This window comes from Pseudomonas sp. GL-R-26 (genome assembly GCF_019947365.1).
GTDB lineage: Bacteria > Pseudomonadota > Gammaproteobacteria > Pseudomonadales > Pseudomonadaceae > Aquipseudomonas.
This window is the reverse complement of record NZ_JAGYGI010000018.1, coordinates 1-54,144: the sequence shown is the minus strand read 5'-3', so window position 1 is coordinate 54,144 and position 54,144 is coordinate 1. Positions and strand designations below refer to the sequence as shown.

The following is a 54,144-nucleotide window of genomic DNA, read 5'->3' as shown; positions in this document are numbered from 1 at the left end:
GATATCGTCTGTGACCTCAAAAAAGCAAAGTCCGGTTTCATAAAAAATGACTTCAGCCACTTTTTATACCTTTCTCAAATCATCTCCACACCCCCACCATTGCGCATGCGTGACATCTTTAAAATGGTGACTGCGCTTTCATCAAGCGAGCCCATGACACAAGATAAAACCCTGAAAAAATTAAGTGCGTGGAGCCCTGCAATAATTGACCGATACCAAGACATATGGAACAAAAAATCATCGCTATGCAGCTACGGAGAGACACGCTGGTTCTTTACTCTCTCTCTTCTTTCAATTTCTGCAGACTTCGTGATTCTCGACGAACCTACTGCCGGTGTAGATCCAGAATTTCGTCGCTATATTTGGCAATGCCTTCGCGGCGCCGCCAGGGAGGGCACCGCTATTCTGGTCTCCTCGCATAATGTTGATGAAGTAATTAACCATTGTGATTATTTTTACATGATTAGCCAGCAACGCTTCAATCGCTTTGCCAATGGTAGTGAGTTCATGCATCGGTATGGCGTAAAGACTGTGGACGATGCGTTTATCCGAGCCGTTACTGAACCTGTATTCGCAACATAAGCAACTGGAAGCGCACACGGGGGGAGCTGCCGCAGACCGCGACAACTCCCGATGAGGAATGGAATTCGATTCAGTCGGTAAGCCCAGCAAGATAAGCCCACGGATAAATCCCCCGCTCATGCCCATCGCTGAAGACCAATTGCAGACCATACCCCTGCGAGTGCAATTCGATCACCTGAACCCGCGCATCCACCATTGGCGCCATCCCCCGCAACCGAAACGCCCGGCACTGCGAGCACGGGCACTGGCGGCGCAGTTCGGCGTGGCCCAGTCGCTGTTCGCGACCATCCGGCCAGTTCAGGCGCAACTGCTGTTTGCTGCGGGAATTGCCAATCGCCAGCGGGTTCATTGCAGTTGACTCAAGGCAATGCGCACGGCCTTGCGCACTTCAGGGTCGCCGTCGTCTTGTGCGCCCTGCAATGCCGCAATGGCTCGTGGGTCGTTCAATTCGCCGAGGGCCAACGCGGCTTCCTTGCGCAGGTTGCTGATGCGGTGGCCGAGGGTGTCGATCAGCGCTTCGAGCGCAGGTACAAAACGCAAGCGACCGAGGCTGCGGGTGGCGCGCAGACGCACTTGCCAGTAATCGTCGTCCAGGGCGTCGATCAGGGCCGGGCCGGCGTCGAGGTGGCCGACCTTGCCCAGGGTGGTGGCGGCTTCCTCGCGGACTTGCCAGGCAGCGTCGCGCAAGGCCTGGCGCAGGGCCGGCAGCACCTGTGCGTCAGACGCCAGGCCCAGTGCCCCGGTGGCGGCACGTCGCACGTCGGTGTCCGGATCAGCGCTGGCCAGCCGCGCCAGTACCGGCAAGGCATCGAGTTGCTTGAGCCAGCCGAGCACGCCCACCGCCTCGCGGCGCACGCTGGCGCTTTCATCGTCCAGTGCCCGGGCAGCCGCATCGGCGGCATCGGGGCAACGCAACTCGCGCAACGCCCTGAACGCGGCGATGCGTACGCCGCTGTCGGCGTGCCCGGTCCACGGCAGGATGACCCGGCCCGCCGCTTCACTTTTGAGCAGACTGAGGCTTTGCGCAGCGGCCACCTGCACCGCCGGGGATGGATCCGTCAGGGCCTGGCACAACGCTTCGACCACCGGTTCGTCCTCCCAGGCTTCCAGCAGGCGTGCGGCTTCGGCGCGAACGTCTGCAATCGGGTCTTCGGCCAGTCGATTGATCAACCACAGCAGGCCGTCCGGCTCCTCGAGATCGGCCAGTTCGATCAGTGCGATCCGGCGCACACCGGCATCCTCGTCAGTCAGGCGCGGTTGCAGGGCAAGAATGTCGTCGTTATCGGTTACATCGAATAGTGAGGTCATAGGGCAAATCGCGGCAGTTTGGTTTCAGGGGGAAGTCCGAGCGGGTTCAGGCGCGGCAGTTGCCGGCCGTCTTCGTGCCGCAGGAGTTCGAGGCAATGGCGCTTGAGGTGCGAGAATTCAGGGCGGGTCACCAGTTCCGTGCTGCGCGGCCGGGGGAAGTCCAGGCGCAGGTCTTCGATGATTCGTCCGGGGCGCGAGCTCATGACCAGCAGGCGATCGGCGAGGAACAGCGCTTCGTCGATGTCATGGGTGACAAACACCACGGTGGTGCGGATGCGCGTCCAGATGTCCAGCAGCAGTTCCTGCATGTTCAATCGGGTCAGGGCATCGAGGGCACCGAAGGGCTCGTCCATCAGCAACAGGCGCGGACGGTTGACCAGCACCCGGGCAATTTCCACCCGTTGCTGCATGCCGCCGGAGAGCTGGTCGGGCCAGCGCCCGGCAAAGCCTTCGAGGCCCACCAGGGCGAGGATTTCATCCGCCGCCTTGTGCCGTTCGGCCTTGCCGATGCCTTGCATTTTCAAGCCGAACGCCACGTTATCGCGCACCGTGCGCCACGGAAACAATGTGTGCTGCTGGAACACCATGCCGCGCTGGGGCGATGGGCCCGACACCGCTGCGCCATCGACATTCAGCGTGCCGGTACGCGGTTGCAGGTGGCCGGCCAGGGCGCCGAGCAAGGTCGATTTGCCGCAACCGGACGGCCCGAGAATGCACACGAACTGCCCCGGCTCGATCTGGCAATCGAGGCCCTGCACCGCTTCGAAAGCAGTGTCGCCCTCGCCCAGGCTGATCGACAGCCCGCGAATATCGATACGCCCTTCCAGATGTTGAAAAACGCTCATCAGGCTTTTCCTCGTGGTCGATGCCAAGGCGTGAACAGCCCGCCCAGACGCTTGATCAACAGACTGCTGCCCATCCCGAGCACGCCGATCAGCAACATGCCGACCACGATGTCGGCGTAGTTCTGGATGGTGTAGGACTCCCAGGTGTAATAGCCGATGCCGAATTGGCCGGAGATCATTTCCGCCGTCACCAGGCAGAACCACGAGGTGCCCATGCCGATGGCCAGGCCGGTGATGATGCTGGGCGCGGCACCCGGAAGAACGACCTCCAGCAGGATGGCCCGGCGCCCTGCCCCGAGGCTTTTCGCCGAGGCGATCAGCCGTGGGTCGACGCCTTCGACGCCGTGCACGGTGTTGAGCAGGATCGGGAACAGCGCGCCGGTGAAGGTGATGAACACCATCGACAGCTCCGACGAGGGAAACATCAGGATCGCCAGGGGAATCCACGCCACCGCCGGGATCGGGCGCAGCACTTCCAGGGGCGGCAACAACAGATCTTCGGCCCATTTCGAGCGGCCGATGGCCAAGCCCAGGGCCACGCCGACGATCAGTGCCGCGAGGTAACCGGCGAATACCCGACCGAGGCTGCTGCCCAGATGCTGCGCGAGTTTGCCCGAGTCGCCGAGGCCGAGGGCGGCTTCAACGACCGCCACGGGTGTCGGGACATTGGCGAAGGTCACCAGGCCGAGGTTCCAGTGGTGGCTGGCGGCGAGTTGCCAGAATACGAGGCAGAGCAGTAAGGATGCGGCTCTGGGAATCCAGCGTGAATATGATCGGTACACAAATCCTCCTCTCGACTCAAACCTTGTAGGAATGAGCCTGCTCGCGATAGCGGTTTCACGTTCAACATTGATGTCGACTGACCCACCGCCTTCGCGAGCAGGCTCGCTCCTACAGGGGGCTGTGGTGTTTCGGCTGTTAGCGAACAGCCACGGCCTGCGCAGTGGCATCAGTGAAGTCGAGGACCTTGCCACCCTGCGCCGTCGCGAACTGTTGGGCCTGGCCTTTGAGCAGGAACGCACTCAGCTGCCCTTTCCCATCGGTGGCAAACCACGCCTGATCCGCCAGCAACTTGATCCCGCTGTCGCTGGCCTGGGCGTACACCGCGCGGATGCTCTTGCCTTCCTGCTTGAGGCTGGCCAACGCGGCAAACGCCGCTTGCGCCGAGGCGTACTGGCGGACTTTCGGCTCGCCGCGCACCCAGATTTCCGCCACATGGCTGAAGTCGGTGATGGCTTTACCGCTGGTGGCATCGACGGCCTTGAGCGGCGTCTGCCCGTAACTGGCCAGTTGCGCGCTGTAGTCCAGGTTCGAAGCCTTGAAGGCGGCGCGGATGTATTGGTCGTCGATAAAGGTGTTGAGATCCAGACCGCGATCGGCCTTCTTCAACAACTTGAGGGTGTCGATGGCGGTGCCCACGGCCTGACGGTATTCCGGCTTCCAGCTCAGGTCGCGGGTCTGCACGCCGAGGGGGCCATGGAACAGGTAATTGACCTGGGCATCGACCCCGGTGACCTTGGCGATCAACTCGCTGTATTTCTCCGGTTCAGCCGCCAGCAACTGGTTGGCTTCAATACTCGCACGCAGGTAAGCGACGACGATTTCCGGGTACTTCTTCGCATAGACCTGATCGACCAGCGCACCGTGGAAGGTCGGCGCGTTGGCCTGGGCGCCGTCATAAATCTTGCGAGCGAAACCACGGCTCGGGAACAGTTCGGCGAAGGGTACGAAGTCAGCGTGGGCATCGATCTTGCCGGCCTGCAACGCGGAGCCGGCGACTTCCGGCGGCTGGGCGATGATGTTCACGTCCTTGAGCGGATCCCAGCCCTGGGCCGCGACGGCGCGCAGCAGCATGCCATGGGCGGTGGAAGCGAACGGCACGGAAATGGTCTTGCCCTTGAGTTCTGCCAGGGACTGCACGCCCGATGCGCTTGGCACCACGATGCCGTTGCCGCTGCCCTTGATGCTGCCCGACAGCACGCTGATGAACAGGCTGTGCTTGCCCGCCGTTTCGAACGCCACGCCGTTGAACGCGCCGGGGAAGTCGGCCATGGCGCCGAAGTCGAGCTTGCCGGCCACCATCTCGTTGGTCAGGGGGGCGCCGCTGGTGAAGTTTTTCCACTGCACCTCGTATTGGGCGTCTTTGTAGGGGCCATCGTGGGGCAGGTATTTGTCCAGCAGCCCGAGCTCGCGAATCAACAATCCGCCGGCGGCGCAGTTGATGGTGGTGTCCTGGGTGCCGATGGCAATGCGGATGGTTTCGGCCGAGGCCGACAGGGTGAATGAAGCCAGTACCAGACCGGCCAAAGCTGCACGCAACATCATGAGTGTTTCCCCTCGAATCATTTATTGGATGTTCGTCTCCGCCACGATCAGGGCGCGGTGGGAAACGAGGGGTGTCTTGAATCAGGCGTCCGGTGGTGCCGGATGGCGTTTTAGCGTTGTTTGGGCTGGCCTCTTCGCGAGCAGGCTCGCTCCTACATTGATTTGTGTTTCAGCGCAGCAGGTACGGGATCTCGACTTTCACAGCGCCCGTCGGGCAGTCCTTTTCACAGGGCATGCAGTACCAGCATTCGTCGAAGGCCATGTAGGCCTTTTGCGTGGCCGGGTTGATCGCCAGCAGGTCCATCGGGCAGACGTCGACGCACACGGTGCAGCCTTTGTGGGCGATGCATTTGTCCTCGTCGACGGTGACGGGGGCGTTGGAACGGAAGAAGATTTCCTGGGCTTGATAGGCCATTTCACGGTCTCTCTCTTGGGTGATGCTCAGGCGGCATCCGCGCCGACCCGCAGCCGGTCGTAGGCCTGCATCTCGTCGGCATCCAGCGGGATGATGTAAGGCTCGACGGCTTTCTTGAAACTGCTCATCAAACCGTTTTCGTCTTTCTTCAGGTGGCAATGGCAGAACCAGTCGCGGTCGTTGCGTTGCGGGTGATCGACGCGGTGGTGGTAAAGCCCCCAGCGACTTTCGGCGCGGAACAGTGAAGCGCGGGCGGCCATTTCGGCGCAGTCGCGGATCATGCTGACTTCCATGGCGCGCATCAGTTCGTGGGCGTTGTGGGCCTTGATCTGGTCGAGGTCGCGCTGGATGTCGCTGAAGCGTTGCAGGCCAATCTGCATCTTCTTCGTCACTTTCGGCGGTTGCAGGTAGTCGTTGACGAAGCGCCGCAGCTTGTATTCGACCTGGGCCGGTGGCAGGCCATGCTCACGATCCAGCGGTGCATAGACCCGTTTTTTTTCCGCTTCGATCTGCCGCGCATCCAGCGCTGAAAACTCGCGTCCGGCGACAAAGTCCGCTGCGTTGTTGCCAGCGAACCAGCCATAGGTGAACGCGCCGAGCATGTAGTTGTGCGGCACGGCAGCCATGTCCCCGGCTGAGTACAAGCCCTTGACCGAGGTCTCGGCTTTCTCGTTGACCCACACCCCCGACGCCGAATGCCCGCTGCAAAAGCCGATTTCCGAGATGTGCATCTCGACCATCTGCGTGCGGTAGTCGGTGCCGCGATTGGCGTGGAACTGGCCGCGACTCGGACGCTCGTTGCTGTGCAGGATCTCTTCGATGTTCTGGATGGTTTCCTCGGCCAGGTGATCGAGCTTGAGGAACACAGGGCCATTGCCGCTTTCCAGCTCCTGATGGAACTCCCACATCATCTGCCCGCTCCAGTAGTCGCACTCGATGAAGCGTTCGCCCTTGTTGTTGGCGGTGTAGCCGCCCAAGGGGCCGGTGACGTAGGCGCAGGCCGGGCCGTTGTAATCCTTGATCAGCGGGTTGATCTGGAAGCATTCCAGGTTCGCCAGCTCGGCCCCGGCGTGGTAGGCCATCGAGTAGCCGTCGCCGGCATTGGTCGGGTTTTCGTAGGTGCCCATCAGGTAGCCGGAGGACGGTAACCCCAGGCGTCCGGCGGCACCGCAGGCGAGGATCACCGCCTTGGCCTTGATCACATGGAAGTCCGCCGTGCGGCAGTCGAAGCCCATCACGCCGTTGACCGCGCCTTCCTCATCCGTCAGCAATCGGGTGCAGACCAGGCGATTGGTGATGCTCACCCGCGCCCGCTTGAGCTGGCGGTACAGAACCTTTTTGATGTCGTGCCCTTCCGGCATCGGCAACACATAAGCGCCCATGTGGTGGACCTTCTTCACCGCGTAGTCGCCGGTTTCGTCCTTCTCGAATTTCACACCCCAACGGTCCAGTTGCTCGATGGTTTCGAAGCTGTGGGTGGCATAGGCGTACACCGCGGCCTGATTGACGATACCGTCGTTGGCGATGGTGATTTCCTTGGTGTACTGCTCAGGCGTCGAGTGGCCGGGAATGATCGCGTTGTTCAGGCCGTCCATGCCCATGCTGATCGCGCCACTGCGCTTGACGTTGGCCTTGTCGATCAACAACACCCGCAGGTCGCGGTTGCGTTCCTTGGCCTTGATCGCCGCCATGGGGCCGGCGGTGCCGCCTCCGATCACGACGATGTCGTATTCCTGCTCCAACGTACTGCGCGTCATGCCTGCTCCCCTTTTTGCCGGTCGATCCGCAGGCGGTACTGGAAGGCATCGCCACGGTAGTAAAGGTGTTCGAAGTCCAGAGGCTGACCGTCGACATCGTGGGTCAAGCGTTCGATGCGCATGATCGGCGAGCCGGGTTCGACGTTCAGCGCCCGAGTCAGGTCGCTGTCGGCCAGTACCGCATCGATGGCCAGGTCGGCGTGCCCCAGGGCCAGGCCACAGTCGTTTTCCAGGATCTGGAAAATGTCGCGGGTGACCAGGTCGGCTTTTTCCAGGCGCTCACCAACGGCCTTGGGCAGGTAAGTGATTTCCAGGGAAATCGGCTCGCGGTTGATCAGGCGCACCCGTTTGATCTGCGTCACGACCTCGCCTTCGGCCACCTGCAAACGCTCGGCGACGAGCTTTTCGGCGGCAATGAACTTGAAGCTGCGCAGGCGGTTGATCACCTCATAGCCGCGACCGGCCATGGACTCGGCCAGGCCTTGCAGGGTGCTGACGTTCTGGAAGGTTTTCGGCTTGGCGACGAAGGTGCCCTTGCCGTGGATCTTGAAGATCAGCCCTTCCTTTTGCAGGTCGCCCAAGGCCTGGCGCACGGTGATGCGGCTGACCTTGAACAACGCGCCAAGCTCGCTTTCGGAAGGCATCTGGCTGTTTTGGGGGTATTCGCCGTCGAGGATGCGGGTGCGCAGCAAATCTCGCAGCTGGGTGTGCAACGGGACGCTGCTCAGGGATAGAACGTTATCGGTCATGGCAGATCACTTGTTATAACGAGTTATGACGTGATCTTAGAGAAGTTTTGACAGACTTGAGAAATACCGAATGCGCATAAGGTTAGATGCGCGATGCAACCCAAAACTGTAGGAGCGAGCCTGCTCGCGATGGCGGCGGGTCAGTCGATTTCAATGTTGAATGTGAAACCGCTATCGCGAGCAGGCTCGCTCCTACAGGGGATTGTGTGTGACCTGAGGGATCAGTGCCGCTTGAGAATCTGGTCCATCACCCAATCGGTCTTCAGCGCCTGTTCGGCCACGGCCGGGTGCTGCGCCTCGCCACGAATATGCGCATTCATGCCCAATACGTGGTGCCACTGAATGTGGGCGTGATGCTCGATGGTCAGGCTGAGGTGTTCATCGGCGTGCAGCTCGACCGGGTGTTCATCGAACACTGAAAAGGTGATCCGGCCGGTACTGCCAATCACTTCGACCCGGTCTTCGCGACGATCTGAAACGAAGTTCCAGCAGCCCATCCCCAGTGCCCCGCTGGCAAACCGCCAAGTGGCGCTGACGGCATCTTCGGCCGTGTACAAACCGGCCTGCCGCGCGGTGAGCCCGGCGACTTCGACGATATCGCCGAACAGGTACTGAAACAGGTCCAGGCCATGGCTGGCCAGATCCGCAAAGTAGCCACCACCGGCAATCGCCGGATCGGTGCGCCAGTTATCGGTGCCGTTTTGATCCGCTGCCGACGGGGCTTTGGTGAGGGTCCAGGTCAAGTGCCGGACCTCGCCGATCCGCCCCTCTTCCAGCCATTGCCGCACTTGCCGGAAGCGTGGCAGCGAACGTCGGTAATAAGACACGAACAGGTGCAGCCCGGCATCGGCAAACACCTGCTGCATTTCACGGCTTTGCCCGGCATTCAGCGCCATCGGTTTTTCCACGCAGCAATGCTTGCCGCCGGCGGCCACCTGTAAGGCATAGGCGTGATGGCTGTCGGGCGGTGTGGCGATGTACACCGCGTCGACCTCGGGATCGTTGATCAGCGCCTGCGCATCGGTGTAGACCCGCGCAATGCCGTGACGAGCGGCGTAGTCGGTGACCGCTTCCAGGCGCCGCCCCATCACCGCCACCAACGCCGACCCGGGCGCCTTGTAGAAGGCCGGACCGCTTTTGCGTTCAGCGACACTGCCACAGCCGATCATGCCCCAGCGCACCAGGTTCATAGGCACTCCTTGCGGCTCAGCCGACGCGCAATGCGCGCAGGTCCAGTCGACCGTCCTTGAGCGGTGGGCACCAGTAGTAGCCACCGGTGATCGGACGGCTGATGCGGTACAGACCGTCGGTGATGCCGTCTTCCAGGCCACTCATGCGGCGCAGTTGGGCTTCGAAGGCGTCGAGGGAAAAACCGAAGGCCAGGAACATCAGACCGGCGCGGTCACCTTCGATCCACGGCATCGAACGGCGCACCACGAAGGCCTCGGGCGCGAAGCTTTCCTGGGCGGTGCGTTTGACGTGGGCGGAAACCGGCGCGTCGTCGATCTCTTCGTTATCGCTCAAGCGGCGGCCCATGATGTTGTCTTTTTCATCCGCCGACAGCCCATGAAAACCTTTCAAGTCATGCTGCCACTGCTGGATCGCGGCAAAGCTGCCACCCACCGTACCGTCTGCGCCCTCACCCACCAGGGCGGCGGCCACGGCGGCTGCGTCGTGGGGGTTCTCGGTGCCGTCTTCGAAGCCGGTCAGGTCATGGCCGTTCATATGGCGGAAGGTTTCGTTCATCTGCACCAGACGCAACGCCGGGGCCAGTGCCGCTTCGATGGCGTTGCTGCGGTTGAGCAACTCACCACGGTCTTCACCGTGCAGCCAGCACCAGAGCGCGTGCTGGGTCGACGGATTGTCGACGCCGACCCCAGTCAGTGCCGGGAAAGTGCGCAGGCCTTCGATCTGCCCCTCCAGCGCCTTGACCAGGGATTCGCCGAAGCCGACGACAGCCGATTTCCCGTCCACCAGTTGCATCAAGTTATCGAGCGCGACCGGCAATGCATCGACGGATTCGAGGGCGAAGAACATATGGCGGGCTTGAGGCGGAACGGGGGTGGCGAGAATGCCCGGCTGGTAATGGCTCATATGAACTCCTTGAAAAAGAGCACAGAGTTTAACCGGAGTACGAGGGTTTGTGTGCCGTCAGAGGCCAGGAACCTGTGACAAGGGGGCTTGCCCCCTTCACCACAAAAAGATCAGACCGTGCTGGGGCTTTCGTTGCGGAACGCACTCGGGCTCATGCCAGTCCAGCGCTTGAACGCCCGGCGAAAGCTGCGCACGTCGCTGTAGCCGACTTCCTCGGTGATGCGTTCGATGGACATGTCCGGGTTGGCCAGCAGGCTCATGGTGCGGGCCTGGCGCACTTGCTCCAGCAGCGTTTCGAAGGTCAGCGCGTGTTCGGTGAGGCGGCGGCGCAAGGTGCGGCTGCTCATGTTCAGGTCGCCGGCGATTTTCTCGATGTGGCTGCCCTCGGTCAGGTCCCGGGCAATCGCCCGTTCCACCGCCTGGATCAGATCCATTTTCTGGTGCACCTGCGCGGCTTCCAGTTCGAGCAATTTCACCGCCTGACGCAGGGCCAGGGAATGGTGATTGGGCAACTGAACGCCCAGCCAATGCGCATCGATCACCATGCGATTTTGCAGGCAACCGAAACGCACGTCCGGCCCAAGCAGGCGCGAGTATTCGCCGAGATAGTCCGGCGCGGCATGCATGAACTCCACCGCCATCGGCTTGAAATCCACCCCGACCAGCGCCCGGCCGTACACCAGCAGGCTGGCGAAAAACTCTTCGACCGCGAACAACTGCACGTCGGCGAACGGCAAGCGGCATTCAACGTCGATAAACACCCGATCCCCCACCTCCTCGACACTCGACACGACAATGCCGCCAGAGGTGTGTTGATGGCGAATGCCCAGCTCAAAGGCATCGCGCAGGGTCTTGCACAGCGACAACACATGCCCCAACAACCCCAGCGTACCGAGCACATTCTGCGCGCCGACCCACAAGCCCAGCCCCTGATTGGGCAAGGCCTTGAGCGCGCGCTGAATCATGGCCACGGCCTGGCGATAGGAAATACGCTGCGCCGGGTCCTGCAGGTCTTCAAAGGTAAAACCCAGCCCTCGGCACAGGCTCTGTGGGTGGATGCCTTTTTGCTCGGCGACTTCGGCCAGGGTCTGCAGGAGAAACGGCGACACCAGCGCCAGTTCAAAGGTGGGATCGGTCACTTTCATTTGCATGGGGCTATACATTCCGGGTCGAGCTGCATTCTTATTTTTGTAACCGGTTATGTCGAAGGAAGTTAGCACAGGGTGCAAAGGCTGTCCGCAGAAGTCCCCCTAAATGGCCGCCAATACCCTGCCTTGCAGGGCGCAGACAGCTTATTTCTATGTTGCGGCCCTCGTATGGATGCCGGACAGCCCGCTAACAATAATAATGAGTACACCCATGATCCCGACCCGCACGACATTTCCCCTACTGGTCATTGGCCTGGCCGGCGTCTGCGCCCTGCAACCGGCGCTGGCCACCGAGGCTGGTGTAGACAACATCGGCCCCGGCACCGACGGTTTTTTCATGTTGCCGCTTTCGCCCGACAGCCTTCCGGACAACATGGTTGCCTTCAACGTCTACTACAACCACTACAAAGCCACGAAGCTGAACATCAGTTCGCTCGGCGGCAAGGTGCCGAACGTCGAGATCGAGTCCACGGCGGTCATTCCGCGCCTGGATTACATCAGCCCGGTGCGAGTGTTCGGCGGCCGGCTGGCCGGCTACATCGCGCAGCCCTGGCTCAAGCAGGAAGTCTCGGTATTCGGCTTGCAGGACACCCGCGAAGGCATGGGCGACACCACGGTCGCGCCGATCATTCTCTGGGACATGGGCCCAAACCTGACCCTCGGCGCCGCCATTGAAGTCACCGTGCCTACCGGCGAATACAGCGTTGATCGCCTGGCCAACACCAGCAACAACTTCTACACCTACAAACCCTTGTTCTCCTTCACCTGGCTGCCGACGGACAGAACCGAGGTGTCGATGAAGACCACCTACAGTTTCAACGGGAAAAACAAAGACACCGACTACAAGTCGGGGCAGATTTTCCACTTCGACTATTCGGCCAGTTTCAAGATCACCGACGACCTGATGCTCGGGTTGAACGGCTACTACCTCAAGCAAACCACCGACGACAAACAGTTCGGCCACACCGTGCAGTTCAATGGCCAGGACGTGAACGACGGGGTGCGCGGGCAAGTGTTTGCCATTGGCCCGGCGCTGCACTGGACCTTCCTCAAATACGCCAGCGCGGAGATTCGCTGGGCCAAGGAATTCGACGTGGAAAACCGGCCTGAAGGGGAAATGCTTTGGGCCAAAGTCAGCATTCCCTATGCGTTTTGACTGAGCTGACGCTATCGCGAGCAGGCTCACTCCTACATTGGAATGCATTCCAAATGTGGGAGTGAGCCTGCTCGCGATAGCGGTCTAACAGACTCAGAATCTTCCTCAGGAATACACCGGCCAGCTATCCACAATCTTCCCACCCCGAACCGCCAGCAAATCCCCGAACTGCAACAACACCGACTCGGTCTGGGTCGGGCGCAAGAACACCTGGTCCTCCACCGTCAACCCCACCGCCGCCGAACCATTGACCATTTCCTGATTCGAGCTGCGGCCATACACGCCATTGCTCTGCAACCCCGCTGGCGATTCGAACTCCGCCATCCAGTTACCGCCATAGATGAAATACGTCTCGCGCTGATTGGTGTCCCACCAGGAAAACAACCTGGACTTGTCATCCAGCGCCGGAATATTCACCGCCCCGGTGCTTTTCAACACCGGCGTGGCGATATAAGCGGCCGGCATATGCTCGGCCAGTGACGGCAAATCATAGTGAGTGGGCTTGAGCAGCCCCGTCCCCACCGATACTTCACTGCTGAGCTGTTCGTGCTCATGCATGCGATAGCTCGGGCTGCCGGCCGTATTGAGGGTCAGCCCTTCGCGCCACAAACCGGGGTATTGCTGACGGGTGAAATCGACGCAGCGGTTGTAAATCACCATCACCTTGGCGAACAGTTCCTCGGGCGAGCCCAGAATCCCCGGCACGCCCATGCCCACGAACGGGTCGTAGCCCATGAATCCGGCGAATTCCAGGTGCTGCGGGTGCTGGCTGATCAGCGCCAGCATCTGCCCGAGTACGCCAAGGTCGCTGACGCCACCGCGATGCAGCCCGACATCCAGTTCGATGTTCACCCGCATTCGCGTGCCCAGCCCTTGAGCCAGGGCCAGGTATTGCTGCAGGCGCTCCGGTGTATCAAGCAGCCATTGCAATTGCTTCGAAGGGTCGAAAGGCCCCTTGTGCGATTGATAGAACAACTCGGCCGAACGCACCGGCAGCGGCTTGCCCAACAGAATGTCGGCCTCGGCAAACTGCACCGCGTCATGGTTGAGAAACGGCTGGTGAAACGACATCAGGCGTTGGGTGCCGGCGCGCTGGGCGATGTAGGCCAGGAGCCCCGGTGCCGGCAGTGATTTTTCCACCAGGCGCAGGTGCTTGCCGCCGCGCTTGACCGATTGCATCACCACATCGATGTTGTGATCCAGCCGATCAAGGTCGATCAGCATCACCGGTCGCATCGGCCCGTGGTCCTTGAGTTCGCGGTTCAGCGTACGGAAGTAATCGCTGTAGGGCGCGCCTCGGTCACCCGGCCGCAGCCACGCCCCGACACCCAGCAACAAGGCGCCGACACCCGCGCTGCCAAGCAAGAAATTGCGGCGATTGACGGCCATCAGCTAACCCCCAGAATGGAAGACAGATGCGCATTGAGAAATTTGCCGCTGGGGTCGAGTGCCTGCCGCACCTGGATGAAATCCTGCCAGCGTGGGTACAGCGGCTGCAGGCTTTTCGCGTTCAGGGTATGCAACTTACCCCAGTGCGGCCGGCCGTTGTACTTCCAGAAAATCGGCTCGATGGCGGCGAAGAAGTTGTGATGATCCATCTGGTAATGCTGGTGGACCGAGATCGAACAGCTGTCGCGGCCTTCGAACATGCTCAGGGGAATGTCGTCGGCCTTGACGTAACGGTACTCGATCGGAAACCAGGTGCGCAGGTCCTTGTCCTGGATCAGTTTGAGGATCTCGCGCAAACAGGCCGGGCCGTATTCCGCCGGCACGGAATATTCCATTTCGTTGAAACGCACCGTGCGCACGTTGGCGTAGATGTCGAACGAGTCACCCACCCGGTCATCGAAACTGGCCAGGTGACGCAGGTTATTGAGCATGGTGCGGCGCAGGTCCGGGAAGTCGCTGGCGTATTTGTCGATCTTCTCGATCAGCGTGACGAACTCGTTGCCGCCCTCCTCATCCGCCGGGACCGGCGGTGTCGCCGGGTCGGTGGTTTCGTTCAGGGCGATCGACAAGGCGTAGTCGGAATGGGTCACCACGAGCATTTCCCAGTGCTGGTTTTCCCGGGTGTTCTTGTCCAGGTCTTCCAGCAACTCTTCGGTTTTAGCGATCCATTGGCGCTCCCGCAAGCGATACGCCGGGCGGTTTTGCAGGCGCACCCTGGTGGCCACGCCCAGCGCCCCCAGGGATACCCGAGCTGCGTTGAACACTTCGGGATGGCGGTCGGCGTCGCAGTCCAGCACCTCGCCGCTGGCGGTCACCAGCTGCATGCCGCAGACATGGGCAGAATAGGATTGAAAGTTCTTACCGGTACCGTGGGTCGAGGTCGAGATCGCGCCGGCCAAGGTCTGGTAATCGATGTCAGCCATGTTTTGCAGGGCCTGGCCTATGTCCTTGAGCGGCGTGCCCATGCGTGACATCGGCGTACCGGCGGCGAACTCGGCCTGCAGCGTTTGCGGATCGTGATCGAGCAACCCCGTGAAATAGCTCAGCGACAGCAAGGTGCCGTCGGTGGGCACCAGCGCGCTGAAGGAGTGCGCCGAGCCTACCGGACGGATCTTGCCGGGGGCCTGGCGCACCACGTGCGTCAACTCATCCAGGTTCTTGGGCGCCAGCCGCGCCGCCGGCAGGCAACTCTGGCCTCCCGACCAGTTGCGCCAGGGAATCAGGCGTGGCGCGCGCAGCAGCTCGGCCAGTGCCGGTGTTGAGCCAAGCGCGGTAAAGGCGCCAATGACGCTCGCCCGTTGCAACAACTGACGCCGTGTCAGGTCCATCGTCATGAATCGCACCCTGCCGTTCTTGTTATTGGATTTGCTGGCCGGACATAAAGGCAATCAGCGCCAGGAACTGTTCTTGCGAACACTGCATGCACATGCCCATCGGCGGCATGCCGTTGTAACCGTTGATCGCGTGGTCGAGCAGCGTGTCGGCACCCTGCAATACCCGTGGTTGCCAGGCCTTGATGTCGCCGGTCAGCGGCGCCCCGGCCGCCGGGTTGGCGTGGCACAGCTTGCAGCTGTTGTCGTAGACCTGCGCCAGCTCGACGTCGGCGGGCCTCGCTGCGCCTGCTTCGCTGCGGGTCGGCGGGTTGTTCGGCTTTTCGCCGCACCCGGCAAGCAACGCCGCAAAGACACACCCCACCAAGGCCAAACAAAGGCTAGGCTTTTCAGTTAATCGGCTTGCCCGCATGGCTGTCCTCTCAATGGCTGCCCGGCCAGCCGGGTGCAGCTCTTTTTGTTGTGATCAAGGAGAGTCAACATTAAGGCACCCCGCGCGGGCGGGTTGAGGGCATTGGGGGCCAACAAGGGGCGCTTCTGAGGCCATGACGGAAGGCACCGATAAGTCCCCGGACATCACGCTGTGCGGAAAAACGCTGAGATGAGTCATGACAAGCGTTGCTGAGGTCTGCTAAAACGATTCATCAGTGCATCAGCCAATCCAGAGGGGTAGCGACATGACCACAGCCAATATTCTTCAGAACCTGTTCCCAAGCCCCGCCGACATCCCGGAAAAGTACCGCCTCGACGGCCAGACCGAGCAGCGCGAGTACCTGGTCGATGGCGAACTGAGAACCTGGAACGGGCCACTGGCCCAGGTCCGCAGCCCGGTGTACCTGGCAGGCCCGAATGGCGACGAGCAAGTGATCCTCGGCAGCACCCCGCTGCTGGATGCCGACACCGCGTTGACCGCCCTCGACGCAGCAGTCCGTGCCTACGACCGCGGCCAGGGCCTGTGGCCGACCATGCGCGTGGCCGAACGCATCCAGCACGTCGAAACCTTCCTCGGGCGCATGCGCGAGCAGCGCGACGCCGTGGTCAAGTTGCTGATGTGGGAAATCGGCAAGAACCTCAAGGACTCGGAAAAAGAGTTCGACCGCACCTGCGACTACATCGTCGACACCATCAATGCGCTGAAAGAACTCGACCGTCGCTCCAGCCGTTTCGAACTGGAGCAGGACACCCTCGGCCAGATCCGTCGCGTGCCGATGGGCGTGGCCCTGTGCATGGGACCTTACAACTATCCGCTGAACGAAACCTTCACCACGCTGATCCCGGCGCTGATCATGGGCAACACCGTGGTGTTCAAGCCGGCCAAGCTCGGCGTGCTGCTGATTCGCCCGCTGCTGGAGGCCTTCCGCGACAGCTTTCCGACCGGGGTGATCAACGTCATCTACGGCAGCGGCCGCGAGACGGTCAGTGCGTTGATGGCCAGCGGCAAGATCGACATCTTTGCCTTCATTGGCACCAACAAGGCCGCCAGTAACCTGAAAAAACTCCACCCGAGACCCCACCGCCTGCGCGCGGCGCTGGGCCTGGATGCGAAAAACCCGGGCATCGTCCTGCCGGAAGTGGATCTGGACAATGCGGTCAGTGAAGCGGTGACCGGCTCGCTGTCGTTCAATGGCCAGCGCTGCACCGCGCTGAAGATCCTGTTTGTCCACGAAGACGTGGTCGAGTCCTTCATCGACAAATTCAATGCCAGGCTCGCCAACCTCAAACCCGGCATGCCCTGGGAAAGTGGCGTAGCCCTGACGCCGCTGCCGGAATCGGGCAAGGTCGACTATCTGCATGCACTGGTGGCGGACGCCGAGAGCAAAGGCGCCAAGGTGGTCAACCCCAACGGCGGCGAAGCTCGTGCGTCGTTCTTCTACCCGGCGGTGCTGTACCCGGTCACGCCGCAGATGCGCGTTTATCAGGAAGAACAGTTCGGCCCCGTCATCCCCATCGTGCCGTACCGGCATCTGGATACCGTGATCGACTACGTACTGGAGTCGGACTTCGGCCAGCAATTGAGCATCTTCGGCACCAACCCGGTGGCGGTCGGCCGGCTGGTGGACACCTTCGCCAATCAGGTCGGGCGCATCAACCTCAATGCCCAGTGCCAGCGCGGCCCGGACACCTATCCCTTCAATGGCCGCAAGAACTCGGCCGAAGGCACGTTGTCGGTACATGACGCGCTGCGGGTGTTTTCGATCCGTACCTTGGTAGCCACCAAGTTCCAGGAGACCAACAAGGACCTGATCAGCGAGATCATCAGCGGCCGCAGTTCGAGCTTCCTGACCACCGACTACATCTTCTGAGGAGAGCCAGCCTGAGTACATCCATAGCCCATCGACTGCCACCCTTGCTGCGCCGACTGCTGCGTCCGCTGCTGGACCCGTACCGGCGCTACCGCCATGCCCGAGTGATCCATGCGGTGCGGGTGTCGCTCGGGTTGCTGGCGACGATCCTGCTGACCACCGGGATCAATCTGCCCCACGGTGAGTGGGCGTCGGTAACGATGCTGGTGGTGATCGGCGGCTTGCAGCACCACGGCAACATCGGCAAGAAAGCCGCCGAGCGCGCCATCGGCACCTTGATCGGCGCCGGTGTCGGCCTGGTGCTGGTGGCACAACAGGCCTGGCTCGGGATGCCCTGGCTGACCTATTTCGCGATGTCGGTGGTCTGCGGGTTTTTCTCGTATCACGCCATCGGCAAGGGTGGTTACACGGCGCTGCTGTCGGCGATTACCGTGTTCATCGTTGCCGGGCACGGCGACAACCCGGTCACCGATGGCTTGTGGCGCGGGGTGGATATCCTGATCGGCATTGCCCTGGCCCTGGCGTTTTCCTTCGCCCTGCCGCTGTACGCGGTTTATTCCTGGCGCTACAACCTGGCCGATGCGCTGCGTGATTGCGCGAAAATCTACGGGCGCATCATTGACGGCCAAGCCATCACCGCCGACGAACACATCAAGCTCATGACCCGCCTGAACGCGGCGATGGTGCAACTTCGTTCACTGATGCCCTCGGTGTCCAAGGAAGTGAAGATTTCCATAACCGACCTCGATGCCCTCCAGCGCAACCTGCGCATGTGCGTCAGCACCCTGGAAATCCTCGGCAATACCCGACCGGATGCCAATGACCCCGAGGCGATGTCGCTGATGCAAACAGCATTGAAAGCCGAGCATCGGCAGATTCGCGTGCAATTGATCGGCATGGCCCGGGCGTTGAAATCAGGCGCCGCCCAGCGGCTCAATCGTCCCGTGGATGTGCCGCTTGTCAGCCTCGATGCGCCGGTCTACAACATGCTGGACGGCTATCGCTTGCTGACTCAACAACTGGCCGCCAACGTCGGCGAGATGTGCCAGCGCCTGGCCAAGAGCGCGCCGCGCTGGAATATCTGACGCCTGGGGCGCGGGTTACGGCGTCACCGTGCGCCGAAACTTCAGCGACCAGCCTTGTTGCATGCCGGCAGCGGCCAGCAGAATCGCCGCGACGCCGATCCATTGCAGCGGCTCCAGGCGATGGTCGAAAGCAAACCAGTCGACGAAAATCGCCGCGATCGGGTAGATGAAGGACAGCGCGCCCGTCAGCGCAGTCGGCAGTTTTTGAATCGCGCCGTACAACAACACGTACATCACGCCGGTGTGCACCATGCCCAGCGTCACCAGGCTGGCCCACGCACTCGGTGCCTGCGGCAGTACGGAAAGATTCGCGAATGGCGCGAGCAACAACACGCCGGTGCTGACCTGGATCAGTGCGATCAAATGCGGCGGGGTCCCAGTCAAACGCTTGATGATCAACGCGGCAATCGCGTAGAGAAACGCCGCGCCCAAGGCCAAGGCAATGCCCATCAGGTAATCGCCGCCGCTCTCGCCCTGGCTGCCATGGGCGCTGACAATCGCCAGCATCCCGAGAAACGAAACGCCCAGCCAGGTCAGTTTCTGCGCGGTGATCTTTTCGTTGAGGAACAACGCCGCCAGCCCGACCAGCATGAACGGCTGGACGTTATAGACGGCGGTGCCGATGGCAATTGACGCCCGGGAATAGGACGCGAACAACAGCACCCAGTTGCCGACAATCGCCACACCGCTGAGCACGGCGAGCAGGAACGTGGTGCGGGTCAGAATGCCGGGGCGCAGAAAGCCAAAGGCCGCGCAAATCAACAGCAAGGTGCCGGCACCGAACAGGCAGCGCCAGAACACCACGTCCAGCACCGGTTGCCCGGACACCAGCACGAACCAACCGATGGTGCCGGAGATCAGCATGGCGGCCGTCATTTCGAACGAACCGCGGCGTAGGGATTTGTCCATCATCAGACTCCTGTGTTTGTGGCCAAAGTATGCCAATGCACCCAGGGGCTACTCCAGAGCAAAAAGCAGGCTAAACTCGGAATCTGCCTTTTTTATAAAGGCCATTTGGAAAAAACGCCTAACGGAGGGTTTCGCCATGACCGATGACATCGACCAGCTGCTGATCACGGCGCTGATGGAAGACTCGCGGCGCTCGCTCAAGGCCCTGGCGCAAATCAGCGGACTGTCCTCCCCCAGCGTTGCCGAGCGTTTGCGCCGCCTGGAGGAACGAGGCGTGCTCAAGGGCTACACCGTTGAAATCGACCCGAAATGCTTTGGCTATCAACTCCAGGCCATCGTGCGTATTCGCCCGCTACCGGGGCAATTGCAGGAAGTGGAACGGCAAATCATGGCCATTCCCGAGTTCACCGAGTGCGACAAGGTGACCGGCGACGACTGTTTCATTGCGCGCCTGCATGTGCGCTCGATGGAACAACTGGACACCCTGCTCGACCGCCTCAACACCCACGCTGAAACCAATACGGCGATCGTCAAGAAAACCCCGGTCAAGCGCCGGTTGCCGCCCATGGCGTGAGTGATATTTATTTCAGCCTGCAGTAGATTGATGGTTTCCGGCGAAGGATTGACGGCATGAAAACTCTGGCAATGCTGCTCGTGGCAATGACGCTTGCGGGGTGCGGCACGATTCAGACGGTTGTACGCAGTGACGAAGCGGCCGCAAAAAGCCTCAAGGACCACAAGAGTTATTGCGGCGCGGTACCACGAATCTACAGCGGCGTGACCTACGACTTTTGCACGCTGAATGCGCCCCTGGAAAAAGGCCGCGATGAGCAGGTACATGATAGTGCCCCTGCCATTGTGCTGATTGACGTGGTCATCTCCGGCGCTCTCGATACCCTGCTCCTGCCCTACACCATCTACCGCCAGCAAGCCGATGGCAGCATCGTCATTACAGAGTAATCCTGGATTTGTGGTAATAAAAAACCCGCCTGGGCGGGTTTTTTACTCAATGCCAACGATCAGTCATCGCGGCCCATGATGCCGAACAGCTGCAACAGGCTGATAAACAGGTTGTAGATCGATACATACAGGCTGATGGTGGCCATGATGTAGTTACGCTCGCCGCCATGGATGATGGCGCTGGTCTGGAACAGAATGCAGACCGAGGAGAACAGCACGAAACCTGCGCTGATCGCCAGTTGCAGGCCGCTGATCTGGAAGAACATGCCCGCCAGCGTCGCACCCAGCAGCACGAAAAAGCCTGCCGTGATGAAACCGCCGAGGAAGCTCATGTCCTTGCGGGTAATCAGCACATACGCCGACAGACCACCGAACACCAGCGCCGTCATCGCGAACGCCGAGCTGACCACTTCAGCGCCGCCCTGCATGCCCAGGTAACGGTTAAGGATCGGGCCCAGCAGGAAACCCATGAAACCGGTCAGGGCAAATGCCGACACCAGGCCCCAGGCCGAATCACGGAGTTTGTTGGTGAGGAAGAAAAGACCGTAGAAGCCGATCAGCACCACGAAAACGTTCGGGTAGCCAACACGCATCTGCTGGGCAACGTAGGCCATTACACCGCTGAAAGCCAGGGTCAGGGCGAGCAAGCCGTATGTGTTGCGCAGGACGCGGCTAACCTCTAGCTGCTCAGCCTGCACGCTGTTATTAACTGCGTAATCCTGTTCGCGCATGGCGACACTCCTGTTGGTTTGAAACGTTCAGTCGCAAAGATCATAACAGACGCTCTGTAACAAGCTATGCAGAGAGTTTGACAGTGTGTTTCATTCAGGTATTATGGCGCCCGCAACGCAAACGGAGGTGTGGCCGAGTGGTTTAAGGCAACGGTCTTGAAAACCGTCGACTGTAACAGGTCCATGAGTTCGAATCCCATCGCCTCCGCCATCTTTATACGACAAAGCCCTGATTATTCAGGGCTTTGTCGTTTCTGGGGTTTGAGTTTTCGTTCTGGCTTCCACGGATCGTTTCCGCATCTTTTTGGCTATTTCCGCAACTCGCCCTCAGAAATGACTTGAAACAGCTGTCTTTCACTCCCTTTTCCGGCGTCCTGCCGACCTTACACTCCCCTGCTACGCTGACCTCAAAACCGAGGATTCGCGATGCCACATTCTGACCTGCTCCCTTCCCTGCTCCACAAGCTCAACGAAAACCAACTCGCCCTGGAGGCCGCCATCCTGGAACTGTCGAACTGGGTCGGGCAGCGCGGATCAGCCGATGTTGCCGATAACGTGCGGGGCGCTTTGGAAGCCATCGATAAGAATGAAGAATTCATCAAGACGACGCTCGCGGTGATGATGGCGCCGGAGTGACCACTATAGCCAAAAGCGGACCTTGGACACGATGCTAATGCGCCAGTATTGTATGCACGTCATGTCGCTTTTCCTCCTCGATTTATGTCGCATTTCCAGCGCGATACTCAAACCGAACAGGGAGTTACGCATGGGCATGGAGCGTTATCAGACACAATCGGCAGAAAACGTTACGCCAGATGTGTCATCCACTCGAGTTAGGCCATTCAATTTTTGAGGAAAAATATGCGAATCGTTATCTCTACAGTTGCTCTGCTCGCACTGTTCGGCTGCACAACGAACTCTGGCATCGTTGACCTTGGCGGAGGCAACTACGTTTATGAAAAGGAGGATGCGATGGCCTATAACGGTAGCTCGGTGAAGGTAGAGATACTGAAAGAGTCTGCTGCGTTTTGTAAAAAACAAGGCAAGCAGCTTTTTGTACAAAGCTCCTCTGCGAAACCGTATAACCCCTACTCTTCATATGCTGGTGCCGAAGTTCAATTCAGTTGTAAATAAACTGTTTGCCTTGCCTAACAAACGCTTCGAACGAGGTTGGACGGAAGCTGCTTGGCCACCTACCAGCTAGCCCCTCAATCACAGCATGAGTCAGCGTCCGCAATGGGTTGTGGCAGCCCTTCACGACTGGTAAAAAGACCTAACTCCGCCTGAGCAGAATTACACGGTGATTCTCAAGGGGTAAGGCAAAGTACGCAGAGCCAATGAAACCGGGCACTTCCTTACTTTGGAATACCCGGTTTTAACCTGCTTTACACGGTCAGTGGTACAAAAATTGGTACAAGCTTCATTCCTTCCTTAGGCGTCCTGCCTACCGTTCGTCACTTCCTAATTTGCTGCTACGCTGAAAACTTCACGGAGGAATCGCGATGCCGAACTCAGACTTGCTCCCTTCCCTGTTGTTCAAGATCAACGAAAACCAGCTCGCTCTCGAAGCCGCCATCATGGAACTCACGCTTTGGGCTGAGCAGCGTGGAGCGGCCGACGTCGCCGATAACATCCGTGGAGCCTTAGGCGCCATCGATAAAAATGAAGAGTTCATCAAAATGACGCTTGCGGTGATGATGACCCCGGAGTGATTTGCTTCGCATCACTCAGTTTGAAGGTTCAGCCATGTGCGGACGATGCCCTACGAAGGAGCACCACATGCAAGACGAAATGAGAGCAATCTCCGACAAGTGGTATGCCGCAAACAAACCGGCGGAAAACTTCATATACAATGCGGATGTAGAAGCCATGGAGTTTCACAGTAACGGTATTGAGCCACACCTACTCGACCAAGATGGGCTAATCTGCTTTGGGGTGGAGTCAACGAAAAAATTATTATTTGGAAATTTGGGATCCATACATACCAAAGACATCGATTTGTTCTGGTCATGGATGCTGGCACTGCTACTCGACTGTCAACCTACTCCGCCTCCGCATCCAATCAGAGACAACACGGAACTTTATCAGCTTTTGGAAACCTGCGCTGCGCTTGCTATAAGCAACGAAGAAACCAATATCATGAATCCCCGCAGCAATGATGGGGTTGCGCTATCATATTTGTGTTTTCCTCTTATGGAAGCCTTAAGTCGAACTATTCTTTCAGAATATTTACGCATCGACGGAACCGTAATAAAAGACTTTACAGTATTTGGATCAGAGTATGGGGAAAAGAAAAGATATAAATATTGCTCCAGCCTAAAGGATTCACTTCACTTCGCCATAGAGCAGATCAAAAATCCAACCCTACAAGAAGGTCTCTCTGACCTAATTACAAATCTAGAGAAATTTTCAGAAGCCGACGTTACGGGCTATAAATATCTCTATGGCCTTCGAAACTCAGCATTGCATGCTGGAAAAAGCCCTCCTACAATTGGTGGCTACTGTTTTTCAATATCTCTATTACTCGCACTGTACGTCATCGAAGAAAAATATGACGGATACTCAAAATGGGCAAAAACAAACATAAGTAATTTTAAAAAGTATCCCCGCCCATGTTTTTATTGGCAAGGCCACTACGCAAAGCTTTACCTAATTGAAGGCAAAGGAAACGAGTTCGTCTGAACTAGTGGATTGGCCTGCTTATTAATCGCGGCTATCGCAGTAACTCGCGCACGAAAGACTGGCACGCCGCCAGCGCGATCAATCCTTGGTCGCCTTCGTCGGTGATGGCGACAATTCGTTGAGCATGCGCTGGGTCAAGTCGGGCGCGCGCTCCTCCATGAACCACGCCGCCGGCGCCGGTACCGGCTGGCACTGAACAGCCACTGACTGAATCCGTGCCGTCGAGTAGGACTGACAGCCGCAGATCAGCAGTGGCAAGGCGATCGCGCAAGCGAGCCTGGTCTTTTTGTACATTGGTCAAAGTCTCGTGGTGGGATTGGTCACTGGCCGATAGGCGCTGTTCAAGCGCCAGACGCTTGTCCAGATCGGTGCGGGCTTGGGCGGCGGCCGCATCGCTGATGGTGCCCAGGTCGAACTGGTGCAGCAGCGCTTGATCGGCGAGCTGCTTGCCGTAGCGCCAATCCTGCACCTTCCACACGCCACCAGCAGTGAATAGCAGCAGCGCCAGCACTCCCGTCAGCGCCAACTTCAACGCGGCGGGACTCATGGCACATCCTTGAAAAACAGGTGGTGACCGAGCGCCAGCGTCTGTTTCGCACCCTTCACCCAGGCCGGTGGCTTGGGCATGGTGGTCGCGTAGTAGTGGGTGGCACCGCCGGTGGGATCCGGCACCTTGCCATTGATCACCTGGTCAGCGGCAATCCGCGCCTGCGCGAGCTCACGGAACGGGATCTGCTTGGCGCCACTCAGGTAGGCGAAGTTCGGGTCGTTCCTGTTCCAGCAGCTGAACTGGTAGGGCTTCAGGCACACACCGGCATAGCCCTCCCCCCACCACGACTTGTCCTTGCCATCGTTCACGCGGTTGCAAATGGTCCAGGCCACGGCGACTTGGCCGGCCAGGGATTCGCCGCGGGCCTCGCCCCACAACGTGCGGGCGAAGATGTCGCGGTCTTTCTCGGATACGGTCATCACTTTTCTCCAGGCGAAAAAAAACCGCTCAAGGCGGCCATCGATATGCAAGTCATGATCAGGCGTCAGCGACCACTTCCTCCGGCGTCGAAGGCGGCGTTTCCATAGCCGGCGCTTCCGGCACCAGGATGTGCAAGGTGATCATGTGCTTCAGGTCATACGGTTGACCGTCCTTCGTGACCGTCACTGTCAGCACGCCGTCAGCGAAGTCCGTTTCCACATCGGCGCGGCCGTCCATCTGGTTGATCGTGTAACCCCATCCATCGTCTTGCGGCGGGAATGGAACCATACCCAGGCATCCGGTAATGCGGTACACGCCAACAGATTCGCGCGACGACGCAACGAGGCCCGCTCCATTGGTTACGAAGTCGTAGGTCGCGCCCGTAGCGCCGAGGACATTGATTGCTGCTCTTGCCATGGTCAGATCGCCTTCAGGGTGCCGTCAGCGGCACGGGTGGTGTTGCCAGTGTGGTAAACCTCACGCACTAAAGCGGTCACGTACGTTCCAGATCGGAAATACATTCGCCCACTAAAAGACATAAGGATTTGCGAGCCGTAGTTAGTGCTGTCGTAGCCCGCATTGATCATAGTGCCTTGGGTGGAAGATTCAGGTGCTCCAACCGTCGACCCCGACCACGTCTTGAAAGAGTTCCCAAACACGTTGATGGTGCTCGCATTCGGAGACTTCACATCACCGGCAAGCATCACATTGCCGTCAGCAGATCCTGCGTTGAGCGTAGAAGAACTGCCCAGCCCCAGGCCGGTACGCGCAGCCCCTTGGTTCGTGCCGCCTGTCCCGCCCTTTGCCACCGGTACAATGTTCTCGGTCGAAACCGTACCAAGGCCGGCCAGCGTAGCGCCCCACTGCTGCACCATCTGGTTAACTGCATCGGCCAACGCCTTGGGATAACCGTTAACCGGCACGATGCCGTAAGCGGCACCCGCGGTGGTCGCGCCCCGGTAGGTCGGCGAAATCGACACGGTTGTGTCGCTCGGCGCGTTGATCACTTGGTAGATCCCGTTATCCGGCCCGACAAACATGTCCCCGGATCGGCAGTTCGAAAACTTTGTGCCGGCGCCAGCCACCACGGCACTGCCGTTTGTAACTGTCACCGTTCCTTCTGTGAACCAAGAAGCCATAGGTTTCTCCAGGCAAAAAAATACCCGTGCAATGACGGGGCTATTTCGAAATTTCGTTTATTGTTGAATCTTGGCGAACACAGCCGGAACAAAAAACGATGTTACGTTTGAAACCCCGACGGTATACATCACTATTCGATTATTTGAATAGTCCCATGTACAATAAAGCTTTGCTGTACGATTCGAGTTCGCACCTACATCCATCCCTATATTATTTAACATGAGATAATCGCCAGACGAAAGATCAGTCGAAGCAGTAAAGTTAATTTTCGTCATTCCTTGCGGATCTTGGCTATACCCTATGTATGTCCAAGCAGTAATGGTCTTAGTAAACTGAGCGCAAGGTGTACCAGAATCAAATAGCAGCTTTGAATTTCCATCGCGCAACCGAAGGCCGTAAGGTGCAACCTCCCTAGCTTTGAAGGCGGCACAAAAATACTGACCGGAACCGCCCCCTATGAAAGTGAACCCTGTGTAGTTACCCGTCGTCCCACTGACTGAGACGTACTGGAACGTTGTGTTTGCGTTAGGCCTTACAAAAACCAGCGGTGGCTCGTCCGTTGTAACGGGGCTAGGAAATACAGCCCCTCCTGGGCCGTAGCTTCCAGAGTGAACAACAACAAGCCTGGCGAACTCAGAATCCAGAACAACTACGTCGCTATTGTTTTTGAATCGCAGTCCGTATGACATTCAACGATACCTCATAACCAAGAGCCTTTGAGTTGCAAGCCCCACCGAGGGTTGGTTACCTGTTATATTCCTGTTTGTAAACCAAACTCTAACGACACCCATCAGAGTTTGAGGCTCGAATTGAACAGCGTATAAATTCTGAGCATTAGGGTTCTGTGGATAGGGACCCGCCGGAACAATTATTGATTGACAGGTTGCAGGGTCCGCCCCAGCCACTGGAATATCAACAAAGTACCCTGTCGATCTTGGAACTAACGCCGAGTAGATAACCCTGACCGTAAATGAGTTTTCATCAAGTTCAAGATTCCCGCTCGGCCCCTTTGTGCGCATCCCATAAGTCATTAGGAAAGTCTCCCGACGGTGACACGATCAATACCGTTACCATCGAACACGGTAAGCCCATCGTTGTTAAGCAGCGAAGAGCCACCAGTTCCGGCGCTGCGAAGCGTGAATGTGCCAGCCTTAACGTTGATCTCCAGCAGCGGTAGACCTTGAGAGTTCACAGCCTCAGACCGCAGTGTCATCCCCAGAATGATCTGCTGGATGAAAGCCGTGTTGATCACTGCCGAGTTGATGAACACTTGGCCGCCCTGCACCACGAATGGCAGTATCAAATTGCCGCTGGCCTCATCGACGATGGCGAAGCGCTGAGCAAACGCCAGAATCTCCGAAGTCTCGCCGTCGCTGCCCAGAGCCAGCCCCGCCATCACTTTCTTGCCGTTGACGATCGTCTGGGCTTTGATGGTGGTTTGTGCTGATACCTTGCCGTTCAGTTGAACTACCGTCTCGCTGACCTGTTGAACCGAGGCATTGGTCTGCCCGATGCTCGACTGCAGCGTTTCCGATGTCTTGGCCTGGGCCTCGATCTCGGTAGCCCGTACACGCTTCTCTGTGCTGATGGCGGCAGTGGATTCCCAGGCCTTGACCGCTGCCGCCAGACCGCCGGCACCGTCGTCTCCGCGCACAGATGCGCGCAGGGCTTCATTGCTGGAAGACTGAGCAGTGACCCTTCCATCAAGGTTTTCGACCTTGGTGTCGAGGCTGCTGAGCGTCTGAGCCTGGCCGGTGATGATGATCGCCTGGTTGGTAATTTCTTCGTCCTGTGCGTCTACCCTGCCGCCGACTGTCGTCAACTCGCTCTTCAACTGATTGACCTGTATTGCAGAGGCCTCCCTGTTGGTCGCTACAACCTGTTCGAGCACGCTCAAGGTCGACTTGTTGTCACCGACCTGGGCATTCATCGTGACCAGCTGTTGGGCCATGGCCTCGCTCTCGGTGGCCCGCGTTTTGCGCTCAACAGCCAGATCTGCCGTAGAGGTCCAAGCCTTAATCGCTCCAGCCAGTTCGCCAGCGCCGTCATCACCACGAGCCGCCGAGCGCAGCGCCTCGACCGACGAAGCGGTGGCTACCACCTTGCCGTCGATCTCTTCGATCTTGGACGTTACCAACGCCACTTGTTGGGCGAGCGCGTTGGTTGTTTCCAGGATCGTGCCGATGTCTTTCCAGTAGTCCGCATTCGGCGGCGTGACACCCGCCGGTACCGCCTGGGTGGCTTGGTAGATGTGGCCGGCCTGCTGGACGAAGGAGCTGACCGGATAAGGCTTGGCTGGGTCGAACGGCGCGGCACCTGTGATCTGGCCCAGCAGACCCTCCAGTTCGGCCTTGGCCTCGTTCAGGCGAGCATTCACCGAGTCTGGTCCGTCTCCCGAAATCAGCTCGATCTCTTCGCGCAGGCTCTGGTACAGCGCGCCCTTGCCGATCTTGTCAGCGAAGTACTTCTCGTAGTCGCGCTGGTCCGAACTGGCCTGACCATTGACCGCACCGGTGATCGGATAGAACGGCCCGACGTTGCCGGTGCGATCCACCAGGCGCGCCCAGAAAAACAGGCTCGTACCGGCAAGCAGGCTGTGCATTTCGTGCGAGGCCTGGGGGTAGCTGAAGTCGCTCAGCTTCACCGCCGTCGCCAAGTCGGCCGACTGTCCATACCAAATTTCCGTGCGCTGGGTATCCTCGGCGCCAGCGGGGAAACCCCACTTGAGGCCAATGCCGAACAGCAGCGAGATGACCGTCAGGTTCGACACCGCCGGCGGCAGGCCCTCCTTGCCCTTGAGGTCGGTCAGGATCGAGTTGCGCCAGATCGACGAGATGTCGAAAGCACTCACCGCGCGGACACGGGCCACATAGGCGCCGGCGTAAATGCCGGTGACGTCAACGCTGGTCAGCCCGGTGCGCTGTAGCTTGATCCAGTTGCCGCTGTCCTTGCGCCATTCCACGTCATAGCCGACGGCACCGTTCACCGCTGGCCAGGTGATGGACATGGTGGCGACGGCGATGCCCTGGGAGACAACCGAATTTGCTGTCAGGGTGACGCTGGCCGGCGCCGGTACAACGGTGATCGGAATCACACTGATGGGGCGCTCTTCCAGGCGGGCGCCGGTGTCGATGTGCGCGAACTTGCTTGGGTCGTACTGAACGGCCGAGATTTCGAATACACCCGGTTCCGGCCGCGACACAGCGGTCACCCGGTACAGCGGCACAGCGAGATCGTCAGCGTCGAGCGCCCAGACCAGCTCGCGCTCCGGTATCGCCGAATAAGCGACGGTGACGGTCACCGCACGCCCCGTCACGGACTGCACGGTGCGCCCTTCGCACTTGCCATTGGGCAGGTTCAGGATCAATCGGTCGCCGGCCTTGGCTTGAGTGTCGCGGTCCAGGGTGATGGTGCGGCCAAACACGGTGGAGATTCGCCCGCCGATTGCGCGGCCCGCCAGTAGCTCGTCGGCCACCGGGATGACGTACCCAGGCAGAGGGATGCGCCCGTCGAGCCCCACCTTGAAGCTGACAGCCCGGTCTTTGGAGTTGGTCAGCAATGCCCACTTACCGCGGCGTTGCGCCTCCGACTCCCGGGTGCAGCCAATGGCGCCGATCTCCAGCGGGTTGTCGCCGTAACGCCGTTGAAGCTTCGGATCGGTCACCGACGTGACGTCGGTGTCGTAGTTGTTCGCCGGGTTGCAGTAGCTGATCAAGGCCCGAGTGTAGCGGGTGCGCTCCGAAGCGCTCGAGTAGGTGAACTTGCCGTCGATAACGTTCGCCCGGCTGTAGGCAAAGTCGAAGTCGGTCGCGCGCGGCATGTCGGACAAGCTGAACAGCTGCCCTTGTGCCCAGTAGGTCATGCCGCGATAAATCGCCGAGATGTCGCGCAGCAGCGACCAGGCGTCAGCCTTGCCCTGCAGGTTGAGGTTGCAGATGAAACGCGGCTCTTGCCCGCCCTTTCCGTCTGGCACCAGCTGATCGCAGTATTGGGCGATGCGGTACAGCTCCCACTTGTCGACCTGCCACGGCTTGATCCGGCGACCGAGGCCAAAGCGGTCGCTGACAGTGATGTCGTAAGTCATCCATGCTGGGTTGTCGGTCCAAGCCTGTTTGAAAGTGCCATCCCAGATGCCAGTGTAGGACCGACTTTCCGGGTCGTAATTACTCGGCACCGGCATCTTCTTCAGCTTGGTGTCGACAGTAACCGCCGGAATACTGCGGAACTGCTCGGCAGAAAATTCGATGTAGAGCAGCGCGGTGTTTGGGTACCGAAGCTTGGCGTCGATGACTTCGGTGAAGCCGGCGATCTGCATGGTGTCGGCAATTTTGTTGTTGTTCTGGTTGGTCGTGATGCGAGTGACGCGCATCAGCCAGCCACTGGTCGCCAGCGGCAGATCAATACGGCGAGTGCGCTCGTAAGTGCTAGTGGTTTTGCCGTCCACGGCTTCGCTCAGCACCTGTTGATAGGCGCCGCCGTCGGTGGCCAGCTCGACCTTGTACTCAATGCGGTAGCCGTTCACATTACCGCTGGCATCGACCGATTGCAGCGCGGGCCAGGCGAAGCGCAGACGCACGGCCGACAGTTCGGTATTGCTGATAGCCCGCACCCAAGGCGTCCCGCTGCGCAGCTCGATACCCAGGGAGGTTTCGTTCTCGATCGATGGAATGCCCTGGATGTAATCCTGCTCAATAGAGCCGTTACGGTACTCCCACTTCACATTCGGGAAGTTCATGTTGCCCTGGGGGTCTTGCAGCGGCGTATTGTCGAGGTAGATGTCCTGGGCGGTTGGATTGCCGGCGAACTCGCCCTCGCCCATTGCAATCAAGATCTTGGCCATGGCCACTGAGCGCAGGCTATCGGGCGCCTCAGTCGGCGTCTTCGGTTTATCAGATCCGCCCTTGGCGCCGAAGATTTCAACCTGCTGTGCTGCGCCCATGCGTTCCTCCAGGCAATAAAAAACCGCCTCATGGGCGGCTGTGTGTTCGACGGTTTGGCTACATCTGGTCTTCGGCGTAAATCGCGGCGCTGATAATTGCTCCGCCTACCCGGCGTTTGCCGTAACAGAGCGGAACAGGGTTGCCGGATGCGGTGGTGTTCTTGGCGCTGCCGAAGGCGTATCCGGGGGTATTTTCGGGGGCTGCGCTGGTCTTCAAGCCCTTTGGTTGCGGACTGAGCATTTGGATTACTCCGCCTGCGACGAGGCCGATGCCTGCCGCGATTAGTGGAGCGCCGAACGGTGTCGCCAGCAGGAGGACACCAGCAACAATCATCACCGCGCCGACAATGGTTTGCAGTACCCCTCCGCGCTTGCTCCCGACGATGACAGGTGCAATGCGAATCTCACCGGAGCCGTGATAACTCAGTTCTTTTTCTTCAATGTTTTTCGAGCCTCGGAAAACTGCGAACTCTAACCCCCGAGACTTCGCGTTCGACAGGAATCGTTCAAACCCTGGGACTTGGATACAGAGCGCTTTGATTGCCTCGGCTGGCGAACGGACGGACAGTTTGAACTCGCGACCGAACTGCCTTAAAGCCCCGTAAAGTTTGATGGTGGTGAGTGGCTGGTAATTAATAACCAATGCCGACATAGCTTTTCTCCAGTCAATAAAAAAGCTACCCGAAGGCAGCTTTCAGAGCTTGCAGCCTCAGCGGCCGCCGTAATCCACGTATGGAGCTAAGAAGAAGCCGCTCATATCTCCACTAATGCGAAACTGGCTCTCCGTACCCGGTTTGAGATTGGCGCTGATCGTTCTGATCGCAGCACCAGAGCAAAGCCCAGACTCAGCAAGACCTGTACCCAGATTCACAGTGCCTGGTTCAACGTAAAAAGTTGCGCGCTGGCCAGGACCAATCTTGGCAGCACGGCGCCCCTCAATGTAAAAGACCAAATCGCAACCTGAGCCGACAAAGCCACCATCCCTGACAACAGTGATGCGGGATGAGGTATTAGTCGACTTGCTTTGGAAGCCATATAGCTCATCGCTAGGCACCGGTTCCGCATTTCTCGCCGACATTGGCGACGTGGCGCATCCAGCCAGCAGCATTACCGCCATCGCCCCGATCAAAAACCGCATAATTCTTCCTTGTACTACTGTGAAAGAAGCTCTACATCAAGCTTGCTTTTCGCCGTTTCGTAATTGCTTTTCGCCAACCCGGCACTAGCCCCCTCGAATTCGCCGAAGTATGCGCTCCATGCTACGTAGAGACCTTTCAGCGCTTCCTTAACGTCTTTAGATTTAGTGGACTTAAGTGCCAGTGGAAAATCGGCTTTTGCTTTTGAAGAATTAGTGTGTATGCAATCAGTGTATTCGTTTCGGGCCTTTGCCGTATCTGGAGAATCAGCCGACATACTTCGCTGCATTTTGTAGGTTAGGTTGGCCGCACGACAAGTGGCAATATCGAGATCTAGCCCCGCAGCGAACGCTTGGACACTGGAGTCATTGGAGGCTTGCGCCATTACTGTCGCAGGAAGAGCGATAGCCGCAGCGCACAAAATTTGAGTCAATTTTTTCATTTACCGCTCCTTGGAAAGACCAGAATTTAGCAGCAACCTGGAGTGCGCGCAAAGCGATAGCCCAATGCATTGCCTGTACGAATCCCCAGTAACGCCCCGCCGTCCGTCGGTAGTAGCATTTTGCCTCCAATACAAATTCCCCAGCTGTTTACATAAGCCGAAGGAATTTGGCTCGCTCAACCTTTAAGTCCGTGCTTTGGAACGATTTATGGAAGTATCAAGAACCTCTTTGCTGGTGCGACGTATTGGTGCCTACGTTATCGACCAATGCCTGATTGTTCTCATAGGGCTATGGCTTATCAGCCAAGACAACCTCCCCTTTGCAGGCATGGAACTGATCATCACCTACCTGTTTCTCTCCCCCCTATGCGAATGGGCATTTAACGGCAAAACGCCAGGAAAATTGGCCTTCGGCCTTACTGTCATAAACGGTGCGGGTGGCCCTCCAACTCTTGTGCAGACACTCATTCGCGGTCTTACTAGGCACCTAGAAGCACCACTAGGGATCATCATAATTTTCGTTTACGCCCAATCTGATCGATGCCAACGGGTCGGTGACATGCTGGCAAGAACGTATGTCATCTCGTCCAAAGACCTAAGCCAACTGCGGGCGGCGATGCAGGGCTAAGGGTGAAAGTTCGGACCCTGTCCCTGTCAGCGATTTTCGCAACCTGTACGAATCCTCAGTAACCCCCCTACGTCCACCGTAGTAGCCTCCTGCCCTCACGCAACGGATACCCCCCCAGTCCTTTGCCTGCAAGCCCAAGGACTGGGATTGCGCCAATTTCGGCGCGGATATGACCTGGAGGTCGATGTGAGCAACGAAGACTTTAAGCCAAGAGAGCCTTTCTCTATCGATTGGTCACGCCAATACAATGTTGGTCCCTCAGACGAACACCTTCACGCGATGGGGCAGTTCATCGTCAATTACTCTGCAGTCGAATGGCAGCTTTCTGAACTATTTGCCTTCTTTCTCAGAATGCCAGTTTCGGAAGCCCAAAGGCTTTCAGTCGAAGCCAATATCTCGATGGCTGGGATGATCAGGTACGTTCAAGGACAAATAGCCAATTCGGTAATCAGCGATCAACAAGCCGTAGACGATCTTTTGCACACGCTCAAATCGTTCGATGCTATCAGTACGTTGAGGCATAAAATTGTTCATTGGCAATGGGGACTGAATGAAGGTCCGACAGCATCGTTAACCGACCTGATTAAGCCGAAGAATTCAAAAAAATCGAATGCAACACTCAACATAAGCGAGCTTAGAGATCACTGCCTCAAGCTCATGAAAATTTTGCAGGCAATATCTCTGAACGGAGAAATCATCAAAGGCCTGAGAACCCGCGCTCAGATTCTAGAAATCCGCAAAGGTACATCTCCTGAAAAGCTCTTTCGACCGTAGACCTTGATATCGGCCATTGTCCAGCCTCTTCCAGAACAGCCAATCCAACTTCGACCATCGCCCTGGAGACTGGAATGTCCTCAGCGTTAATCGCTTTCTGATCAACGCTCACAGAACGAACATCCATAAACACCTCCGCGGCACTGCCGCATCATGTGATTTGTTGTGCATTTTTGTGCCTGAGGATCAGGCGTGTCCGGTCGAGCCAAGGCCCACCGAAGACGATCACCTCTGATGGTCGCCCATACAGGTGGTGCAAGAGGAATGGGCCTAGGCCGAAGGTGTCCGAGTCTTCACCGGGCAATACCGGATCGGCGCCGAGGAAAATTCCGGCATGGTTCGGGTGCGCCGTGCGACCTACCGCCATGACAATCATGTCGCCGCGCTGCGGATGGTCGACACGGACAAAGCCGGCCGCCTCGTAGTTCGCTTCGTACAGGCTCACTGCGTCCGCACTTTCCCACCAGCCGTCCTCACGCTTGAAGGCCTCGAATTCCAGCCCCAACTCGCGCTTGTACCAGTCGGCGCACACCTGCCAGCAGTCCCATGCGCCGTGTACAAATGGGCGATTGAGCAACGACGTGTTGCCGGCCGGGGTGATGCTGCGCAGATCGCCTTCCGGCCAGCTCAGAATGTGCCAGGGCAACTCGGTGGCCTCGCACATGGCCAAGTCATGCGGTGATGGTCGACTGGTGGCGTCAGGGTGCGAGTGAACGATGCCGATCACCTCGCCCAAATCTTCCGCTGCGGCGTAGTCCTCCGGATCGATCCGGAACTCTTCGCCTGGATCGGCTGCAATGTTCCTGCACGGGAAGTATTGCTGCTTACGCCCAAGCGCCAACAGCAGACCGCAGCACTCTTTCGGGTACTCGGCGGCCGCGTGCGCCTGGACCGCCAGCAGGATGTGCTTGCGCATGGTCAGCTCCGGGCGATCAGGGAAACAGCGGGGAAACCGCCGTGTGGAAGTTGGTTGTTGTCGCCGAAGCGCAATTTGCAGGACTTGAGCCCACCCTTGCACTCGTCCTTGCTCGGGTCGTCGGTCGGGTTGTCGTCATCGTCGAACAGCGCGCCACCGGTGTAGCCGCAGTTCGGCCCGCGATATCCGCCAGTCATGGCCCAGTGACAAAAGGTGGTCATCTGGCGACCGGGCAGCCCGTGATTGTCGATCTCGCCCGGGGATGAAAGCTCCCACTGCACAACCTCGCCGTCCTCGCCGGTTTTCTGGTCGATGTACCAGATCTCCAGCGCCTCTTGTGTGGGGTCAGCAGTCGGGTTGCCATTCGGGAAGTTCGCCGCGTCCAGGTACTGGGCCATGGTTTCGCGGACTGTCAGCTGAAACTTCAACAGGTCGTCGAAGGCCAGGCACAGCGCCGTTATGCGGCCGTTTACGTTGCCAGCGCTGAACACTGGCCGCGTTGCGCTGCCGTTACTGTCCGCGCCAATGCCTTCAATCTGCACCGGCCAGGCCGCGTACTCGTTGCCCTGCCACCAGATCGACTTCGCTGGCAGTTCGTCGACTGAGCCCTCGTAGGCCAGCAGCTCGGCGGGCGTGTGCGGGATTGCGTGACCATGGAAGCGCAGCACGTCGGCGCCGTACTCGGTGCCGTCGATTTCAAAGAGCCGCACCTCACCACCGGGCTCCAGTTTCTGGATGTCCGTTATCAATGCCATGCGGCAGTTCCTTATGGTTGAAAGGTTTGTTCGAGAGTGCCGGTCAGGGCGTAAACGTCACCGCCCCTGTGCGCAGGCTTGTAGCCCGTGCATTTATAGAGGCCGAGCTCGCCGAGTGGCGGCGTCCACAGGAAGGCTTTCGCCCCCGCGTGGCGGTCGAGGAAGGCGATGATCTGTTTGATCGTGACGGCCTTGCCGGTGTAGCTGAACGGCCAGGACTGCGATTTGTTGTTGATGCCGTCCGACACCGATTGGCTGTAGCCGTCGCCGAATTGTTTGGAGCGCACCCGCTGACTGATGTCGCCCTCGGCCCCTTTTTCGATCTGCCAGGTGAATCGCTCAAGCGCCATAAATCGTCACCCTTTGATTGCTCTGGTAATGCTGCCGCCCTGACCAAGATCCTTGCGCAGCAGCTGTCGATACTTCTGCTCTACGAAGTCGCCAAGCTCTTTGCCGAACTGCTGATACGACGGATCGCTGGACGTTGCGCTGGTGCTGCCGTCGCTGGCGACACTCACTTGCACGCTGATTTGTGTGGCCCCGCCACCACCGCTCATGGCTTGAATGCCCGCCCCTCCGGCACTGGTCAGCGGCGTGACGCTGCCGCCATTCTCCCCAGTCATTAGGAATGACCGGCCGCCCTCGTTGTAAAGCTCAGGCCCCAACTCGTTGACCTCATACAGCGAGTTCGCCATGACCGGTCCACCCGTGGCTCTTTGCCCAGAAACCCAACTCGAGAAATCGCTCCCCGTATAGCCGGCTTGGGTCGAGCCGGCCGACGCTGCTGCGCCGCTACCGCTGCCGAAGTAAGCACTGGCGGCAGCGCCAGCAAGACTCGAAAGGAGCCCGGAAGCCGCCTGCCTTGTCGCAATGCGCGCCATGTCGGCCAAGATCGACTTGGTGAAGTCGGAAAACGCAAACTTGCCTGATATGGCGAAGTTCGCGACTGCGTCCTCCATTCCGCTGAAAGCGTTGGTGAACAGGCTCTTCGTCTGGCCTGCAACGTCGCGCGCCGACTCCAAGTAGTTCTGCCACGCCGACGATGCGCCAGCGCTCCAGTCGCCTTGGGCGGTGGTCATGTCGTCGTAATTGGCCTGCACGGTGTCGTGCAGATCCTGCTGTGTGGCTTTCAGTGCTGCCAGTTTCTGCGTGTACTCGTCGAGGCTCATGCCGCGCGAGCCATCGCCATACTGGTTGGCCAGCTCGAGACGCTGCTGGTTAAATCGATCATCGATGCCGTTCTGCTGATCCGTCAGCCCGCGCTGGCGATCACCTTGGCCAAGGCCTGATGCCGCCCGCAATCCCTGCTGCCGAAGCGTGTCGACCTGCTGCTGCAAGGCGCTGGTGTAGGTGTTGACCGCCAGAGTCTGCTTGTCGGTGCGCTCCTTTTCCTTCAGTGCTAGCACAGCCAGCTCTGAATCAGCATCCTTCTGAGCCTTGACCATCGCCTGACGTGCATCGGCGATTTTCTGGTCCAGTTGGATGCCTTGGGCGGCCGTGGTGGTCTTCTTGGCCTTGGCTGCTTCGAGGGCGGATATCTCGGCCTCGAAGGCTGCGGCCACATCCGCGCTTTCCTGCTTGATCAGCGCGGCACTTCGCGCAGCATAGTCCTCCTGGGACACCAGACCGGCCTTCTGCGCCGCGTCCAGTTCCTTCTGGGCGTTTTTGTAGTCGGTGACGATGTCGGCCAGGTTGTTCTTGGCACTGTTGAAGCCGGTTAGATCGACCTGCGAACCGGCTGCTTTCGGATCCTTGAACTTATCGTTGATGTTCGCCAGGTTCTTGTCGATCGCCGCTTGATTCAGGCGCGGATCGTTCGGCGCGACCTTGCGAATGTCTTCGAGCTGCTGCTTGTACTCCTTGATCGCCTCAGTGCGCTTCTGCTCATTCGTCCATGAAGACTTGGCCAGTGCATCAACCTTTGCCATCGACGAGACGGCGTCACCTTGGGCTTTCGCCTGCTCCCCTTCCCATTTGGCGATGTCAGCCTGGGCGGCCTTTTCATCCTCCAGCATGCTCAACCGATTGCGCCTGAACTCGATCAGGGCATCCTTGGACTTTTGGATTTGAAATAAGCCGTCCATATTCTCTGCATCACGGAGATCGTTTTGCGCTGTCTCGATTTCCGAGTTTATGTCTCGGCGCCCGATATTCTTCAGGTTGTCCGCGGCGCGTGCGACAGCGTTGTAACCCTTTTCCCAGAAGCTCAAGTTTTCGAGGATCTTCGGCGTGCGCTCGTTGATGGCGTCGGCATATTGTTCTGTCGCAAGCTTCACCGCGCCAGCGTGATCGCCCTGCTCTTCCAGTGCTGTGATCTGCGAGTAAACCGAGGCCGTCAGGTAGTGGTACTGCTCATTGAGCGCAGCGGACGCCTTAACCGGGTCGTCTGCCAGTTTGGAGAACTCGGCAACCGTTTCGCTGACAGCCTTGCCGGTCGCTTCCTGCATGGACACTGCGGCCTGGGTGATTCCGGTAAAGCTCTCGCCGGCAATCTTCCCATTGCCAGCCAGAAGAGCTAGAACCTCAGCAGCCTGCCCGGTCGTGCCGACAGTAGCGCCCACTTGCCGCGCCATCTCCCCCAGTTGCCCAGCACTTACACCGGCGTAATTGCCGGTCAGGATCAGCGACTTGTTGTAGCTGTTCTGCTCTTCGCTGCCTTTGTAATAGGCATATGCGAGCACACCAACGGCGGCGGTGGACAGCGCGAGCGGCCCAAGAATGGCGAGCAACCCAGCAGCCCCCTCGCCTGCACCGGCGCCCAACTGAGCGACCGCACGAACACCGCTACCCCAGTCACCCGACGACAGGGCATTCCCCAACTGAATAACGTTTTCCTGCGCCTGGCGGGTACCCAGCTTCAGCTTGTCGAAGCCGGTCGCCGTTTTTTCAAGCTTGGCGTAATCCTTATCAATCTTGCTCAGCGCGGAGTTGTACTGGTCCTGGCTGATGCGACCAGCATCCAGGTGCTTACCCAGTTGCTCGACCTGGCTGTCCAGCTTGGCCATCGACGCCCGGGCCGGATCGATTGCCCCCAGTAGGCTGTTCAGGGCCTTCTGTTCGTCCAGCGTGGACTTGGCCAGCGCTGCCTGCTGCTTGTCGAGTTGCGCGGAGATCTTGGTGAACTCAACCTCGCCATAGGCGCCGGTCTTGGTCAGCTTCGCCAGGTTCTCGCGCTGCTTGGCCAGCTCCTGCGTGGTGGTCGCGCCTTTTGACAGCGACTTCTCCAGCGCCTGCATTTCGTTCATCAGGCCGACGGCGGACTGCTCAGCACGATCACCGGCCTTGGTCAGCTTGTCGAGATCGGTCGCAGCGTTGGCGGCATCAGCCGAATCGACCTTGATGCCGAGTTCTGCAATGTTCATCGACTCACCTTGAATATGTGCCCGTTTTCACGGGCTGTTGTCACGGGCTTCAGCCATAACCGCGATGGCTTCCGACTCCATGACGCGAATGTCCTGAAACACGCCGGGGCGATCCTTCGCCGGGATGCCGACGAGCTTCATCACATTGGGCAGAACGCCGTAATCGAGGCCGGTTGCGCCGCATGCGCCGGTACGCCACTGGGTCCCCATCGAATCCATGACGAGGAAGGACGGCCAGTTATCCGGCCAGACTTCAATGGAGTCATCGATATCCGCCGGAGAAAGCCCGAACACCGAAAGGACATCGGAATCAGTGGTCTGCTCGTACAGCGCGCGTGCGACGTCGGTCAGTTTCCCAGGCGGGCCTTGCCGAACGCTTCGCTATAGGCCTTCACGACAGCATCCGACACGCCAACACAACTCTTCACCAGGGCAGTGATCGAGTCGTCACTGAGTTTGTCACCAAAGCCCCAAGACACAACGAGATCCTTGATCTGGTCGACGCCTTGCTCGACTTCGGCTGCGGTGATTTCAACAAGCGTTGGCTCTATCCCTTTGAAACGCTCGCCGAGGTCATTTGCCTTCTGCTTCCAACTGTCGAAGAGCTCAGCCAAAGCAGTGCGGTCGCGATACTTGAACGTGAACGGAACCATTGCCGGGTTGCCACCTACCTGCGGAATGGGCACATCGACGGTAAACGTCGGCTTCGGTGCGATGGAAAACTTTGCCATGAGAATTCCTTACGACAGGTAGCGGGTGGGTTCAGCCTGCAACGCTAGGTTGACGGTGCGGGTCAGCAGGTTGTTGCGCGATACCGCCGGCTGCTTCGAGAACGAGGTGTACGCGCCGTAGAGAACGGTATCGGTACCTGGAAGGTTCATCCGTGCAGCCTGGATCTTCTTGCCCGCATCTGCTGCGAGCAGCACAGCGTTGAAAGCCTGGGCCGGATCATCGGCAATGGTCAGCGCCATGCTCGCAGCAGATTTATCAGTCGGGATTTGCTTGCCTTGGTCGTCTTCGAGGAAAACCACGTCCAGGTAGTTTTGCTCTCCACCGGAGAACGCGACGTCAGTCACTTGCGGGATCTGCACCCAGGTGAGGACCTTCTTCAGAGTGCCAACACCACCGCCAGCCGGATAGACCTGGATGTCGGACGTATCGATGCCTTCGAGAGTGGTCGCCGTTGCAGTGGCCGCTTTGACTCGCACTACACGGTTGTTCAGGCGGCTCCAGCCAGCAGTGACCAAGACGACGTCACCTGCTGCCAATGTGCTGCCTACCACCGTGGCAACTGCTTCTGTGGCATTGGACATCGCAGTGAATGGCAGCTCGGCGGCGTAGGTTGCACCGTGCTGGATGGTTGCGCCGTTGGGGAGTTTGTAGCCCATTGGTTTTTCCTCTTTGCAGAAATGACAAAACCCGCTCAATGGCGGGTTCCGGGTTGCCCAACGGGCGAATTAGTTGGTGTCGGCGCGGTACATGAACGAGACAGGCACCGCAAAGGTGGTGTCGTCAGAAATGCCTGGTCCAGGGTCAACCGGCGTCATGGTCACGACGGTCAGCGCACCCTTCGTGTTGCGCTCGTACAGCGGGAACAGTGCGGCAATCTGATCAGCCAGCGCGCCGGCCGCGCCGCGGTACTTGCCCGAAGGCGTCACGATGCTGACCTGAAATAAGCCGGTGTACAGCTTGTGGTCGCCGCCGAGCGTGTTGCTTGCGGTGTCGGCTGGTAGCGTGAACGCCTTCAGGTAGGTGGCGCCGTCGACGGGCGTATATGCCTCATTCTCGACTACGACCTTCAGCGGTACCGGCAAAGCCTTCGCCCAGTTGATCAGCTTGGTTTCGAAGATCGACGCGATGATGTTGTGGCTCATACCTGGTTGTTCCTAATGGCCTCCTGCACGATCTGCTGGAAGCGGGCCACGGTGATGCGGACCATGCCGCCGGGTGCTTGGGTCGAATGCCCGAACTCCAGCGGAATCGCATAACCAAGGCTGTTGGTGATGTAGCAGGTGTCGCCTGCTTTGAACTCAATCGCACCGGCAACGATTCTCGCCGTTGATTTGGCTCCACTTGGGTCTACCTCTTCGGTCGTGGTGCTATCCGGTGCGCCGATGCTGAACATCCAGTTCCCGCGGAACCGGCCGCCGACGTAGCCACTCGGCGCGGAGATGTCCATGCCGTCGTTCAGCTTGCGTCCGGGCTTCAACCGCCCCGCCTTCGTCAGATTGGCCGGGTCGCTGCGCAAATCGCTGTTGTGATCGTCTACGGCCTTGTTGTACTGACGGGCCACAGTGTTCTGCGCCCATATCTCAGGGTTGCCCACCGGTGACATCCGGATAACGCTGCTACCGACCTCGATGATGATCTCGCGCAAGCTTGCATCGATGGCTTCCGTAGCCTGGGCTGCGAACTCAGCAAGGCTCAGTGCGAAGCTGCCGGACTGGCCGGCGCCGGCGCGACTCATGACCGCACCTGCAGCTCGTACAGTATCGGTGTGCCGGCCGGGTTGATCTCTTTCAGCGGCGGAACGATTGACCACGTGCGACCCTGAACGATGACCTTGTTGAGCAGATCTGGCGTCCACTCCAGCCCCTGCGCGGCGACCTTAAGCTTCTTGTCGCCCTGCTTGACGAGGCTGTTGTTCTGGAATTCTTGGCCGGTGAAGTCGAGCAGTATGCCTTGGGCGGTCTGCTCGGTGATGGTGTCAGGCGGTGCGGTACCAGTGTCCGGGTCGTACTCGCCAACAGTGATCATCCGGATGGTCACGGGCTGGCCAAACTCTGTGATCATCTCCAGAGCCATCACGGCCATTTCGTCGTAAAAGGCCATAGTGTGGGCTCCAGATGTGAAAAGCCCAGCGCAGCGGCTGGGCATGAACTCAATTACTCTCGATCAGGGTTCGGTTTTTGCTGCTTTAAAAAACCAGCTTTCTGCAGCCAAATATCCAACATCCGATCCGCATAATCAGCGGCTTCGAGTGCTGCTGCTGCCGGGCTCAAGTCGCTTTTTGCGATAATAATTGCCCCTAAAGCTTCCTGGCTATACCGCGTCCATGCTTCAAGTCTTGGCGAAAAATCTGCCATTTTAGAACTCCATTCTATTGAAGTTCGAAACGTACTCTAAGCACGGACAGCAAACAACCCGCGCCGCTGCAGATAATCAGCAAACTGCGTGGCGCTCGGTCGATCCGGTGCCGCTGGCAGCAGCCGGCCGCTTGTGTTCGGAATCGTTGCGTACTCGCGAGTCACCGCCCCTTCAACACGCTCCAACGTCACTGCGCCTTTGCGTTTTTCGATAGGGTCGATGTCGTCCTGATGAATCTCGGCGGCCAAGGCCATCTGGCCATACTGGATCCGCGCTGGCAGATAGTTGTCGGGCTTGATCTCGTAGTCCAGCTCGACGCCACGGCGCGGCCAAGACAGGGCCTGCTCGCTGCTGGTCTTGCGCCCCTTCCAGGTCATCCCATCCATCGCCAAGGCGGCCCGGCGAAGCAGTGCTTCTTGCGCGACAGCATCGGCAGGAATGACCACGCCGAACTTCAGGGCGTACATGACCAGGTCCTCGGCGCTCGCGTAACTTTCGGCGTCTGGCTTGCCGGTGCCGTCCTCGATGATGAGTGTCATGGATCGACTCGCTGGATTGAATTTTGAATGATTGGCCGCCGGGGTTACCGACAGCCAGCAGTATCACGCCTTGGGCAGATCAGCGACGAGCTTTTCCAAGGATTCTTTCGAGGCGTTGGCCCGGTAAGGCACGCTGGCCGCGTCGAGTTTAGCCTTCATGGCTTCGACTTCCGCGCCCTCGCCCGTCTTCAACCCCTCAAGTTCGTTGCGCAGCGTCTGGTTTTCCGCTGCGAGATCATCGCGCGCATCAGACAGTTCAGCCATTTGCAGGCGGATGCCGTCGAGCGCATGAAACAGGCGAATTGCGAGTTCGCCGACTTCTGGCTTTTCAATTTCGCCAGCGTCGAGCCCGTCGATCACAGCCCGGACGGTATCGCTTTCGATGCGCAACTTTCCGACCAGTGCTTCCAGTTCGGCCGTGTTATCGCCAGTTTCAACAACCAGCACCTGGCGCGGCTCAGCCTCTATCGCCGTCACTTCGACGCCGACACGCTCGTACGCTTCAACCACCTTCGGCCATTCGCCGACAACGACAACACCAGTCACGCCAGCTTCTGGGCGGTCGAAGTGCTCCGGGTTGCGATAACGCTTATCTGGGTCAAAGCCGGAGCTTTGAGTGGAATAGATGAGTTCCATGGAAATCTCCGTGGCGGCCATTTCTGGCCGCCGTCAGGGGTGAGCCTTAAGGCGTGGTCGTCAGGGTGATCATCACGCCGGCGGTGACCTTATTGCTGTCGGAGTGCTTGACCCAGTTGGCAGCCGAACCAACGGCGGCCAGCGTCGGGTTTGCGCCGCCGACGGCGTCCTTCCAGCTGTAACCCAGCACGTCGATGTTGACGGTGCCCTCGGCGCGGTAGCCGATACCGAGGTTTTCTTCGTCGTCCACGTTGTACGAGCGGAAGCCTGGGGCCTGGGACTCGGTGATTACCACAGCGTTCGGCAGCAGGCCGAAGATCACGTCCGCCGGAGCGGTGTCGGTCACCAGCACTGGTTTGCCCAGGGTGCCCGGCAGACCGCCGTAGATCACGACGCCGGCTTCTTCGTAGACCTTGCTGGCAATGGCCTCATCGACGATGTCGAAGTAAGCGCTGGAGTGCATGACCCACAAGGCAATGCGGCCGAACTTGTCGCCGAACTTGCGCATGCCACGGGTCAGGGTCTTCTTGCCGTCGGTTTCGATGTTGGCGGTGACCACCATGCCGGCGTTGGAACTGATGGCGGCACGCAATGCAGCGGTGGCGTACTGGATAAAGCCTTCCAGGGTAGCGTCGGCCACATCGGCGCCGATGATCTGGGAGAACTCTTCGACCGGACGACCGCGACGCTTGAACGCCTCTTCAGTGGTTTGGTACGGGCCGTACTTCCACGGGGCCTTGACGCCCACCGCCTCGCCCGCGCCGATCTTCTTGGCGGTCACCTTGCCGACGGAATTGACGTCGCGGTGCTCCAGCGAGCCGCCGATCTTGTAGAACGAACGCTTGCGGAAGTCGCCTTCGATCAGTTCGTTGTCGAGAACGATCGCGCCGTTGGACGAGGCGTTGAACACATCGAGGTTGTCCTGGACACGCTCCAGGTATGCGGTTTGCGCCTCATCGTTGTAGATGATCAGGTCGCTGTTTACGGTTGTAGCCATGAGTGAGTCCCCTTACTTGGGCAATGCGAGGTATGCGGTTTGGCCGTGCTTGCGCTGGAAATCGCGCTTTTGCTCGGAGGTCATTTCGGAGCGTTTAAATGCAGCCTGGCCGCCACCCCCGCCCGGGGCTTGTGTCCCTGAAGCCCTTGGCCACAGGTGAGGCGCGCTTTCGCGCAGTGATTCCGCCCATTCGAGCGGAGTCAGTGGGGTTTTGCCGTCTTTGCCGAGGATGGTCTGGCCAGACTCATCGACGGCGACGGCTTCGCCCTCGTCATTCAGTGAGAACACGCCCTTGGCGCGCAGGATGATGTCGTCGGTTGCTTCGGGCAGAGCGCCGGCTTTCAGTGCTGCGCCGCGCACCGAGTCGCCCAGGACTTTGCCCTGGAACTTGGCTGCAAAGGCTTCAGCCTTCTCGGCGCGCACGGTGATGGCCTTCAATTGCTTGTCGGTGTCGGCGCGCAAACGTTCCGTGCGCCGGTTGAAGACTTCGTCCACCTTGCCCTCTGTCAGCAGCTTGGTTTCTTCGTCTTGGCCGGCCCGACTCAGCAGCCCTTTGACGGCGTCGATGTCTATGCCCTCAAACTGAGTTTCGAACTGGGTCAGCTTACCGGTAGCGTCTTTCAGCTTGCCCAGCAGCTCCGTGTTCTTGGTTTTCAGGCCCGAGACGGATGCTTCAACGGCAGTCGCGATAGCGACCTTGATTGCCGGGTTTTCCAGGTCGATTTCGTTTTCGTCTGCCACGTTGATGTACCCCTTGGGTATGTGTTGCCCGCTTTGCAGGCACAAAAAAGCCCGCTAATCGCGGGCGCATTTAATTAGAATCTGTGCTCATGATTGTCGAAGTACAGAAGACTGGTCGGATAGGAATCCAATGAGCGAATCTGCTAACACTAATAAATTCAGCATAATCTTCCCTGTTGTGTGCACCTTGGTTGGGGTGTTTGCCTCAAGCACATTCACATGGCTGACCAGCTACCAAACAGCATCACTGAGCCAGAAAACTGCATGTGTTCAGCGAATAGATATGCAGGAAAAATTACTTAGGGAAAAAGGCGAGAACTTTCTTTCCGCGATGGGCGACATGGTCAATTATTCGATTTTCGCAAAAACATCTACGAAGCAGGAACTGGCGGAAAACGCAGGACCGCTAATGAAGGCGGGTATCGTGATGTCCGCGTATGCACCGCCGGAACTTGGTCTCAGATCGATGATGATTTCCAACTCTGTACGTGCTGGCTCGCTCGCTTCAATGCATAAGTTCGATGAGGACGCCGCATTAGGAACAATCGGCGACTCATTTGGAAAATGGCACTCCGCTTATTACGAAGCCCTAAGCGCACTGGACAGGCAGCGTCAAAAATGTTTATGACTCAGATACCGGAACGCTCGAAAGCCAGAGGCTCAAGACCTTTCATTTGCGCCAACGTAAGCGGAGCGAAATTGCGATCAAGCTGCAGTTCTGCGAAGCGCTCGATGCTCAGGCCTCCCTCGCGAAACAGCTTTGCCCGCATCGGCCCTATCGCCACGTCCTGGAATGAAGCTGGCTGCTGCTGAAGCCAGTGGTAATAGTCGAGGTTTGCACTGACTTGCCCTGCTCCGTCAGCCCCCACAGATGCCCGAGTAGCACCCTTGGAGAACATCTCGCTCAGTTTGGTCAGCAAGATAAATGTGGTTCGACAGTTCGGATGGAACGGTGGGCGCGGCCCGGAATCGACCGGGAAACGTCGCTTATCCATTGATCGGCATTGCTGACTGGTCTTGCTGTCCAGCGTGGCAACCATCTCGATCTCGGACACGATGTCCGTGTTGGCCTTGGCCACCTCCATGCGCGCCTGAGACGACACATGCTGTATCGCGGTGTGTACGACCGTGCTCGCGTTGCGGTTGGTGGTGGCGAGGATGCCGTCCTTGTAGCCCGCAGCCTTGGTTCCACGGATATTACGGATGATCTGGAAGTTCGTTTGCCCTTCGAAGAAGCCTTGCCGAATCGTGCCGGTGACCCGGTCGCGCTCAGCACCGGTCCAACCCTTGATGAACGACTTCAGTAGCCTCCCGCCACCGGTACCGCGCACGCTGAGCGGATTCATCAGCACCGCCGCTCTGATGGCGGTTGCCGTGGGCGCCACCACATCGAGTGAAACTCCGACCGGCGCCGATCTCGCGAGGCTGGTCGCTTCGAATTCAGCCTCGTAGTTGGCGATGTCGATTAGGTCGAGGTTCAGTTGCGTACTGAAGCGGTCGAAGATGCCCAGCAGCAGACCGTCGACCTCCTTCAGCAGCGCTTCCAGGCGCTTGACGTTGTACTCGGTCAGGTCCGATTGGGTGAGCCGGTCGCGGATCGAACGGTCGATCTCCTTCAGGAAGGGGGCGAACTTGCCCACCTCCCCCGCCTTCAGCTTTTCGAGGAAGACCGCATGCCGGATCGTGGCGTCAAGGATTGCTTGGTTTGCCGCCATTTGGTGTTACCTCATCATCCAGGCCCAGGCCATCGCTCTGCTCTTCCAGCTCGCCGTCGATCTGTTGGTCGGTGCGCTCTGGTGCAATCAGCCCAAGCTTGCGTAGGTACGCTCGAAGGTCCGCTTTCGCAAAGCCGCCGTTCTGCCACAAACCCACCAAGGCCGTGATCATCTGCGGATCTGCCGTCAGCTCGACGAACTCTTGATTGACCTGGTAGGCGACCTTCTTGTCGACGATGCCCATGTAGGCGCAGCACCACATGATTGCCCTGGTGTAGGCCTCGCTGATGTTCGCCACGCACCCAGCCAGCACCGATGTCGAGGCTGACTGATCACCGCGCGACTCTGTGGCAGTCTTAGTCGCAAGTGACGCAACCACCATCCGGGCGCCCAGCTCGATCATCATTTGGTTCTTGTCGCCCATGGCCTCTTTGACCAGCGTGTTTGGCGCAGGCTGGGCGTACCCAAGGGCCCCTCCAGCAGGTAGTAGCATCGGCGCACGCGATCCAACGTAAATGCCGTTTTTCTCAAGATGATCGCGCCAAGCCTCATCAAGCCCGGAGATAAATGGCTGAGCCTGCCCGCACCAGAAGACGCTGTCTTCATAGTCGGCACTGTTCCGGTAATGGCCCATGTTGATCATGGCGATGTCGTAGAGCGGAGACTCGTCGATGCTTGGATCGTTGTTCTGTGCGCCGACGAAGGTGAACGGTATCTCCTTGAGACGCCCGGTGACTCCTTCCGGCCTGAACTCTTTGGTGACCGCCAGTGGCCCGCCACCTTTCGGCCCAGACCGGCGCCAAACGCGACAAACGAAACCGTCATCCTCCAGAGCCAATTCCCGGTATTGCTCAACAGTCTTGAACCCGAAGCCTTCAGGGATCTCAGGCGATTCGCGCAACACCACCAGGGTCAGCACGCTGTGTCCGTTAACCATGCCCGTGCGCCAGTTGATGATGTCCTCGGCGCAGTAGGAAAGGATCACCGAGTGCCCGCCGACACCATTGTCTTGGTGATAGTCGACGTACAGACCGTGCCGACCAGCCTCAAGCACCTTCTCAAGCGTGCCTTGTGAGTGCTGGTAAATACTCACCCCGGAACCGTTAGCGTTGTCCTGCAGGTATTCCAACTTCTTCGGCACCGTAAGTGTCGGGTCTTTGTGGAAGGCCAAGCCCATCAATCCGTTACGTGTGTGTCCGGTGGCGTTCTTGAATACCGCCCGCTCGCGATAGGCCTTGTTCCGGTCTACGTTCTCAGGCGACTTGTCGTGAGAGTTGATGTACGGCAGTCGGTCGACAACCCGGTGCTGACCGGCGCAGACGTCGCGAACGGTTGCCCAGCGGTCCAAAACTGCCGTGTATTCCGCCCGCTTGAAGGAGACGTCGTTGCTCATCGGGCGTATCCCATTTTAATAGAGGTGACGATCGCTTTGATCGGATAACGCTTGGCGATGAAGTAGCCGGCCGCGTCGTTCATGTGGTCGTGACCCTTTTTCGGATCCTTGTCCGGCTCGCCCTTGTCGGTGTAGGTCTGTCGCTCCAGGCACAAGGTGAGCTGAGGGCACTGGTCAATGTTGACCTTCAGTCGTCGCTCGCCGTAGGCGTTCAGGAACATGGCGTTCACCGAGTTCACTCGGTCTTTCACGCCAGGGTTTGTGGAGTCGACGATCACCGTGAACTTTGCTTTTTTCAGCAGAGACAAGTCGGACTCGCTCGCGTTTTTGCTGCTGGTGTTCTGCCCGCTGGCGTCGGGATAGACCGCCACCGAGTGACCTGGGAACCGTGTCTGAATCTTCTCGATCATCTCAGGCGTGTCCCGAACACCGTGAAACTCGTCCAGGGCCATCGGCAGATCGTTACGCACGACATAGACGACGGCCGCCATCTTCATGACGTTGAAGTCCATGCCGATGTGCAACGCCTCGCCCGGCTTGATTCGCTCGCTGGTTCGGCACTCGTCGCGATTGAACGTGTAGTAGACGACACCCGCGTAGTTCTCGAAGCCAGCCTCATACTCTTGCCGGAAGGTGCGTGGATCCATCTTCCTGCGGGCTGCCTCCAGCTCTTCAGGAGGAACGTTGCCGCCTTGTAACGAGGTGTACTGCCAGCTCTTGTGGTCCGGCTCGCCGCCTGGTTTGCCGTCTAGATAAGTGTCGTAGCAGTGGTTGAAGCCCTTCGGAGTGCCAATGCGCAGAGCATGTCCGCCCTTGCGCATACCAACGCCTGGAATCTGGTACTGACAAGTCGATAGCATCGGCCGCAGCACTTCTTCCCACGCCGCCCACGGGCAGTCTGCCCATTCATCCACCAGGACGAAGAACAGGCCGGAGCCCCGCAGGTTGTCATAGTTGTCGAGCCCCACCACGCGCATGACGTGGCCGGACCTGAGGGTGATTGAGCATTCCGTCTCGTTCGGGCGGTGTGCACGCCACGCCTCAGGGATGGCCTGTTTCAGGCGCCGCCAGAACACGCGCTTGGCCTGTTTGAAGGTGGGTGCACCGTACCAGATCTCATCCTCGACGCTCACGCCCCACTCCGCAGCAAGGCGAGCGGCGCGGCGCATCTCGGCCTTGCCCAGGAACGTCTTGCCGAACCGGCGGCCACACACCGCATCACGGAAGCGGGCCTCAGGTTGGAATCCCCAGCAGTAAATGTTCGCCTGCTTGGGCGTCAGTTTTACCGGCGGGTCAAAGGTGCGGGGTAGTCGGGACATTCTCGTCTGGCTCCAGCGTGTACTCTGCAACTGCGTGCTGCTGGTCCGCCTGGGAGCCCAGAGGTTTCTCAGGTTCAAGGCGACGATTCACGTATACGTCACCGACTTCTTTGGCGGCTTGCTCGAGTAACTGGGCAGTGAGCGCCATGTTCTTCATGTTCTCGGCCTTCTCGGCCATGCGGCCCAAGGTGCGGAGCCGATACGCACGATTGGCGATCGGGATCTCCGCCGTCTCTTCGCGAAAGCGCTGACGGGTGTCGTGAAACAAGGTCTGCCACTTCACATGCAGGTTGCGCCCGACGTACTTGGTTGGGTCGTATGCTTCGCACTGCTGGCGAGTGACATCAAGGCCAAATCTCTCTTTGACGGACACCACCACTTGCGACGGCGTGTCAAAGCAGGCGAGCGCCTGTACTACAAAGGCTTTCACCTCGTCTCTGAGTGCGGCCATAAGTGGGCATCCGTCAAAGTACTGTCAAAGTCAGGCCGACTTGAGCAGACAGGTTCCGCAGGCCCTCGATATGTTCAATTTCCCCACCTCGGCAGGCTTGTTCGCAGCCTCTACCAACTCCTGCACGTCAGGGCTCGCACCGTAGCGGCGAACCACACCGACGAACTCCTCGACGTCATGGCCGCGCATCTCAAGCTTGGGCAATCCTTCCTGCGTGAACTTGGGGGCGCCGTACTGATCCTTCGCCTGGGCGATGTGGTACAGCTCATGTTCGACCAGGGCGCAGAAGTCAGCGTCGGAGCACTGAGCGCAGTAATCTGCTGCCAGGGTGATGATGTAGGTCGGCACATCGCCAAACCAATCCATCATCTGCTGCTCCATCCGGGCCTTCTGCCAGCCACCCGCACGGAACGCCACTTGCTCGGCCTGGCCAACCACCGTTCGCCCCTTTTTGCTGAATGCAGCAGATGCCCACATCACGCGAATGTCAGCGTCGATCAGGTGGGCGTGGTCTTCGTTATGAATGCTGCCGGTGTCGAAGAGGATCTCGGCGCTCAACCACTCCCACACATCGGGCGCTGGCATCAGACGGATGCCGAAGTCGGACAGATCAGCGATCGAGGCAGGCGGCATTGGCCGGTTCATGTTTCACCCTGAGCTTGAAATAATGGCAAGTAGCCGGTATTGGTAGGGATCAACTCATCAGCAAGGAAAGCAACATGTCCGAACACTTTAAAAATCTGCGTAGACACACTGGCATGAGCGAGGGTACGGCGGAGGCTCAGCGCGAGGCCGCCGTAGCGGCTGCACTGACACTGATCCAGGCTAAAGTGTCGAACGCGCCCACCAATGGAGGAATACTGGAGGGAGAGATGAACAGCCTGAGCGCGTACGCCGATCAGATCCAGGCAGCACTGAAAGTTAAGTGACCCATCCGTGCCGCACTCACCTGCGGCACACCTACCCTTCTGCGTCTTCCAGGATGATTTCAATCAGCTTCTGTTCGCCAAGCCTGAACAGTGAAAGCGACTGCATGTCATCGGCCATCGGGCCAAATCCGAACACGTCAATGCGACCACTCTCTGAGCGCATGCTAATCACGCCGACCGAGCAGGCTTCTCGCTCACCCGCCTCAAGATCATTGGCTATCTTGCGCAGCGTGCTGACGGCATCTCGCCAACCCTCACGCTGAAAGTTCAAAACCTTCAGTCCAGACATACTCGCCTCGTAACATCTTCTTTATCAAGGGGTTGAGATAAAAGCGAAATCCTTGGAAATATCTGGAAACATAGTGATTTCAATTTGAGATTGAATTGCCATATCCAAGCCCCAGATCAACTCTGTCGCACGAGGGGTGCGCAGGGTGGCGGCAGCCGGTGCCGTGGCATAACTGGGGAGGTATGCTCATGGCTACCAACACGGGCGATGGACACCGCATTGGGTCGGTGAAAGATAGAACCCAAACGCACAACCCGCAGAACGATACGTTTGTGAAGCGAGACACCAATACTGGTCGCTTCATCGACGTAAAGTCCGACGGGACGCCTTTTAAAGGCGTAGCGCACGAAACAGATAAGCGCCGTAAGTAATACCGCTACAGGGCGAGGGTCCTCATACGACCCTCGTTTTAAGCAGTGGCCATAGTGGTCACCATGCTCACTTCAATGTCGCGACACAATTGACTGATTCGCGAAACGTGTCGCGTCCTACTTGCTCAGCTTAGGCTGCAGAATCACCCGGGCAACCATCACCAGGAGGCCCAACACGCCATAGGCCACCGGCGGCAGCACGGCCTGAAGGGACGGCATCAGCTGTTCAGCGATACCCAAGGCAGCAATGGCGCCGCCCGCCTGAACGCTGGTCAGGCTCAGTGCTTGTTTCCAGTTGTCGATCAGTTGCATGAGTGTCCCCTTACGAATTCTGTTGCGGATGTACTGCGTCGGTGACCGTCTTGCGCAGGTCGGCAAGGTCTGTAGCCAACTCGGCCAGATCCTTGTCGCGGCGCTTCTCGGCCCACTTGAACCAGGCGCGCACCAACACCCATGCAGGCAGACCGCACACAAAGATGATGCCGCCCAGGGCGATCACCCCGACGTCGTCGTTCGCCCATGAGCCAAGGCCCAGCCACCGGACGACGAAGGCGCCGCCGCAGATGCTGGATACCGACGTACTGATCATTGCGACGACGAACTCGCGCACGGTCTTGGGCAAAGTCATCGCCATGACGACGACGGCAGCCAAGACAGCGACGAAGCCGAACGCCCCCAGCTTGTACAGTGCGATACCGCCAGCGGCAGTGAGTGGGCCGGGCTCGGACATAGATTGATATCTCATGGCGCCTCGGTATCTCGGCGGTGTGATTGGTCCGGCGCTCCATGCCTTCCTCATCCGCTCGGAGCAAAGACGGGGGCATGGGTGCCAGATACGAAAAGGCCCCCGCGAATGCAGAGGCCTGAATGAGGCCCTCTTTGAGCGAGCCGAAAACAAGCTCAAAAGGGCAAGAAACACTAACACCACAAATTTGTTGTATTACCACAAAAACGTGGTAAACTGGACTCATCCAAACAACGAGGCGAGGTGATGAAGTTCAGCGAGTTCAGGCGATGGTTGAAGGCCCAAGGGGTGACCTTCGAAGCAGGCAAAGGAAGCCACTTCAAAGTCACCGCCCCCAACGGCAACAAGACCACCTTCGCGGATCACGGCAGCAAGGAAATGCCAGAACCGACCCGCAAGGCGATCATTAAACAACTGGGGCTCTGAGAGCCCCTTCACCACATCTGAACGCTGGACGATCACCTCCGAGGAGTGACCATGTACGACTATGCAATCCGCTTTGAGGAAGACAACACACCAGGTCTGGCCGTGTTCTGCCGCGACCTACCAGAGCTGAACAGCTATGGCGACGATGTAGCGCATGCTCTGAGAGAAGCGGTGGACGCCATCGAAACAACATTGTCTATCTACGTAGATGAGCGCCGAGCAATACCGGCAGCGTCTGCACCTCGGGACGGGGAGCACGTGGTGCGGCTGCCTGCGGTCACCGTGGCCAAGATCGTTCTGTGGAACGAGATGATGGTGCGGGATATGCGCAAGGCCGACTTGTGTCGTCTTCTCGGCCTGGCTCAGACCCAGGGTGATCGACTGGTCGACTTTCTGCACACCTCGAAGATGGAAGCCATCGAGAAGGCTTTGGCCGCCTTGGGCAAACGCCTAGTGGTGTCTGTCGAGGCAACCTGAATAGATGCGAGAGTCTTTCCCCTCCGTGCGCCAAAGACCTTTCCAGCGTCGACGCCCCATCGCATCGATCTCGCCAGTCCAGTCTCGCGCCACCCTGCAAGCATGTGAGGTCAGGGTGCGCGGGCTGCTGGTGTTTTCCGTAGCACGGTACTACCGGCTTATCAGTGTCCAGAGCTTCCCGTAAGCTGCAGCAGAAGCTGGCAGTGAAGGGTCAAAAGTGATCAATCACTACAGCGAAGGCTTTACCGGCCCTAAGTTAAAGGACACTCAAGAATGAATCTCACCAACTTGCAAACCAAAGATTTGCTCAAGCTCCAGTCTGATGTGATAGGCGAGCTTAAAAATCGAGGAATCTTGAGAACCATGAACAACCCCACCGGCGACTACGCCGAGTGGTTGGTTGCTTCAGCTCTAGGTTTGAAGCTCGCCAATAACTCAGCAGCAGGTCACGACGCAGAATCTGAATCTGGCAAAAAGATCCAAATAAAAGCGCGTCGGGTAAACCCCAACAACAAATCCAGACAGCTAGGCGTCATACGTAATTTGGAAAAAAACGACTTCGACGAACTGGTTGCAGTGGTTTTTAATGAGTCATACGAGGTAGTTGAAGCCGTATCAATGCCTCACTCAGTAATAGCCGAGTACAGCACGTACAGGAAGCACGTGAACGGCCACATACTGCACCTTCGCGGAGTATTGCTTTCCGACAGTCGCGTTCGTTGCATCCGCGCTGAGTTGAGCGCTTATAGCGATGCACTCACGTTGCTCACAGAGGCCGCCGAAGCAGACCCTTTGGCTTGATCGTCGACGCCCTCTAGCGCAAAGAGATGGGCCCATCAGCCTTTCATCGCCTGGAAGGGCCGCCCCGGGGCAATCCCGGAAATCAGAAATCGAGTAGGAGGCGGATTTACATCCGCCGTCCTCTCACACCACCGTACGTACGGTTCCGTATACGGCGGTTCAGGTTAAGCGGTTAAGCCGGGTTATCGTGTCCAGTATTGAGACCAGCCCGAGTCGATCCCAGAGTTTCTTCGGCAGCGCCTGATTCATATGGGGTGCTCCCGAATTCCACCAAGGGCCTCGACCGTTGAATGCTGAGTGACAAGCACGAGCTTCGTTGAGCCCTAGACGCATCAAG

Annotated in this window: 65 protein-coding genes, 1 tRNA gene and 1 pseudogene (1 of these 67 only partly in view); 19 read left to right on the top strand and 48 right to left on the bottom strand. The window is 58.7% G+C overall.

Annotated elements, in window-relative coordinates; translation table 11 throughout:
- On the top strand, positions 1-582 hold the 3' portion of the coding sequence (locus KGA96_RS19275) for an AAA family ATPase (protein WP_223514360.1). The gene continues 138 nt to the left of window position 1, outside the view; only the last 582 of its 720 coding nucleotides appear in the window; its start codon lies off the left edge, out of view; it ends in the stop codon at positions 580-582.
- Between the two features lie 70 nt (positions 583-652).
- On the opposite strand, the gene KGA96_RS19270 is transcribed toward KGA96_RS19275, so the two are convergent.
- The 11 genes from KGA96_RS19270 to KGA96_RS19220 all read right to left on the bottom strand — a co-directional run bounded on the left by KGA96_RS19270 (position 653) and on the right by KGA96_RS19220 (position 11,226).
- Positions 653-931: a DUF971 domain-containing protein gene (locus KGA96_RS19270; RefSeq protein ID WP_223514358.1), complete on the bottom strand. Its 279-nt coding sequence runs from the start codon at positions 929-931 to the stop codon at positions 653-655.
- Complete coding sequence (locus KGA96_RS19265; RefSeq protein ID WP_223514355.1) at positions 928-1,890, bottom strand: HEAT repeat domain-containing protein; 963 nt, start codon at positions 1,888-1,890, stop codon at positions 928-930. Before KGA96_RS19265 ends, KGA96_RS19270 begins: the two co-directional genes overlap by 4 nt.
- Positions 1,887-2,735 carry an ABC transporter ATP-binding protein gene (locus KGA96_RS19260; protein WP_046038533.1) on the bottom strand — a complete coding sequence of 283 codons (849 nt, stop codon included), beginning with the start codon at positions 2,733-2,735 and terminating at the stop codon, positions 1,887-1,889. The genes KGA96_RS19265 and KGA96_RS19260 overlap by 4 nt, the downstream gene beginning before the upstream one ends.
- Positions 2,735-3,517, bottom strand: coding sequence for an ABC transporter permease (locus tag KGA96_RS19255; protein WP_046038535.1), 783 nt, complete (start codon positions 3,515-3,517; stop codon positions 2,735-2,737). Before KGA96_RS19255 ends, KGA96_RS19260 begins: the two co-directional genes overlap by 1 nt.
- A 136-nt stretch (positions 3,518-3,653) precedes the next feature.
- Positions 3,654-5,060, bottom strand: coding sequence for an ABC transporter substrate-binding protein (locus KGA96_RS19250; protein WP_223514352.1), 1,407 nt, complete (start codon positions 5,058-5,060; stop codon positions 3,654-3,656).
- 169 nt (positions 5,061-5,229) lie between these two features.
- On the bottom strand, positions 5,230-5,475 hold the full coding sequence (locus KGA96_RS19245; RefSeq protein ID WP_008050632.1) for a ferredoxin family protein: 246 nt from the start codon (positions 5,473-5,475) through the stop codon (positions 5,230-5,232).
- A gap of 26 nt (positions 5,476-5,501) precedes the next feature.
- Positions 5,502-7,232: a fumarate reductase/succinate dehydrogenase flavoprotein subunit gene (locus KGA96_RS19240; protein WP_223514349.1), complete on the bottom strand. Its 1,731-nt coding sequence runs from the start codon at positions 7,230-7,232 to the stop codon at positions 5,502-5,504.
- Entirely contained in the window at positions 7,229-7,981 is a 753-nt protein-coding gene (locus KGA96_RS19235) for a GntR family transcriptional regulator (protein WP_223514347.1), read from the bottom strand. Before KGA96_RS19235 ends, KGA96_RS19240 begins: the two co-directional genes overlap by 4 nt.
- Positions 7,982-8,202: 221 nt before the next feature.
- Positions 8,203-9,171 (bottom strand): Gfo/Idh/MocA family protein, encoded by a 969-nt coding sequence (locus KGA96_RS19230; protein ID WP_046038540.1) that lies wholly within the window; start codon positions 9,169-9,171, stop codon positions 8,203-8,205.
- 16 nt (positions 9,172-9,187) lie between these two features.
- Positions 9,188-10,075 carry a Dyp-type peroxidase gene (locus KGA96_RS19225; protein ID WP_046038541.1) on the bottom strand — a complete coding sequence of 296 codons (888 nt, stop codon included), beginning with the start codon at positions 10,073-10,075 and terminating at the stop codon, positions 9,188-9,190.
- A gap of 110 nt (positions 10,076-10,185) precedes the next feature.
- Complete coding sequence (locus tag KGA96_RS19220) at positions 10,186-11,226, bottom strand: AraC family transcriptional regulator (RefSeq protein WP_046038542.1); 1,041 nt, start codon at positions 11,224-11,226, stop codon at positions 10,186-10,188.
- Between the two features lie 208 nt (positions 11,227-11,434).
- Between KGA96_RS19220 and KGA96_RS19215 the strand changes: the two genes are divergently transcribed.
- Positions 11,435-12,379, top strand: a complete 945-nt coding sequence (locus tag KGA96_RS19215; RefSeq protein ID WP_223464376.1) for a transporter — start codon at positions 11,435-11,437, stop codon at positions 12,377-12,379.
- 105 nt (positions 12,380-12,484) lie between these two features.
- On the opposite strand, the gene KGA96_RS19210 is transcribed toward KGA96_RS19215, so the two are convergent.
- The 3 genes from KGA96_RS19210 to KGA96_RS19200 all read right to left on the bottom strand — a co-directional run bounded on the left by KGA96_RS19210 (position 12,485) and on the right by KGA96_RS19200 (position 15,571).
- On the bottom strand, positions 12,485-13,693 hold the full coding sequence (locus tag KGA96_RS19210) for a DSD1 family PLP-dependent enzyme (protein ID WP_223514425.1): 1,209 nt from the start codon (positions 13,691-13,693) through the stop codon (positions 12,485-12,487).
- Positions 13,694-13,767: 74 nt separating this feature from the next.
- Complete coding sequence (locus KGA96_RS19205; RefSeq protein WP_411741593.1) at positions 13,768-15,162, bottom strand: D-arabinono-1,4-lactone oxidase; 1,395 nt, start codon at positions 15,160-15,162, stop codon at positions 13,768-13,770.
- Between the two features lie 22 nt (positions 15,163-15,184).
- Entirely contained in the window at positions 15,185-15,571 is a 387-nt protein-coding gene (locus KGA96_RS19200; RefSeq protein WP_046038545.1) for a c-type cytochrome, read from the bottom strand.
- Positions 15,572-15,836: 265 nt separating this feature from the next.
- On the opposite strand from KGA96_RS19200, the gene KGA96_RS19195 reads away from it, so the two are divergent.
- Both KGA96_RS19195 and KGA96_RS19190 read left to right on the top strand, forming a co-directional pair.
- Positions 15,837-17,462, top strand: a complete 1,626-nt coding sequence (locus KGA96_RS19195; protein ID WP_223514345.1) for an NADP-dependent glyceraldehyde-3-phosphate dehydrogenase — start codon at positions 15,837-15,839, stop codon at positions 17,460-17,462.
- Positions 17,463-17,506: 44 nt separating this feature from the next.
- Positions 17,507-18,547: an FUSC family protein gene (locus KGA96_RS19190; RefSeq protein WP_223514343.1), complete on the top strand. Its 1,041-nt coding sequence runs from the start codon at positions 17,507-17,509 to the stop codon at positions 18,545-18,547.
- 15 nt (positions 18,548-18,562) lie between these two features.
- On the opposite strand, the gene KGA96_RS19185 is transcribed toward KGA96_RS19190, so the two are convergent.
- A complete protein-coding gene (locus KGA96_RS19185) occupies positions 18,563-19,456 on the bottom strand; it encodes a DMT family transporter (RefSeq protein ID WP_046038548.1) in 894 nt (297 codons plus the stop codon).
- A 136-nt stretch (positions 19,457-19,592) separates the two neighbouring features.
- On the opposite strand from KGA96_RS19185, the gene KGA96_RS19180 reads away from it, so the two are divergent.
- A complete protein-coding gene (locus tag KGA96_RS19180; protein ID WP_046038550.1) occupies positions 19,593-20,030 on the top strand; it encodes an Lrp/AsnC family transcriptional regulator in 438 nt (145 codons plus the stop codon).
- Positions 20,031-20,086: 56 nt separating this feature from the next.
- The gene (locus KGA96_RS19175) at positions 20,087-20,416 is read left to right on the top strand and encodes a YceK/YidQ family lipoprotein (RefSeq protein ID WP_046038552.1); all 330 of its coding nucleotides are present in this window, start codon (positions 20,087-20,089) and stop codon (positions 20,414-20,416) included.
- A gap of 59 nt (positions 20,417-20,475) precedes the next feature.
- Here KGA96_RS19175 and KGA96_RS19170 read toward each other — a convergent pair whose 3' ends face one another.
- Positions 20,476-21,147, bottom strand: coding sequence for a Bax inhibitor-1/YccA family protein (locus KGA96_RS19170; RefSeq protein WP_046038554.1), 672 nt, complete (start codon positions 21,145-21,147; stop codon positions 20,476-20,478).
- 123 nt (positions 21,148-21,270) lie between these two features.
- Here KGA96_RS19170 and KGA96_RS19165 point away from each other — a divergent pair.
- The 5 genes from KGA96_RS19165 to KGA96_RS19145 all read left to right on the top strand — a co-directional run bounded on the left by KGA96_RS19165 (position 21,271) and on the right by KGA96_RS19145 (position 23,829).
- Positions 21,271-21,358 (top strand) — tRNA-Ser (locus KGA96_RS19165).
- Positions 21,359-21,573: 215 nt separating this feature from the next.
- Positions 21,574-21,783 carry a hypothetical protein gene (locus KGA96_RS19160; protein WP_223514341.1) on the top strand — a complete coding sequence of 70 codons (210 nt, stop codon included), beginning with the start codon at positions 21,574-21,576 and terminating at the stop codon, positions 21,781-21,783.
- A 225-nt stretch (positions 21,784-22,008) separates the two neighbouring features.
- Positions 22,009-22,281 carry a hypothetical protein gene (locus KGA96_RS19155; RefSeq protein WP_223514339.1) on the top strand — a complete coding sequence of 91 codons (273 nt, stop codon included), beginning with the start codon at positions 22,009-22,011 and terminating at the stop codon, positions 22,279-22,281.
- 368 nt (positions 22,282-22,649) lie between these two features.
- Entirely contained in the window at positions 22,650-22,859 is a 210-nt protein-coding gene (locus tag KGA96_RS19150) for a hypothetical protein (protein WP_223514337.1), read from the top strand.
- Positions 22,860-22,926: 67 nt separating this feature from the next.
- Positions 22,927-23,829: a hypothetical protein gene (locus KGA96_RS19145; RefSeq protein WP_223514335.1), complete on the top strand. Its 903-nt coding sequence runs from the start codon at positions 22,927-22,929 to the stop codon at positions 23,827-23,829.
- A 31-nt stretch (positions 23,830-23,860) separates the two neighbouring features.
- Here the strand turns inward: KGA96_RS19145 and KGA96_RS19140 are convergent, their stop codons facing one another.
- From KGA96_RS19140 to KGA96_RS19105, 8 genes are all read right to left on the bottom strand, one after another.
- The gene (locus KGA96_RS19140; protein WP_223514333.1) at positions 23,861-24,376 is read right to left on the bottom strand and encodes a lysis system i-spanin subunit Rz; all 516 of its coding nucleotides are present in this window, start codon (positions 24,374-24,376) and stop codon (positions 23,861-23,863) included.
- Positions 24,373-24,798, bottom strand: a complete 426-nt coding sequence (locus tag KGA96_RS19135) for a cell wall hydrolase (RefSeq protein ID WP_223514331.1) — start codon at positions 24,796-24,798, stop codon at positions 24,373-24,375. Before KGA96_RS19135 ends, KGA96_RS19140 begins: the two co-directional genes overlap by 4 nt.
- 58 nt (positions 24,799-24,856) lie before the next feature.
- A complete protein-coding gene (locus KGA96_RS19130) occupies positions 24,857-25,087 on the bottom strand; it encodes a hypothetical protein (RefSeq protein ID WP_223514328.1) in 231 nt (76 codons plus the stop codon).
- Positions 25,088-25,218: 131 nt separating this feature from the next.
- Complete coding sequence (locus KGA96_RS19125; RefSeq protein ID WP_223514326.1) at positions 25,219-25,938, bottom strand: phage tail protein; 720 nt, start codon at positions 25,936-25,938, stop codon at positions 25,219-25,221.
- A 1,031-nt stretch (positions 25,939-26,969) separates the two neighbouring features.
- Positions 26,970-30,878 carry a phage tail protein gene (locus KGA96_RS19120; RefSeq protein WP_223514323.1) on the bottom strand — a complete coding sequence of 1,303 codons (3,909 nt, stop codon included), beginning with the start codon at positions 30,876-30,878 and terminating at the stop codon, positions 26,970-26,972.
- 58 nt (positions 30,879-30,936) lie between these two features.
- The gene (locus KGA96_RS19115; protein WP_223464837.1) at positions 30,937-31,530 is read right to left on the bottom strand and encodes a tail assembly protein; all 594 of its coding nucleotides are present in this window, start codon (positions 31,528-31,530) and stop codon (positions 30,937-30,939) included.
- 57 nt (positions 31,531-31,587) lie between these two features.
- Positions 31,588-32,016 carry a hypothetical protein gene (locus KGA96_RS19110; protein WP_223514320.1) on the bottom strand — a complete coding sequence of 143 codons (429 nt, stop codon included), beginning with the start codon at positions 32,014-32,016 and terminating at the stop codon, positions 31,588-31,590.
- 14 nt (positions 32,017-32,030) lie between these two features.
- On the bottom strand, positions 32,031-32,456 hold the full coding sequence (locus KGA96_RS19105) for a hypothetical protein (RefSeq protein WP_223514318.1): 426 nt from the start codon (positions 32,454-32,456) through the stop codon (positions 32,031-32,033).
- A 208-nt stretch (positions 32,457-32,664) separates the two neighbouring features.
- Here KGA96_RS19105 and KGA96_RS19100 point away from each other — a divergent pair, with 208 nt between their 5' ends.
- Both KGA96_RS19100 and KGA96_RS19095 read left to right on the top strand, forming a co-directional pair.
- Complete coding sequence (locus tag KGA96_RS19100) at positions 32,665-33,084, top strand: RDD family protein (protein WP_223464841.1); 420 nt, start codon at positions 32,665-32,667, stop codon at positions 33,082-33,084.
- A 186-nt stretch (positions 33,085-33,270) separates the two neighbouring features.
- Positions 33,271-33,858, top strand: a complete 588-nt coding sequence (locus tag KGA96_RS19095) for a hypothetical protein (protein WP_223514315.1) — start codon at positions 33,271-33,273, stop codon at positions 33,856-33,858.
- 151 nt (positions 33,859-34,009) lie between these two features.
- Here KGA96_RS19095 and KGA96_RS19090 read toward each other — a convergent pair whose 3' ends face one another.
- The 15 genes from KGA96_RS19090 to KGA96_RS19020 form a co-directional block, all read right to left on the bottom strand.
- Entirely contained in the window at positions 34,010-34,774 is a 765-nt protein-coding gene (locus tag KGA96_RS19090; protein WP_223514312.1) for a C40 family peptidase, read from the bottom strand.
- A 2-nt stretch (positions 34,775-34,776) separates the two neighbouring features.
- On the bottom strand, positions 34,777-35,529 hold the full coding sequence (locus KGA96_RS19085; protein WP_223514310.1) for a phage minor tail protein L: 753 nt from the start codon (positions 35,527-35,529) through the stop codon (positions 34,777-34,779).
- 11 nt (positions 35,530-35,540) lie between these two features.
- Entirely contained in the window at positions 35,541-35,879 is a 339-nt protein-coding gene (locus tag KGA96_RS19080) for a phage tail protein (RefSeq protein WP_223514309.1), read from the bottom strand.
- 6 nt (positions 35,880-35,885) lie between these two features.
- Positions 35,886-38,891 (bottom strand): phage tail tape measure protein, encoded by a 3,006-nt coding sequence (locus KGA96_RS19075; protein WP_223514307.1) that lies wholly within the window; start codon positions 38,889-38,891, stop codon positions 35,886-35,888.
- 27 nt (positions 38,892-38,918) lie between these two features.
- On the bottom strand, positions 38,919-39,185 hold the full coding sequence (locus tag KGA96_RS19070) for a DUF1799 domain-containing protein (protein WP_223514305.1): 267 nt from the start codon (positions 39,183-39,185) through the stop codon (positions 38,919-38,921).
- A gap of 53 nt (positions 39,186-39,238) precedes the next feature.
- Entirely contained in the window at positions 39,239-39,622 is a 384-nt protein-coding gene (locus tag KGA96_RS19065; protein ID WP_223514303.1) for a phage tail assembly chaperone, read from the bottom strand.
- Between the two features lie 9 nt (positions 39,623-39,631).
- Positions 39,632-40,279: a phage tail protein gene (locus KGA96_RS19060; RefSeq protein WP_223514301.1), complete on the bottom strand. Its 648-nt coding sequence runs from the start codon at positions 40,277-40,279 to the stop codon at positions 39,632-39,634.
- A 69-nt stretch (positions 40,280-40,348) separates the two neighbouring features.
- Entirely contained in the window at positions 40,349-40,765 is a 417-nt protein-coding gene (locus tag KGA96_RS19055) for a phage tail terminator-like protein (RefSeq protein ID WP_223514299.1), read from the bottom strand.
- Entirely contained in the window at positions 40,762-41,358 is a 597-nt protein-coding gene (locus KGA96_RS19050; RefSeq protein ID WP_223514286.1) for a hypothetical protein, read from the bottom strand. Before KGA96_RS19050 ends, KGA96_RS19055 begins: the two co-directional genes overlap by 4 nt.
- Positions 41,355-41,723, bottom strand: coding sequence for a hypothetical protein (locus KGA96_RS19045; RefSeq protein WP_223514283.1), 369 nt, complete (start codon positions 41,721-41,723; stop codon positions 41,355-41,357). Before KGA96_RS19045 ends, KGA96_RS19050 begins: the two co-directional genes overlap by 4 nt.
- A gap of 53 nt (positions 41,724-41,776) precedes the next feature.
- Complete coding sequence (locus KGA96_RS19040; protein ID WP_223514280.1) at positions 41,777-41,977, bottom strand: hypothetical protein; 201 nt, start codon at positions 41,975-41,977, stop codon at positions 41,777-41,779.
- A 36-nt stretch (positions 41,978-42,013) separates the two neighbouring features.
- Complete coding sequence (locus tag KGA96_RS19035; protein WP_223514278.1) at positions 42,014-42,517, bottom strand: DnaT-like ssDNA-binding protein; 504 nt, start codon at positions 42,515-42,517, stop codon at positions 42,014-42,016.
- A 63-nt stretch (positions 42,518-42,580) separates the two neighbouring features.
- On the bottom strand, positions 42,581-43,153 hold the full coding sequence (locus tag KGA96_RS19030; protein WP_223514275.1) for a hypothetical protein: 573 nt from the start codon (positions 43,151-43,153) through the stop codon (positions 42,581-42,583).
- A gap of 46 nt (positions 43,154-43,199) precedes the next feature.
- Positions 43,200-44,150: a major capsid protein gene (locus KGA96_RS19025; protein WP_223514273.1), complete on the bottom strand. Its 951-nt coding sequence runs from the start codon at positions 44,148-44,150 to the stop codon at positions 43,200-43,202.
- Positions 44,151-44,162: 12 nt separating this feature from the next.
- Positions 44,163-44,891, bottom strand: coding sequence for a hypothetical protein (locus KGA96_RS19020; RefSeq protein WP_223514272.1), 729 nt, complete (start codon positions 44,889-44,891; stop codon positions 44,163-44,165).
- Between the two features lie 130 nt (positions 44,892-45,021).
- Here KGA96_RS19020 and KGA96_RS19015 point away from each other — a divergent pair, with 130 nt between their 5' ends.
- Entirely contained in the window at positions 45,022-45,519 is a 498-nt protein-coding gene (locus KGA96_RS19015; RefSeq protein WP_223514270.1) for a hypothetical protein, read from the top strand.
- A gap of 1 nt (position 45,520) precedes the next feature.
- Here the strand turns inward: KGA96_RS19015 and KGA96_RS19010 are convergent, their stop codons facing one another.
- From KGA96_RS19010 to KGA96_RS18990, 5 genes are read right to left on the bottom strand one after another with little or no spacing between them, the layout of a single operon-like run.
- Positions 45,521-46,606: a minor capsid protein gene (locus KGA96_RS19010; protein WP_223514269.1), complete on the bottom strand. Its 1,086-nt coding sequence runs from the start codon at positions 46,604-46,606 to the stop codon at positions 45,521-45,523.
- Entirely contained in the window at positions 46,581-47,999 is a 1,419-nt protein-coding gene (locus KGA96_RS19005; protein WP_223514267.1) for a DUF4055 domain-containing protein, read from the bottom strand. The genes KGA96_RS19010 and KGA96_RS19005 overlap by 26 nt, the downstream gene beginning before the upstream one ends.
- Positions 47,996-49,318 (bottom strand): terminase, encoded by a 1,323-nt coding sequence (locus KGA96_RS19000; RefSeq protein ID WP_223514265.1) that lies wholly within the window; start codon positions 49,316-49,318, stop codon positions 47,996-47,998. Before KGA96_RS19000 ends, KGA96_RS19005 begins: the two co-directional genes overlap by 4 nt.
- Entirely contained in the window at positions 49,293-49,769 is a 477-nt protein-coding gene (locus tag KGA96_RS18995) for a DUF2280 domain-containing protein (RefSeq protein ID WP_223514264.1), read from the bottom strand. Before KGA96_RS18995 ends, KGA96_RS19000 begins: the two co-directional genes overlap by 26 nt.
- A gap of 30 nt (positions 49,770-49,799) precedes the next feature.
- Positions 49,800-50,414, bottom strand: a complete 615-nt coding sequence (locus KGA96_RS18990; RefSeq protein ID WP_223514261.1) for a putative metallopeptidase — start codon at positions 50,412-50,414, stop codon at positions 49,800-49,802.
- A gap of 74 nt (positions 50,415-50,488) precedes the next feature.
- Between KGA96_RS18990 and KGA96_RS18985 the strand changes: the two genes are divergently transcribed.
- The gene (locus KGA96_RS18985; RefSeq protein ID WP_223514258.1) at positions 50,489-50,698 is read left to right on the top strand and encodes a hypothetical protein; all 210 of its coding nucleotides are present in this window, start codon (positions 50,489-50,491) and stop codon (positions 50,696-50,698) included.
- A 31-nt stretch (positions 50,699-50,729) separates the two neighbouring features.
- Here the strand turns inward: KGA96_RS18985 and KGA96_RS18980 are convergent, their stop codons facing one another.
- Entirely contained in the window at positions 50,730-50,987 is a 258-nt protein-coding gene (locus KGA96_RS18980) for a hypothetical protein (protein ID WP_223514256.1), read from the bottom strand.
- Positions 50,988-51,175: 188 nt separating this feature from the next.
- Here KGA96_RS18980 and KGA96_RS18975 point away from each other — a divergent pair, with 188 nt between their 5' ends.
- Entirely contained in the window at positions 51,176-51,358 is a 183-nt protein-coding gene (locus KGA96_RS18975; protein ID WP_223514253.1) for a hypothetical protein, read from the top strand.
- Between the two features lie 117 nt (positions 51,359-51,475).
- Here the strand turns inward: KGA96_RS18975 and KGA96_RS18970 are convergent, their stop codons facing one another.
- Entirely contained in the window at positions 51,476-51,670 is a 195-nt protein-coding gene (locus KGA96_RS18970) for a hypothetical protein (protein WP_223514251.1), read from the bottom strand.
- A gap of 10 nt (positions 51,671-51,680) precedes the next feature.
- Complete coding sequence (locus tag KGA96_RS18965) at positions 51,681-52,103, bottom strand: hypothetical protein (RefSeq protein WP_223514245.1); 423 nt, start codon at positions 52,101-52,103, stop codon at positions 51,681-51,683.
- A gap of 246 nt (positions 52,104-52,349) precedes the next feature.
- Between KGA96_RS18965 and KGA96_RS18960 the strand changes: the two genes are divergently transcribed.
- The 3 genes from KGA96_RS18960 (at position 52,350) to KGA96_RS18950 (ending at position 53,807) form a co-directional block, all read left to right on the top strand.
- On the top strand, positions 52,350-52,529 hold the full coding sequence (locus tag KGA96_RS18960) for a type II toxin-antitoxin system HicA family toxin (RefSeq protein ID WP_072458260.1): 180 nt from the start codon (positions 52,350-52,352) through the stop codon (positions 52,527-52,529).
- Positions 52,530-52,580: 51 nt separating this feature from the next.
- A complete protein-coding gene (locus tag KGA96_RS18955) occupies positions 52,581-53,006 on the top strand; it encodes a type II toxin-antitoxin system HicB family antitoxin (protein ID WP_223514242.1) in 426 nt (141 codons plus the stop codon).
- A gap of 273 nt (positions 53,007-53,279) precedes the next feature.
- The gene (locus KGA96_RS18950; protein ID WP_223514240.1) at positions 53,280-53,807 is read left to right on the top strand and encodes a DUF6998 domain-containing protein; all 528 of its coding nucleotides are present in this window, start codon (positions 53,280-53,282) and stop codon (positions 53,805-53,807) included.
- A 159-nt stretch (positions 53,808-53,966) separates the two neighbouring features.
- On the opposite strand, the pseudogene KGA96_RS18945 reads toward KGA96_RS18950, so the two are convergent.
- Positions 53,967-54,144, bottom strand: a pseudogene (locus KGA96_RS18945) (group II intron reverse transcriptase/maturase); the annotation flags it as partial.

Coding starts and splice junctions, on each gene's coding strand:
- KGA96_RS19155 (WP_223514339.1), top strand. CDS start 22,009: ATGCGAATCGTTATCTCTACAGTTGCTCTGCTCGCACTGTTCGGCTGC.
- KGA96_RS19145 (WP_223514335.1), top strand. CDS start 22,927: ATGCAAGACGAAATGAGAGCAATCTCCGACAAGTGGTATGCCGCAAAC.
- KGA96_RS19270 (WP_223514358.1), bottom strand. CDS start 931: ATGAACCCGCTGGCGATTGGCAATTCCCGCAGCAAACAGCAGTTGCGC.
- KGA96_RS19040 (WP_223514280.1), bottom strand. CDS start 41,977: ATGGCAGATTTTTCGCCAAGACTTGAAGCATGGACGCGGTATAGCCAG.
- KGA96_RS18960 (WP_072458260.1), top strand. CDS start 52,350: ATGAAGTTCAGCGAGTTCAGGCGATGGTTGAAGGCCCAAGGGGTGACC.
- KGA96_RS19245 (WP_008050632.1), bottom strand. CDS start 5,475: ATGGCCTATCAAGCCCAGGAAATCTTCTTCCGTTCCAACGCCCCCGTC.
- KGA96_RS19265 (WP_223514355.1), bottom strand. CDS start 1,890: ATGACCTCACTATTCGATGTAACCGATAACGACGACATTCTTGCCCTG.
- KGA96_RS19230 (WP_046038540.1), bottom strand. CDS start 9,171: ATGAACCTGGTGCGCTGGGGCATGATCGGCTGTGGCAGTGTCGCTGAA.
- KGA96_RS19050 (WP_223514286.1), bottom strand. CDS start 41,358: ATGAGTCGCGCCGGCGCCGGCCAGTCCGGCAGCTTCGCACTGAGCCTT.
- KGA96_RS18955 (WP_223514242.1), top strand. CDS start 52,581: ATGTACGACTATGCAATCCGCTTTGAGGAAGACAACACACCAGGTCTG.
- KGA96_RS19175 (WP_046038552.1), top strand. CDS start 20,087: ATGAAAACTCTGGCAATGCTGCTCGTGGCAATGACGCTTGCGGGGTGC.
- KGA96_RS19055 (WP_223514299.1), bottom strand. CDS start 40,765: ATGAGCCACAACATCATCGCGTCGATCTTCGAAACCAAGCTGATCAAC.
- KGA96_RS19160 (WP_223514341.1), top strand. CDS start 21,574: ATGCCACATTCTGACCTGCTCCCTTCCCTGCTCCACAAGCTCAACGAA.
- KGA96_RS19085 (WP_223514310.1), bottom strand. CDS start 35,529: ATGGCATTGATAACGGACATCCAGAAACTGGAGCCCGGTGGTGAGGTG.
- KGA96_RS19025 (WP_223514273.1), bottom strand. CDS start 44,150: ATGGCTACAACCGTAAACAGCGACCTGATCATCTACAACGATGAGGCG.
- KGA96_RS19220 (WP_046038542.1), bottom strand. CDS start 11,226: ATGCAAATGAAAGTGACCGATCCCACCTTTGAACTGGCGCTGGTGTCG.
- KGA96_RS18975 (WP_223514253.1), top strand. CDS start 51,176: ATGGCTACCAACACGGGCGATGGACACCGCATTGGGTCGGTGAAAGAT.
- KGA96_RS19000 (WP_223514265.1), bottom strand. CDS start 49,318: ATGTCCCGACTACCCCGCACCTTTGACCCGCCGGTAAAACTGACGCCC.
- KGA96_RS18970 (WP_223514251.1), bottom strand. CDS start 51,670: ATGCAACTGATCGACAACTGGAAACAAGCACTGAGCCTGACCAGCGTT.
- KGA96_RS19250 (WP_223514352.1), bottom strand. CDS start 5,060: ATGATGTTGCGTGCAGCTTTGGCCGGTCTGGTACTGGCTTCATTCACC.
- KGA96_RS19225 (WP_046038541.1), bottom strand. CDS start 10,075: ATGAGCCATTACCAGCCGGGCATTCTCGCCACCCCCGTTCCGCCTCAA.
- KGA96_RS19065 (WP_223514303.1), bottom strand. CDS start 39,622: ATGGCAAAGTTTTCCATCGCACCGAAGCCGACGTTTACCGTCGATGTG.
- KGA96_RS19205 (WP_411741593.1), bottom strand. CDS start 15,162: ATGACGATGGACCTGACACGGCGTCAGTTGTTGCAACGGGCGAGCGTC.
- KGA96_RS19015 (WP_223514270.1), top strand. CDS start 45,022: ATGAGCGAATCTGCTAACACTAATAAATTCAGCATAATCTTCCCTGTT.
- KGA96_RS18980 (WP_223514256.1), bottom strand. CDS start 50,987: ATGTCTGGACTGAAGGTTTTGAACTTTCAGCGTGAGGGTTGGCGAGAT.
- KGA96_RS19080 (WP_223514309.1), bottom strand. CDS start 35,879: ATGGCGCTTGAGCGATTCACCTGGCAGATCGAAAAAGGGGCCGAGGGC.
- KGA96_RS19005 (WP_223514267.1), bottom strand. CDS start 47,999: ATGAGCAACGACGTCTCCTTCAAGCGGGCGGAATACACGGCAGTTTTG.
- KGA96_RS19260 (WP_046038533.1), bottom strand. CDS start 2,735: ATGAGCGTTTTTCAACATCTGGAAGGGCGTATCGATATTCGCGGGCTG.
- KGA96_RS19030 (WP_223514275.1), bottom strand. CDS start 43,153: ATGGAACTCATCTATTCCACTCAAAGCTCCGGCTTTGACCCAGATAAG.
- KGA96_RS19110 (WP_223514320.1), bottom strand. CDS start 32,016: ATGCGGTTTTTGATCGGGGCGATGGCGGTAATGCTGCTGGCTGGATGC.
- KGA96_RS19185 (WP_046038548.1), bottom strand. CDS start 19,456: ATGGACAAATCCCTACGCCGCGGTTCGTTCGAAATGACGGCCGCCATG.
- KGA96_RS19115 (WP_223464837.1), bottom strand. CDS start 31,530: ATGTCGGCATTGGTTATTAATTACCAGCCACTCACCACCATCAAACTT.
- KGA96_RS19105 (WP_223514318.1), bottom strand. CDS start 32,456: ATGAAAAAATTGACTCAAATTTTGTGCGCTGCGGCTATCGCTCTTCCT.
- KGA96_RS19235 (WP_223514347.1), bottom strand. CDS start 7,981: ATGACCGATAACGTTCTATCCCTGAGCAGCGTCCCGTTGCACACCCAG.
- KGA96_RS19130 (WP_223514328.1), bottom strand. CDS start 25,087: ATGGTTCCATTCCCGCCGCAAGACGATGGATGGGGTTACACGATCAAC.
- KGA96_RS19215 (WP_223464376.1), top strand. CDS start 11,435: ATGATCCCGACCCGCACGACATTTCCCCTACTGGTCATTGGCCTGGCC.
- KGA96_RS19075 (WP_223514307.1), bottom strand. CDS start 38,891: ATGAACATTGCAGAACTCGGCATCAAGGTCGATTCGGCTGATGCCGCC.
- KGA96_RS18965 (WP_223514245.1), bottom strand. CDS start 52,103: ATGAGATATCAATCTATGTCCGAGCCCGGCCCACTCACTGCCGCTGGC.
- KGA96_RS19125 (WP_223514326.1), bottom strand. CDS start 25,938: ATGGCTTCTTGGTTCACAGAAGGAACGGTGACAGTTACAAACGGCAGT.
- KGA96_RS19170 (WP_046038554.1), bottom strand. CDS start 21,147: ATGCGCGAACAGGATTACGCAGTTAATAACAGCGTGCAGGCTGAGCAG.
- KGA96_RS18995 (WP_223514264.1), bottom strand. CDS start 49,769: ATGGCCGCACTCAGAGACGAGGTGAAAGCCTTTGTAGTACAGGCGCTC.
- KGA96_RS19100 (WP_223464841.1), top strand. CDS start 32,665: ATGGAAGTATCAAGAACCTCTTTGCTGGTGCGACGTATTGGTGCCTAC.
- KGA96_RS19010 (WP_223514269.1), bottom strand. CDS start 46,606: ATGGCGGCAAACCAAGCAATCCTTGACGCCACGATCCGGCATGCGGTC.
- KGA96_RS19135 (WP_223514331.1), bottom strand. CDS start 24,798: ATGACCGTATCCGAGAAAGACCGCGACATCTTCGCCCGCACGTTGTGG.
- KGA96_RS18990 (WP_223514261.1), bottom strand. CDS start 50,414: ATGAACCGGCCAATGCCGCCTGCCTCGATCGCTGATCTGTCCGACTTC.
- KGA96_RS18985 (WP_223514258.1), top strand. CDS start 50,489: ATGTCCGAACACTTTAAAAATCTGCGTAGACACACTGGCATGAGCGAG.
- KGA96_RS19180 (WP_046038550.1), top strand. CDS start 19,593: ATGACCGATGACATCGACCAGCTGCTGATCACGGCGCTGATGGAAGAC.
- KGA96_RS19060 (WP_223514301.1), bottom strand. CDS start 40,279: ATGGGCTACAAACTCCCCAACGGCGCAACCATCCAGCACGGTGCAACC.
- KGA96_RS19195 (WP_223514345.1), top strand. CDS start 15,837: ATGACCACAGCCAATATTCTTCAGAACCTGTTCCCAAGCCCCGCCGAC.
- KGA96_RS19045 (WP_223514283.1), bottom strand. CDS start 41,723: ATGGCCTTTTACGACGAAATGGCCGTGATGGCTCTGGAGATGATCACA.
- KGA96_RS19120 (WP_223514323.1), bottom strand. CDS start 30,878: ATGGGCGCAGCACAGCAGGTTGAAATCTTCGGCGCCAAGGGCGGATCT.
- KGA96_RS18950 (WP_223514240.1), top strand. CDS start 53,280: ATGAATCTCACCAACTTGCAAACCAAAGATTTGCTCAAGCTCCAGTCT.
- KGA96_RS19200 (WP_046038545.1), bottom strand. CDS start 15,571: ATGCGGGCAAGCCGATTAACTGAAAAGCCTAGCCTTTGTTTGGCCTTG.
- KGA96_RS19150 (WP_223514337.1), top strand. CDS start 22,650: ATGCCGAACTCAGACTTGCTCCCTTCCCTGTTGTTCAAGATCAACGAA.
- KGA96_RS19140 (WP_223514333.1), bottom strand. CDS start 24,376: ATGAGTCCCGCCGCGTTGAAGTTGGCGCTGACGGGAGTGCTGGCGCTG.
- KGA96_RS19240 (WP_223514349.1), bottom strand. CDS start 7,232: ATGACGCGCAGTACGTTGGAGCAGGAATACGACATCGTCGTGATCGGA.
- KGA96_RS19035 (WP_223514278.1), bottom strand. CDS start 42,517: ATGACACTCATCATCGAGGACGGCACCGGCAAGCCAGACGCCGAAAGT.
- KGA96_RS19090 (WP_223514312.1), bottom strand. CDS start 34,774: ATGCGCAAGCACATCCTGCTGGCGGTCCAGGCGCACGCGGCCGCCGAG.